Origin of the sequence: Streptomyces sp. NPDC001315 (genome assembly GCF_042896175.1) — a bacterium.
Classification (GTDB): Bacteria; Actinomycetota; Actinomycetes; order Streptomycetales; family Streptomycetaceae; genus Streptomyces.
On the sequence record NZ_JBIAWZ010000027.1, the window covers coordinates 1 to 56,987 of the forward strand.

Genomic DNA, 56,987 nt, shown 5'->3' on the forward strand with positions numbered 1-56,987 from the left:
GCTCGGCGGGACCAGGACCTCACACGTGGCCCGCCTCGAACTCACCGCGTGACCCACGGGCACGGCAGCCGGTTTACGGATTTCTCAACGGAGTCGTGAACGCCTGGGCTTCCTCGACAGAATCGGGCGAACAGGAGCGGAACGAGCAGTTCACCGTCGACCACTTCCACGGAGGCGTCCATCTTGACGTCGGTGTGCACGACAACCGCACGGTCGCAGGGTGAGCCGGCGGTCAGGCCCCGGGCTGTGAGCGGCGTGGAGGTCTTGTCGTGCCGTTGGCGCCTCGGACGCCGCAGGTCAGTCTCGCCGGCCCCAGTCCAGGCGGTCGGCCAGACCAGCGGCGGTGAAGGCGGCTGCCAGCTCCTCGCGCCCTTCGGTGAAGTGGGCCCAGCTGTCGTAGTGGACGGGGACCACACGGCGAGCGCCGAGGAACTGGGCAGCCTCGGCAGCCTGAGCGCTGTCCAGGACGATCAGCTGGTTGTCGAAGAGCGCGGGGAAGCGGGGAGCGCCGGCGAAGAGGAGGGCGGTGTCGATGGGGGCGAAGCGCTCGGCGATCTCCTTGACCGCGCCGAGGGATGCATTGTCGCCGCTGACGTAGACGGTCGGCAGACCCTCTCCGGTCAGAACGAAGCCGACGACCTGGCCGGTGACCGGCTCGACCTCCTCGCGCGGGCCGGGGCCGTGGACGGCGGGGACGCCGGTCACGGTGATTGTGCCGCCGTCGGGGCGGTTCAGTTCGATGGACTCCCAGTCGGCCAGCCCCTTGGCGTTGCGCCCGAGGCGCTGGCCGCCGCCGGGGGTGGTGAGGGTGAGCGGAACGTGGGCGAGCAGGGCTCGGCCGGAGGTGTCGAGGTTGTCGGGGTGTTCGTCGTGCGAGAGCAGAACGACGTCGATGGGGCCGAGGTCGGCGGGGGCGCCGCCGGCGGGGGCGGTCTTGGTCAGGAACCGGCCGTCGGGACGGGCGTAGTCGCCGGGGGCGTCGAAGGTCGGGTCGGTCAAAAAGCGCAGGCCGCCGTACTCGAACAGCGCGGTCGGGCCGCCGAAGACACGGACGGGGAACGGGTCGGTCGTTGCGGGGAGAGAAGACATACAGCACCTCACGGATGAAGTTCACTGAACCGTGATATGACCGTAGCTGCTTCTCATGGATAAGCGCAAGCCGTACCATGAGAGGCATGAACGAGACCGTGATCGAACAGCCCGGCCTGCCGCCCGCGCAGGGCGAGGAAGAGCACCCCTGCCTGGCCCTCGCCAACAGCGCGATCGCGCTGGCCGGCGGACACACGGTCGATCTTCTGGGCACCCCCGCGCAGGTGAACCACTGGCTGACGGAGCGCGGACTCGCTCCGGTCGACGCCGGCGTGCGGGAGATGTGCGCGACACAGCTGCGCTCGCTACGCGAACAGATCAGGTCACTCTTCGCCTCCCGCGCCGAAGGTCTGCCCGCCCTCCCCGCCGCGGTCAGGGCCATCAACGACGCGATGACCCGCGTCCCCACCGCCCCCCTACTTCAGTGGGACGACAAGACCGGCCCTTACCGCGCCACCCCCCACCCCACCACCGCGATCGTCGACCACGCCCTGGCCACCCTTGCCGCCGATGCCGCCGACCTGCTCACGAGCCCCGACGCGGACCGCCTCACCGCCTGCGGCTCCGCCCCCTGCAACCGCTACCTGCTCCGCTACGGCCGCCGCCACTGGTGCTCCACCCGCTGCGGCGACCGCGCCCGCGCCGCCCGCGCCTACGCCCGCCGCACCACCTCCCAGTGAGGCCGCAGCCGGTTCGGGTTGCTACGGTCCGTCGAGCACCAGCTCGGTCATGTCGGGCAGGAATCGGCACGCCGGGGCGGGTCCGCCGCGCCGACGACGGCCTGTAGGGCGAGGAATGTGTCTACGGCTTCGTGTCCGCAGTCTTCTCGGGTGGTCAGATGGCGCTTACGCGGAGCAGGGACTTGATCGCGCCACGCCGGTTCATGACGGCGTAGGCCTCGGCGACATCGTCGAGGTCGGTGGCGAAGTCAAAGACGCGGCCCGGGGCGATGCGGCCTTCCAGGACGTCGTCGAGCAGTTCGGGGATGTAGGCGCGTACCGGAGCGGAGCCGCCGAGTACGCCGGTATGGCGGACGAACAACTGCCGCACCGGGAACTCGACGCCGTGCGGCAGCCCGACGTAGCCGACCATCGAGCCCGGTCGCGCGATCCACAGCGCGGTCTCCATCGCCTCCCCGGTGCCCACGCACTCAAGCGTGGCGTCCGCGCCGGTGCCCCCGGTGAGCTCCAGCACCGCCTCGATGGCCTCGTCACCACGCCCTTCGACGATGTCCGTGGCACCGAACGCGCGAGCGACTTCCTGGCGAACCGGGTTGCGGCTGAGCGCGATGACGCGGTCTGCCCCGAGGCGCCGCGCGGCAAGCACACCACACAGACCCACCGCGCCGTCACCGACGACGGCGACCGTGTCGCCGGTCGTCACACGCGCGCAGACGGCGGCATGGTGACCGGTGCCCATGACGTCCGTCAGGGTCAGCAGCGATGCCATCACCTCGTCCGAGTGCCCCGACCCGGGCACCCGGACCAGCGTGCCGTCGGCCAGCGGCACGCGCACTGCTTCGCCTTGACCGCCGTCTCCGTTGCCTACGGGAATGAACCCACCGTTCGTGCACGCGGAGGTGATCCCACGCCGGCAGTGCGAGCAGGTGCCGTCGCTGAAGGCGAACGGCGCGACGACCAGGTCGCCCGTCCTGAGGGTGCGCACGTCGGTCCCGACGTCTTCCACGATCCCCACGAACTCGTGCCCGATGGGGCCCGGCTCATACGGGGTGTCGCCGCGGTAGTACCACAGGTCCGAGCCGCAGACGCTCGCCAGCGCGACACGGACCACCGCATCGGTGGGGTCGACGATCGCGGCGTCGGGCCGCTCGCCGACCGTGATCAAACCTGGCTTGTTGAAGATCGCTGCACGCATGAGTTCTCCAGCAGTCGGGCGAGAGGCGTCAGTGGGTGACGAACGATCGACGGACGGACGGACCAACGCTGAACCGACGTCTCGCCAACGGCCGGAATACTTGGCGGCATGAGCCGAATGACCGGCCTGCGCTCCCCGAATCGGCCTTGTCCGTCCGATGAAGCGCACGTCGCCGGGTACGGATCGACGAAGCAGTCACCTTTGCCTCACCGGCGGTCATGTGTGTCGGGACCGACACGCCCAGCAACCCACCCAACAGGTAGGAATTCTAACGACGCTGCGGGTTTCGCGTGCTGCTCCGGACCATTGCGTCACTCTCGATCGGAGATCAACCGCACCGCAGCCTGCATCCAAACCGCCCTGCGCCACGCGGTTGCGGTCCGAGACGACTCCGTCCATCATGAAACTCACCACGCGTGCACCCTCGTCAGCGACCGGAAGTCATCGGTGACAAGACCTTTCGTGACCGCACCAGAACCCGGAGAGGATCTCGGGTTCGGTATCGGCATACGGCCTGCGCTGTTCGCGGAGCTACTCGCGGGCGAAGCCGCCTTCGACTTCTTCGAGGTGATGACGGAGGACTTCCTGGGCGTGGAGGGAGAGCGGCGGCACATCCTGCACGAACTCGCCGCGCAGTCCCCCGTCGTGATGCACGGCCTTTCCATGTCGATCGCGAGTTCGGACGCCCTGGACATCCGGTATCTCTCCCGGTTGCGCGAACTGGCGGACGAAATCGGAGCTCGATGGGTCTCGGACCATCTCTGCTGGACCGGAGTCGATGGAGTTCACACGCACGAGTTGCTTCCGGTACCCCTTACGGAGTCAAGTCTTGCGCACGTGAGTTCACGTGTCCTCGTTGCACAGGACGTGCTCGAACGGCCTCTGGTACTCGAAAACCCCTCCGCCTACCTCGCCTTCGAAGAGTCGACGATGTCGGAGCCTGAGTTCTTCAGCCGACTCGTCGAAGAAACCGGGTGTCGGATTCTGCTCGACGTGAACAACGTCTATGTCTCCGCGAGCAATCTGGGGTTCGATCCCGTGGAGTACGTGGATGCCCTGCCAGAGGGGGCTGTCGCTCAGATACACCTCGCAGGACATCGAAACATGGGCGCCTACCTCATCGATTCCCACGACGAACGCGTCTCCCAGCCGGTCTGGGACATGTATCTGCACGCCTGCCGACGGTTCGGGCCCGTCTCGACGTCGCTCGAATGGGACACTCACCTGCCAAAGACGGAGGTCCTTCGCGAGGAACTCACGAAAGCTGCCGAGCTTCGCTCCATGGCCGTACTCCACCCCCTACCGTCCCGATCGACAGGGACAGCACCTCGCGACGGGCAGCTCATGGACGACGTCATGGCGGACCATGAACTCGCCCACAGCCAGAGAACACTTCAGGCGGCGATCCTGGACGGGGCCTCGCAGAGCAGGCTTCCGCACAGGGACGTTCGTGAGTTCAGCCTCCGCCCGCTCTCAAGAGGCGAAGGAATTTCCATCTACGGGAGTGCGTACCGGGCGCGTCACGTCGACAGCCTGCGCTTCGCCTTTCCCCTGCTCGGAGAACTGATCGGCTCAGAGCTCGAGGATCTTGCACTCGACTGCATTGCCTCGAACCCCGGACGCACCGGCGATCTTGAGCACCTCACGCGCTTGTTCGCCGAGTGGGTGAGTGATGCGTTCCGTCTCCATCGCTGGGCTGACGTCGTATGTGACGTCGTCGATCTCGACACCACTCTCATGGACCTGCGCCTGAGCACCGGTACGGAGGGCCGGACACCGCTGCCCGACTCTTCGATCCGTTTCGCCCGGCACGCGGACGTCGCCCGAATGCGTTTCGTCGCGAACCCGTGCCTGCGGATCGCGAGACTGAGCGAACCGTCATACATTCGAAGCCTCTCGATTCGAGCGGGCGTGGCGATCGACTGGTCGGGCGACCCAAGCGAGAACGTCGTGTTCTGGCGCCGGGATTTCGAGCTGCACGCGGTCTTCCTCCGTCGGGATCAGACTTCCCTTTTGAAACGGCTCGTCGACGGTGTCGAACTCGGAACCGCCGCGGCCGCGGAGTCGATCGACATCTCGTCCTCGGTCGATTGGATCAGCGGCTGGGCCGGGGCCGGAATCCTGTTCGACGGGGAGGCGGCCTGCCCCGCCGCCGATGCCACGGCGAGTGACACCGAGGTATGAGCGAAGCACGTCTGAGCGTCGACGAACGGTTCGAGTGGCCCGACCTCTTACTCGAGATCGATACGGTGACGCGAGTCGGTGGTCAGCTTCACCTTCGATTCCACGGCGTCGTGGGCGGGCGCGAACGAAGGGATTTCGGCGAGAGCGAACTGTCCAATCCGGCGGCGCGGCTCAGCCGCCTGAGTGACACGCTCGACAGCTGGGCCGCAGGCTATTCCGAGGAGCAGAAGTCCATCGAGGCACACCTCGACGGCATTGGGGTCGAACTCTACAACGACCTGATCCCCTCGGCCTTGCGGGAACACTACTGGTCGTACCTGCATGCCGAGGCCGGCTCGACGGTCCTCATCCTTGTCGAGGGCGAGGCAGCCAATCTGCCCTGGGAGATCGTCAAGCCCGTGACGGAAAGCACCGTCGCACCCTTCTGGTGTGAGCAACTCAGCATGTCCCGTTGGCTCGGCTCCAAACCCATCGCGATGGCGCTTCCCGGGCACCGCGCCGCGTGCGTTCTTGCCGATCCCGAGCTGCACGATGTGAGCGATCGGGCGCGGAGTCGACTCGGAGTGAGCGCCTCCGAGGTCGTCACGGAGTGGGACGGCGTCCAAGAGCTCCTCTCCAACGGCGAACCCGGGCTGTTCCATTGGACCGGGCACGGCCAACTAAACCCGGAGCATCCGAGCCTCAGCGAGCTTCCGATCGGCACGGAGATATTCCGGCCCGTCGACATCCTCGTCCCGACCAAGCGGCGGTTCCTTCGGTCCGGTCCGTGGGTGTTCCTGCACGCCTGTTCCACGAATCGGTCGACGGTAGGCTCCGTCGGCCTCGCGGGCTGGCCCAAGGACCTCGTCCAGGGGGGCGCAGGCGCGATGCTCGGGGCGGCCTGGGACGTACGCACCAGCACGGCAGTGCCGTTCGTCGGCGGGTTGTACGAGAGCGTGATGAAGGGGGTCCCCGTCGCAGAAGCCGTTCGAGAGGCGCGCAACTCGGCGAAGATCTCCGGCGATCCCTCATGGCTGGCGTACCAGCTGTACGCGCACCCGACATCGCGCGTCCTGCGGGATCGGACGAAGGCTGACTTCACGTCGATCCCTGTGCAGAAGTTGGTGGAGCGCACCTTTTCGGTTCCCGGCGACGAGGCAGGGAATTGGAGACGTTCCTATCTGGAGTTCATCGCCAGGGAACCACTCCAGCCGCATGCGGATGTCATCCCGCTGGGAGGGAGCGTCGAACCGAACGAGGACCTCGAGTACTCGATGCTCTACGTCGAGCCGGTCGTTCCCGATTCGGTCGTCGGCCACGAGGTCCGGGACATCGCCGAGGCAGCCAGTGAGCACGACGGGGTAGTTCTGCTCGGGGACTCCGGAGCGGGCAAGAGCGCGACACTCCGTCGCATCTCGAGAGACCTCGCGACGCGGGCACTTCGGGGGGATCCCGACGTGCCGACGCCCATTCTGATCTCGTTGCACGAGTTCGCCACCGGCGACGACCCGCTCGGGTACGTCCAACGTCGGTGCCGGGACGACGTTGTGCGATCCCGTCTGCGGCAGGAGCTGCGAGCGGGACGGGTCTGTCTCATGTGCGACGGCCTGAACGAAATGGGGCGCCATGATTACCGGAAGAAGGTGCGCGCCTGGCGTCAATTCATGCAGGATTGGCGTGGAAACCGCTTCGTCTTCGCCTGCCGGACCTCGGCGTATCAGAGCGAACTGGGATTGCCCGAGATCGAGATCGCGCCGCTCGACGACGAGCGCATCCTGCGTACTCTCTTCCTCACCGTCGGAGCGTCGGCGGATGAACTCTGGCAGGCCCTGCAACAAGACGGCCTGCTCGACGTGGCACGCATGCCGCTGTTCCTCGAGTGGCTCATCGTGTCGTTCAAGCGGAGTGGGTCCCGTCTCCCCGGCAACCGCTCCCGGCTTCTGGAGGGGATCGTTAACTCGTTCGTCAGGCGCGAGGAGGATACGGGCTCGTTCGAGAAGGCGGACTTCGATCGCATCAGGGTGGCCTTGGCGGAACTGGCTCACGCGATCCTTCTTGACTCTCGCAACGGAGCCGTCTCAAAAGGCCGGGCGCTGGGCATCTTCGAGAACTCTCATCCAGGCATCAAGAGACCCGTGGTGGATGCAGGTTGGCGCTTCGTGATCGACTCGGGGTTCCTGACGGAGCAGAACCAAGAAGTCCGATTTCGCGACGCGCAACTCCGCGACTACTTTGCCGCGTGCGCCCTCCATGGCCGGAAGGAAGGGGGCGCGAGCATGCGCTCCTACTTCGCGCCGTCTCCTCCTGACAACGACACGGAATCGTTTTCTCCACGTGGCCGCGGACACGCCGGCGTGCTCGCCGAGAACGAGTGGGCCGAGGCCGTCGTTCTCGCCTCCGGCCTGGCCGACTCGGCCGATCCCCTGCTCGAAGAGTTGCGCGCCATGAACCCCCGCCTCGCGGGCGAGTGTCTGGCCCGCAACTCCCCCAACGTGACACCGGAGACCGTCGAAGCAATTCGTGAAACCCTTCTGGACCGAGCGACCAATGCTCACGTCGCACTCGGCGAGCGGGTGGCAACGGGGCTGACCCTCGGGCGTATCGGCGATCCCAGGCTCGCTCTCCGGGCTGAAGGTTTCGTCCTGCCCGAGTTGTGTTCGATCCCCACTGGATTCGTGTGGCTCGGGAGCGACGACGCACAGGCGTTCGCGGACGAGCGTCCACAGCACCGGGTCGAAGTCCCGGCATTCCGGATCGGGCGCTACCCCGTCACGAACGCCGAGTACAACTGCTTCGTGGACGCCGGCGGGTACGACGAGGCCGGCTACTGGACGGAGCGCGGCTGGGCCTGGCGCAAGGCGCGCGACACGGGCGAAAGCTCTCTGAACCGTCGGCTCCGGAACCTCGCCTACTTCCGCGGACACGTCGACGACATGGAGAGGTGGTTCGAGGAGGGCGAGCTTGAAGCGACCGAGTGCGAGTTGTGGCGCCGGCTCGTCGGAATGGACGATCACGAGGCGCGTCTCCATCTCCGGGCGCTCGGACTGGAGAGAGTACGGTCCAGGGACGCGCCGGCGTTCGCCCGATATCCCGCACTCACCGGTGCCAACCAGCCGGTCGTGGGGGTGAGTTGGCATGAGGCGGTCGCCTACTGCGCTTGGCTCAGTACCGTGAGCCGACGCACGTTCCGCCTTCCCTCGGAGGCCCAGTGGGAACGAGCGGCGAAGGGGGACGACAAGAGGGTCTACCCGTGGGGGCCGATCTGGGAAGCCGGTCGATGCAACGCGCGGCCCGAGAACATCCGGAGGACGACCCCCGTCGGCATGTTTCCCGGTGGCCGCAGCCCCTTTGGGTGCGAGGACATGGCCGGGAACGTCGCCGAGTGGACGTCGAGCCTCTACTCGCCCTATCCATGGACCGGCAATGACGGACAAGTAGATGCCGAAGCCGAGGGTGTGCGCGTCAATCGCGGTGGCGGGTGGGACTCGATGCACCGCGTTGTGCGATGCGCGTTGCGCGGCGATATGAACGAATCCCACACGGACAGCGCGACTTTGGGCTTCCGCATCGCATCAAATGCCGACTCGGACGGCCTACCGGTTCATTCGACCGTATCGTGAAGGCGTCATAGTTCCCCAGAAAGACAACGAACGTCTTGTGCCATCAGGGAGAGTGAATGAGCATGCGGGAACCTCCGAAGCCCTACAACGACCTCAGCATGAGCGAGCTCGCTGAATGGGTCGGTGACCTGGACCGATCCGACGCTGTGAGTCGCGTGGAGATCCACATGACATTGGCAGAGGTGTACACGCGACTCGGCAACGCCCCGGAGGGCAGCGACGCCCGCCTGCTCGACGGTTTGCGCAAGACGCTGGACCGGCTACTCCAACGAGAGGATGACCGGACGATGCGCAGGCCGTGGTTTCGCAGAGGTGACGACATGCCGCCTCGAAACTGCGGCGGAATGTGCATGTGCTCGATCGAGCGGCTGGAGGACCGCACAAAGCGAGATGACTGATCCTCAGGTCCCGGGTTGAGGCTCCTTGGCGACGCGCCGCCGGTACGCGGCGGCCGCGTACCCCGCCAGGGTCTTTTCGAAGTCGCGACAGTCGCAGGACGGCGTGAGGGTGCTGCCGCAGTGCGAGTAGGAGTCGTACGGAGAGCCGGCTCCGCAATACAGAGCGAACCTGCACGTCCCTTCGCGGGAGCGCAGCGTCCCCTCGTCGACCCACGCCCTCGAGACGTCCTGATCCGGTGTTCTGCGCAGGTAGTTACCGCGTGCGAAGGCGGTCTCTCCGGCCAGGAAGACGCATGGGTACACATCGCCCCGCGGGTCGAGGACGATCGTCCGCGTTCCGTAGCAGCAATTCCCGACGCTGGGCAGGGGCTCAAGTCCGGAGACCATCGCAGCGATCTTGTCGTAGATCGGGGGAGAACCACAGAACGCGGCAGCCAACTCCGTGCTGCTCCCGAGACGTGTCGCAAGTGCGGCTTCGCCGACAAGCGACTTGGACAGCACGGTGGTTCCCGCATCGATGTGGGCCTTGGTGTCGAACATCGGCGCCACATAGGCACTGAAACGAGGATCGGCGAGCAGTCCGTCCGCGTCCAGGATTTCTCGCAGCACTTCGAGTTGGTCGAGGACGTTCTCGTTGACATTCACGCGCATACGGATCCGTGCTCCGCGGGCGAGCGCGAGCCGAACGTGTTTCATGATGGTGTCGAACGTGCGCGCGCCTCTTGGCCCGATACGGAGTCGGTCGTGTGTGCCGGCAGGTCCATCGACGGTCACATGAAGAGCCTCGATCCCCTGGGGGCCGAGAAGATCTTCGTACTGATCGAGATTCCACGCGTGAGTGGACGCCATCAACCGGATCCCGCGCTCCCGGGCCGAGCCGCAGAGGAAATCGATGATGGCGTGGTTGTCAGGACTCAGTGGTTCGCCGCCATAAAGCGTCACGCTGCGCCGGCTCTCGCCACCGAAGACGGCCTCCACGTGGTCGAGGGCCGCGCGTGCGACCGCTTCGGACATGGTGACAGAGGGCGTTGTTCGACGTATCCCGTGTTGGAAGCAGTAGACGCACTTGAGGTTGCAGTCGTAACTGGGCATCAGGTACACGCGAGGCGGGACATCCCGCGCGAGCCGACCTCGGCGGAGTAATTCTCGTGAGAAGGCGCGTTGTTCGTCCTCCGGTGACCTGGCCGTCACGACGGAGCGTTCGATCAAGTCCTGCAGCAGCGCCGAGGAAAGATTGCTCAGATCACCGTCGGCGAGTTGCCGGGCCGGTTCTTCGGACAACTCGGCGGCTGTGCCGTAGCAGGTGTTCAGGGCGAGTACGGTGCCGTTATCACCCACAGGAGCGAACATCACAAAATCACTGACGCGAAGTCCGGTCAAGGCTCGACCTCCAGTACGAGACCGCCTGGGTCGCTGTCGGGAAACGTGACACGATATCCGCATCTGGACCACGGCGTTGTGAACTTCGTTCGATAGTTGAAGCACAGCGTCGGCTCTCCGGCAGCGTACTGGACGACGCGCGCGACCGCCTCGGGGTGCGGGTGCGAGAACATCTCCCCGTTGGAGGAGAAGATGAACGCGTCGCTCGTGATCTTGCTGATGAGGTCGGTGCTGACGTTCCCGCGGCTCCCATGGTGGGGAAGCTTGAACGCGTCGAGGTGAAGCTGCTCCGGCCTCAGGTGGGCCATCGACTCGACCAATGTGCTCGGATGCGCATCGCCCGTGCAGAGGATACGGCGCCGGTTCTGGTACTCGAGCAGGAACGCGATGCTGCTGCCGTTCGCCGCGGAATTGTCCTCATCGAAGCGCGCCCCCAGCAGGGTTGTCATGTCGGGTGGGAGGATCTCCGTTTCATCGGCGGTGGCCGTCGAGCCCAAGGTTAGGTGTCGCCCTCGCCGGCGCGCTGCCTCGAGATCCTCGGGACGGAGGCCGATGCCCTGGCACGATGCCCTCCAGTCCTTTCGGAGCTTGGCAAGCTGAGGCAACGTCGGAGAGAGCACGGTCAGTGCGAGGCTCTCGTCCACCTCCACACGCGGGGGGACACCGCTCGCAGGCACGGCCACGGCGAGCCCGTCGAAGCCGAGTCGATTCCAGCTCGCACCGTTTCTGCACAGTAAGTCGGTCAGCTTTTCGCCATGCTTTCCGGCCATGACGCGTGGGCCCTGCAGATGGCGGAATCCGTTGAACCAGACATCCTTCGCCCGAAATGGCATGGTGTCGTCGAGCGACAGCTCGACAATCCCTCCAATATGGTCGTGGTCGACGTGTGTGACAACGAGAAGTTCGAACTCCAGCTCCGATTTCGAGAGCCGGGCAAGGCGCGGGCGCAGCGCCTTCTTGTAGACACCGGGGGCGCCGCCGTCGATCAGGATCCGGCGGACATCCCCGCGGTGCTCGTACTCGATCAAGAGACAGTCCCCATGGCGCGCGGGGAGCACCTCCAAGCGGAGCATCTCGACCCTCCTCCCCTGGACCGGACTCGCACCCAGCAGGCGACGAGTTTCCGATCGTCCTTACAAGACTACGAAGAACCGGAACCCAATGAGCAGGATCAGGAGGTTGCGTGCTTGAACGGCCAGGCACCCTCGTCCCAGATCACACTTTCGGGAAGCTTCCGGCCGTACTCGGGTGATGTCGATATACGGCTTCGGACGCTCGCGTGCACCCGGGCGCCGGCCGGAACCGGGCGACGACGATATCGCGCGACCGCCCACATCCACCCCATTTTGTGCACAACGCCTGATGCGTCCGACTCGGCCAGGGTGTAGCGATTCTTCACCCGCTGCTCCCGGACCAACAATCCCTCGGCGGTTGCGCCCTCCAGCATCCAGCGCATGGCCAGTGTGCCGAGTTGGGGATGGTCGTCGAACCCACCGCCGACATCCGAATGCACGCCGGCGAACCATGTTTCGGTGACCTGTGGGGATTTTCCCGGTTCGGGGAGGGGGATCAAGCATTCCTTGTAAGGCCGGCGCTTCTCATCGATGGACACCGCGTGCTGTACGACCCGAACATTGGGTAGCTTGTTGGTGTAGGGCCAATGAATGTCCCGCCCAAGAAAACGGGTGGCCCTGACGGTATCGAAAACTCCGAGGTATTCGATGGGGAAGGCCAGGGATTCTCGCCTCGGACGGACGGACAGCGCCTCGGCGAACCGGTCGATTCGATCCCAGCCCTCCGGCAGCCTGAGATTCGAGTCCTTTCCAGGACGCCTGGCATAGACCCGTAATGCGTAAGGAACCAGGTTCTCACTGCCGGGGCGAAGGAGACCCACCCGGTAGAGCATCCCGCACAACGCACGTGCGGTGTACGCCCCGCGGCTGAAGCCGAACACGAAGACCTTGTCTCCCGGCTGCCAGGAGTTCATCAGATAGGTGTAGGCCTCCCCCAGGTTCTGTCGGAGGCCATGGCCGAGTGCGAGCCCGCCCAGCCGCGAGAGTCTGCGTGCCACCGCAGTCCATGCGCTCGGCGCGGCGAACGTGCCGACGCCGGGATCATAGTAGACGACCTGTTTCTCCGGATCGCGGAGGTCGAGCAGCTCGACAATTTTAAAGACGTTTGTCGCGCCCCTCGCCTTGACCTCGTTACCGGTACCGTCGAGACAAACAACGATGTTCTTGCCCATTCTTTTCTCCCGCGTAAAGAGGCGAACTCGAAGTATGGGACAAGGATTCGCCGGACTTCGACGACCTCATCGCGGCTACTATCCCCGTCCCGTCCTGGATCCACCACAGCCCGCACTCATCCCCGTCCCGGTATCGGGCCAGGGCCGCCCGGGTAGCTGCGGCCGCGGTGTCCATGGCCCTGGCTCCCACATCAGCGAGGCGCTGCGGTGCCCTCGACGGAGCGCGTCCTCGTCCTGGAGCCAGGGCCCGGTGACCTGTCCGGACGGGGAATGGGCGAGGCGTGTCGCGTAGCCCTGGTCGCCGAGGCTGGACCACAGCATGACGAGGTGCCCGCTTCTGAGCCGTCGGTGTCGGCGCCGACGTCAAGCGGACCTCGGTGGTCTGATCCACCCCAGCGACCGCTCGACGGCTCGCTGCCAGTTGTCGTATTCCGACTCCCGCCGCTCGGGGTCCATGTCCGGCAGCCATTGAGCGGCCCGGTGCCAGTTGCGTCGCAGGACTTGCAGGTCCGTCCAGTAGCCGACGGCGAGCCCGGCGGCGTAGGCGGCGCCGAGGGAGACCGTCTCGACGACCATGGGCCGCACCACGGGCACGTCGAGTACGTCGGCCACGAACTGCATGAGCAGGTTGTTCGCTGTCATGCCGCCGTCCACCTTGAGTTCCTTCAGGGTGACCGAGGAGTCGGCGTTCATGGCGTCGACGACCTCCCGCGTCTGCCAGCCTGTGGCCTCCAGGACGCCTCGGGCCAGGTGTCCCTTGGTGATGTACGAGGTGAGGCCGACGACGACACCGCGCGCGTCGCTGCGCCAGCGTGGTGCGAACAGACCGGAGAAGGCGGGCACGATGTAGCAGCCGCCGTTGTCCTCGACCGTCCGCGCGAGGGTCTCGATCTCCGGCGCGCTGCTGATCAGTCCCAGACGGTCGCGGAACCACTGGACCAGCGAGCCGGTGACGGCTATCGAACCCTCCAGGGCGTAGATCGGAGGCCGGCCCCCGATCTTGTAGGCGACGGTCGTGAGGAGTCCGTGCCGGGACCGCACGACATCGGTACCGGTGTTGAGCAGCAGGAAGCTGCCCGTTCCGTACGTGCACTTCGCCTCGCCCGGGGAGAAGCAGGTCTGACCGAACAGGGCGGCCTGCTGGTCACCGAGGGCAGCCGTGATACGGACACCGGGGAGGACCGACCGGGCATCGCCGTAACTCTCGGCGGAGGGACGGATCTCGGGCAGCATGGGGCGGGGCACCCCGAAGAACGCCAGAAGCTCCTCGTCCCAGGTGAGCGAGCGGATGTTCATCAGCATGGTGCGGCTGGCGTTGGTGGCGTCCGTGATGTGCAGGCCGCCGTCCGCGCCCCCGGTGAGGTTCCAGATCAGCCAGCTCTCCATCGTGCCGAACAGCACCTCGCCGTCCTTGGCGCGCTCTTCCAGCCCATTGACATGGTCGAACAGCCAGCGGATGCGCAGCGCCGAGAAGTAGGTCGAGGGGGGCAGGCCGCACCGCTCGAGGAAGAACTCGTCTCCGGGTTCGTGTCTGAGGTCCTCGACGAGGGGTGCTGTGCGGGTGTCCTGCCAGACGATCGCCCGGCCCAGCGGGGCACCCGTCCGCCGGTCCCAGAGCACCGTCGTCTCCCGCTGGTTGGCGATGCCGATGGCGGCGACCTCTCCCGCGCCGACACCGGCCCCGGACAAGGTCTCGGGCACGATGCGCAGCAGATTGCGCCAGATCTCGACGGCGTCGTGCTCGACCCACCCGGACCTGGGGAAGTGCTGCTGGTGCTCCCGCTGGGCGACCGACACCAGCCGCCCCTGGTGGTCGAACAGAATGCATCGGGTGGAGTTGGTGCCCTGATCGATGGACATCACATACCGTTCAACCATGATCGGGTCTGCCTTCCGAGGTGTCGAGGAGGCGGGGGGATCACCAGCGCGTTGCCCCCAGGTCTCTGGAGATCGCTCGTGCGGCCTCGCGCAGCAGGGTGATCAGACTCGGCCGGGGACGGCCCTGGCCGTCACAGATCCTCTCGACCGGGCCCGACAGTCCGATCGCCCCGACCACGAGGCCGCCGTGCCCGCGGATCGGCGAGGCGACGCCGGCTTCGCCCATGCTCATTTCCTGGACCTCGGCGGCCCAGCCCAGCTCGCGTACCTCGGCGAGCGCCCGGGTGAGCTGCTCCCGGGAGACCAGGGTGTGCCGGGTGTACGCCTCCAGCCCGGATTCCAGCGCCGAATCGAGCGGCGCGGCCCCGAAGGCCAGCAGAACCTTGCCGAGCGAGGAGGCGTGCAGCGGCAGCAGTGAGCCCACGTCCAGGGTCTGGAGCGTGTCGTCCGGCCGGAACACATGGTGGACGACGAGGACCTCGCCCTCCAGGGGAGTGCCCAGTCGGACCGATTCCCCACTGCGGGCGGCCAGGGCGTCAGCCCAGTTGATGGAGCGCGACCGCAGCTCGTTGACGTCGAGGTAACTGGTGCCGAGGTGCAGCAGGGCGGCCCCGAGCTGGTACTTCCCGGTCGCCGCGTCCTGTTCCACGAAATCGACATGCTGGAGCGTGCGCAGAATGCCGTGGGCGGTGCCCTTCGCCAGCCCCAGCGAGGCAGCCACCTCGCCGAGCCCGAGACGGCGGGGCCCACCGGCGAGCAGACGCAGGATCGCCGCCGCCCGTTCGATCGACTGGACTGGGCCGGCCATAGTGCGAGCGTATTACCGCCGTGGAGGGTCCGCTTTACGTGCAGGTGGACGGTTCGCCCCTGGATGAGGTGGCTCGTTCGGTAATGCCGACCGCCGTTCATTGACCGGCCTCGCCGCGCTCCCTAACGTCGCTCCGAGGCCCGGCAACGGCGCAGAGGCCCGGTGTCCACCGGGCAGCGATCACCCGGAGGAGAGCAGATGGCGGCACAGCTCAATGCGGTGCTTCGGCACGCAGTCGAACACGTCTGGCCGCTGCCGCCCGTCCCCGGGGCCGTCTCGGCCGTACGCCGACGGGTGGGGGCGGTCCTCGCCACCTGGAACGTGTCCCCGGAGACCGTCGAGGACTCGCTCCTGGTCGTGTCGGAGCTGCTCACCAATGCGGTCGTCCACGCCCTGCCCCCGGCGGAGCTGCGGCTGTCGTGGATTCGGGGCGACGGGCCCGGCACCCTGCGGGTCGAGGTCACCGACGCCGGACCCTCGCGTGCGGGGCAGTCGCCCGACGGGATCGACCCGGACGAGCACGGCCGGGGCGAGCAGATCGTCCACGCGCTGGCGGCTCGGCACGGCATACGCATCCACTCCGGCGGGGTGACCCGATGGGCCGATCTCGTCGCGGCGTGAGCTCGAGCGGCCGCTCCTGTTGTCCCCACGCCGCCTTCACATCAGGGCGCTGCTCCGGGCAGCCGGGGAGCGGCTGCCGGCGCTGACCGCTTCGGACATGGCCGGTTTGCGAAGCAGGAGCAGCGCCGCGTCATCGTGCAGTCGGCCGCCCACATGCGCCAGCAGTTCGTCGTGGAGCCCGGTGAGGGTGCGGGCCGGCTCGTCGCACACGTGGCGCTCCAGTCCTTCGGCCAGCGGGTAGAACGCACGGCCGTGGTCGCGGGCCTCGGTGACCCCGTCGGTGTAGAGCAGCAGTTGATCTCCGTCGGCGAAGGGCAGCACCTGGAGGCTGGGCACCTCGCCCGACAGGGCGCGCAGCCCGAGGGGCGGGGCCGGATGGGTGGGATCGACCGCCACGACGCTTCCGGACGCGCGTACCAGCAGCGGAGGCGCGTGTCCGCAGTTGACCACTTCCAGGTGCCCTTCCCGCGGGTAGCCGGCGACCACGGCGGTCACGAAGTCGTCGTCGCTGGCGAGATTGCGCGCCAGGCTCCGCTCGATCCTGCCGACGACGGCGAGGAGATCGGGCTCGTCGTAGGCGGCCTCACGGAAGATCCCGAGCACGAGTGCGGCAGTCCCCACGGCCGGCAGCCCCTTGCCACGCACATCGCCGACGATCATCCTGACCCCGTACGGGGTGGGTATCAGCGCGTAGAGATCCCCGCCGATACGAGCCTCCGCCGCCGCGGCGCTGTAGCGGACGGCCACCCGGAACGGGCCGACGGTCTCGGGTACCGGCTTGAGCAGCGCGTGCTGCGCGGCCTCCGCGACCGAGCGAACGGCCGCGAGCACCCGTTCACGACGTCCGCGCAACGCGCTGGCCAGGCCACTCGCCAGAGTGACGGCCACCAGGGCGGTCAGTACGGCCGCCAGCTCGCTGTCCGGAACACCCTCCCGGGTGCCGAGCGTCGCGCCCAGCACCGCGGCGAGGACACCGACGCAGAGGACCCCGCGCGGGCCGTTGGTGGTGGCGGCCAGCGCGGGCCCGACCGCGAGCAGCGGCAGCCAGATCATCCCCCCTACACCGAAGGCGTCGACGAGTACCACGGCGCAGACGATCAGCACGGGCAGTACGGGCACACCGGCGGCCAACGGAGCCGCTGGGCGTGTCCGGGCGAATGCTCCGAGACAGCGCACTCGGTTCCTGAACGACCGCATCGACCAGGGGGCGCCACCGTACTCTCGGGCCTGAGTCATGTTTCGTCCGCAGTCCTCACCTGTTGTGGGGGATGCACTCCCAAAATGTCCGTTTCATCCAGGAAACGTCCTTCGGCTCAGGCGCCACAAGGACCGGGATTTCAGATAGTGAGCGACAGGCTCCTGGTCACGCGGTTCGCGGTCGGGATCAGCCGCGCCAGGATCTCCTCGAGCCGGGAAACCCGGTCCGCCGGCAGTGAGACGCCGAGCGAACCGAGGGTGTCCCCGCTGTAGACGGGCACGGCGACGCAGACGGTGCCGAGGGCGTACTCCTCCAGGTCCGTGACGGCCGGGGCCACGGGTGAGGAGTCGAGCCGCCTGAGCAGTTCCGGAGGGCTGGTGATGGTACGTGGCGTGAGGTCGGCGAGGGAGTGCCGGGAGAGGTAGTCCCTGCGCGAGTCGTCGTCCAGTTCGCGCAGCACGGACTTGCCCAGAGCGGTGGCGTGCCCGGCGTCCTCGAATCCCACCCAGAGGTCCACCCGGGGCGCCCGGGGGCCGTCGACGATCTCGGCGATCCGGATCTCGCCCTCCTCGTAGAAGGTGAGGTAGGTGGCGATCGCGAACTCGTCCCGCAGCGCGGCGAGCGTGGGACGGACCCGGCTCAGCATCGCCTGCCCGCGGCCCGAGGTACGCAGTGTCTGCAGCTTGTCGCCGAGGATGAACCCGCCGTCGTCCATCTTTCGTACGTATCCGTCGTGCACCAGCGTCCGCAGCAGGTGATAGGCGGTGGCCAGGGGCAGGCCCGTCTCACGCGCCAGCTGCTTCGCCGGCGCGCCGTTCTCGTGCGCGCTCGCCGCCTCCAGCAGGCGGAATGCCCGCTGCACGGACGTGATGAGCGTCGGACCGTCCTGAGCAGCCATACGACCAGCGTGCGCCCGGTGCCCGGCGCAGGCAAGGCGCGCGGAGTCCGACACCTCTGGGTACATTCCGTCAAGCGGAAGGGCGCCTGCCGAGGGAGGTCCCTCGGCAGGCGCCCCGGGTGTGCGGACCGGCGGTTCTTGTCGGCCGCTACTCGCAGGTCCCGGCGAACGTCTCCCGGGTCACCACGTCCGTCGCCGCCGATGTCGTGTCCAGCCAGGCGATGCGCTGTCCGTCACCGAGGGACGGGGCGAGCTGCGCGCCGGACGAGCACGATGCCCGGACGAACTGACCCTGCCCGGCGACCAGGTCGGCGGTCCCGGCGACCTTCACCCGGGTGGGGCCGGTCCAGGAACCGAGTGCTCCCCAGAGGTCGTACGTCGAGTACGCGAGGTAGTCGTCGGTGACCGAGAACTGTGCGACGTACAGGCTCGACGGGAACTTGAGATTCTTCATCTGCGTCAGGTCGGAGACCGGTGCGGAGCCGATGGACGTGCTGGGGATCAGGAAGCCGCCGCTGACGCGGTAGAACACGCGGTCCGAGGTGAGCTGGATGTCGGAGAGCTCGTTGAACAGGTAGCCGGAGATCCGCTTGCTCTGCGTGGTGCCGGTGGCGAGGTCGTACACGTACAGGTACGTCGCGTCCGTGCCGCCCGCCCAGGCGACCGTGCCGTTGTTCATGGCGAGGCGCGACGCCTTGGTGCCGGCCTCGGGTGTCAGGTTCACGGTCGTGCCGTCGGCCTTGCGCAGCATGACGTCCTGTTCGCCGTCGGACGTGGTGCTGATGTAGGCGAGGGCTCCGTCTTCCGTGACAGGTTCGGTCTCGTCGGCCTCCGGCGTGTCGACGAGCTTCCCGATCGCGCCCTGGCCCTTGTCACCGGCGGCGTAGATACCGACGCCGTCGGCCGCGACCCGAGTGAAGACGACCCGGTCGTCGTCGATCGAGGGGTCGATCAGATAGGCGTCGTCTTCGGCGAGCTCGTGGTCGGACGCGCCGTGCTGCTTGCTGAAGCGGCCGACGGTGATACCGAAGGCCGCGGAGCCCTTGTCCCAGGCGACGGCGTCGCCGTGACCGACGGCGTAGACGTCACCGGCGATCTGCGCGGCCTGCTCGTCGATGCCGCCGTACACCTCGTACGCGGGCAGGATGTCGGCGCCGATGGTGGTGCCGTCGTGGGTGCCGCCCTTCTGCTCCCAGCCCTCCTCGATGCCGTGGTCGTCGAAGGCCTGGGCGATGGCGGCCTGGTCGGCCGCGGAGACCTTCAGCGACTTGGCCGCGAGGGTGACGGCGTTGCGCATGTCCGTGAAGCCGGACAGCGGGGTGAGGTAGTTCTGCGCGGCCCGGTAGACGATCTGGTCCGCGAGCTTGGTGTCGAGGTGCTTGCGCATGTCCCACAGGGCTCCACCGACGATCGTGGAGTTGTAGTGCACACCGCCGTTGTCGATGTCGAGCGTGATCGGCTCGTAGTCCTGCTGCGCGTTCCGGCCGTCGTTGAGGTCGCGCAGGGCGCAGTCCGCGAGCGGCTTGGTGCCGTTGCACAGGTACTCGCCGATCAGCCCCGACGTCGGATCGTCCATGGCGACGCCCTTGTCGGCGGTCTCCATGGCGTTGCCGAAGTAGTCGGATATCGCCTCGTTCAGGGCACCGGACTGGTTGAGGTAGACGAGGCCCGCGCTGTGCTCGGTGACACCGTGCGTCATCTCGTGGCCGACCACGTCGAGGCCGACCGAGAGCGGTACACCGTCCATGTGGCCGTAGACCATCTTGGAGCCGTCCCAGAAGGCGTTGGCGTAGTCCTTGCCGTTGCTGGAGACGTTGACGACCGAGTAGACGCTGCCGCCCTTGCCGTCGATGCCGTCGCGGCCGATCTCGTTCTTGTAGAACTCGTAGACCTTCGCGGCGTTGACGTGCGCGTCCACCGCCCCCGACGTGGTGTTCGCGCCGTCGAAGCGGCTGGTCGCCGAGGTGACGAGTGGCACGTCGTCGCCGACGGGGCCGTACGCCACGTCCGCGTAGTTCTGGCGCTGCGCGTCGTAGGTGCGGATCTGCCCGCCGGTCGTGGAGTACATGGCGCGCGTGGAGTCGACCAGCGCGTACGAACCGTCCGCCTGGCTGTCCGCGTTCAGCTCGACCTCGGTGCCGTCGACCCGGACACCGGTCGCCACGACGGGCGTGGCGTCGGCGGCGTCGATGTTGTTGTACGACAGTGCCAGACCGCCCACCCGGGCGTCGACGTAGGCCTCCTGGCGGACCGGACTGCCGTCCCGCTCGGCTCCGGTGACGGTGAAGTGCCAGGCGAGCCGCCCGCCCTGGGCGTTGGGCAGCACGGCCAGACCATGCCTGGCGGTCTTGGCGCCTTCGATTCCGGCGAGGTGGCTGTCGAGGCTGAACAGGCGCTTCTCGGCGCTGGACTCGTCGACCTTCGGGGTGGTGGAGACCGTCAGGTCGGTGTAGAGCGTGCCGGTGGCCGAGGTGACCTGTTGCGCCTCACCGGACGACTCGGTCTGTACGGCGTACTCGGCGCCGAACACGGGGACACCGTCGTGGAGCTGCTGGAACCGGACCGAGGACTGCTTGCCGTCCTTGGTGGTCTTCAGGGTCTTCAGGTCCGAGACCGGTACCTGATAGATGTCCTGATGCTTCTTCAGGTGCGCGCGCGCCGCCTCCGCGGGGGTCCCATCGAGCGGTGCGTCGCCCAGGTCCTGCGTCATCGACGGGGCGACCGGCACGGGTGACGCCGCCTGGGCCGACCCGCCGGTGGCCGGGGCGTCCTGCGCCCAGGCCGGTCCGGTCAGGAGCGCGGAACCGGTGACCGCCGTGACAACGGTCGCTGTCACGGTGCGCCATATACGTCTCGTTCTCACAGCACTCTTTCCATCGCACGGGAGCGCGTGGGCCGCAACGGCCCAGCGCGTGACGTGCCTTGATGGTTCGGCACGTTCTGTGCGCAGTACAAGCAATCCCGGTGGCGTGAAAGTGCCGTGGCGACAATGCGCCGTTCCGCGGGCCCGGCCCAGGCCCCTTCAGTCGGCCCAGCCGGACTGTGCCGCGTGCCATCCCAGTTGGAAGCGGGTCGACGCGTCGGCTCGTTCCATCAGGTTGTGCAGTCGACGCTGCACGGTGCGGCGCCCGATGCCCAACTGGCGGGCGATCGCCGCGTCGGTGAGTCCGATGCGCAGCAGCCCGAGCATCTGCCGGTCGAGCGGTTCCACCGAGTCCGGGCGGGGCCGGGTCGATGTCTCCCCTGCGGCGTTCAGCTGTCTGCCCTGGGTGAAGTACTGCTCGAACAACGCCGTCAGGGCGGTCAGCAGGCCGCTGCGGTGCACGACCAGCGCGACCGGTTCCGTCTCGTCGCGTTCCGGGTCGAGGGGCAGCAGCGCCACCCGCCGGTCGACGATGATCAGTTTGATCGGCAGCTGCCTCACCACGGCGATCTGCTGCCCCTGGGCGGCGAGCTCTCCGAGCGAGGCCGCCGTGCCCGGTCGCTCGAGCCAGTGCCGCTCGACGACCGAGCGCAGTGTCACACCACGACGCATCGACTCGCGCTCCACCTCGTCGACATTGTCCTCGAGGGTGATGGCGACCGTCCGCGTCATCGGGACCAGGGTGCACACCTCGTGCTCGGCCTGGCGCTGCATGGCGATGAGCCGGCGGCGTATCGCCACACCGCCCGAGAGCACCTCCACCGGCGCGCCCGCCGCACGCACCTGGGCGGCGCGATGCCGCTCGGCGAGATCTCCGACCAGGAACTCCACTCGGTGCAGGGCCGACCTGTGCGCCTCGATCAGGGGTCCCAGCGCGAGGACCGGAGACGCGGCACGGTAGCGGGGAGCACCTCCGTCCTCGGCCTGCCGACAGTTGGCGAGTCCCTGCTCGACCAGGGCGTCCAACGCACGGTTCACCGCGGCCTCGCTCAGCAGGCCGGTCAGGTCGGCCGGTTCGCTGTTCGGCCGGTCCACCAGCAGCCGGTAGACCGTGTCCTCCTCGGGGCCCAGGCCGAGGAGCGTCAGCAGGGACACCTGGGCGGGGGCGGCGGGTTCGCGTGTCAACGGCGCGCCTCGTTCCGTCGCATGCGGGGCATACGGAACTCCGGCAACCCGGCCCGGACTCGGACAGCTCCGCCTCCCGCGACGCTGCGCATGTCCGTCATCCGCCCACTCCTTGCCCACCCCACGCCCCATGCGATGCCTTGATCCTTTTTCGTACGACAGTCAGGTTAGTCATACGCTGCCACCCCGTCGCGGGCGGAGCGGACGCGGCCAGACGGTCGGTGCCGCACGGTGGCGGAAGCGTTCCTCGGCGGCCCGGGCGTGCAGCCGGACCCGTTCGGTGTCGACGGTGAGTATCCGGGCCGCCGTGGACGAGGAGTCCGCCGTCGACCCGGACCCGGTCGCCGTCAGCCCTGCGCGCGAAATAGTCCGGAACCGCGCCGAAATCACCCGAAGGCGGGCGTTCCCCTCACTCGTTCTCGTGCAGTCGCGCTCCCGCCGACCCGGCGCGAGACACCGTCTGGTGAACTTCCCTTGAGAGCTCGGAGAGTTGCCGTGACTTCAGGGGGGTCATGTGACACGACGTCAGGCTTGGTTCGAGGCGGGCAGATCGGTACTGACGGTTCTCACGGCGTTCAGTGCGTTGGCCGGTGCGGCTCTGGTGGGGGCGGCACCGGCCGACGCCGCGCAGGGCGTCGCGGTCGCACCGGGCGTGGTGTACCGCCAGTTCGACATCCAGGGAGCCAAGGGGGTGACGCACGCCCATGTGCTGAGCATCGACCTGCGCAAGCGCGTACGCCTCGGCCTGCTGTACCCCGGGTCGGTGGCAGCGCGGCGCACCGTCTCCGGTATGGCCGACGCCCAAGGCGCCGTCGCGGGCGTCAACGGGGACTTCTTCAACATCACCGAGACCCAGCACCCGGGTGTGCAGGCGACCGGCGCGAGCGTGGGACCGGCGATCGTGGCCGGCCGGGTGCTCAAGGGGGCGGTGCCGGACGGTCAGCGGTTCGGACCCCAACTGCCGCCGGGCACGAACACCGGCGAAGTGCTGGGCGTCGGCGCCGACTGGCGGGCCCGGCTCGACCGGCTGACCCTCGACGGGTCGATCCGCACGCCCACCGGAAGTCTCCCGCTCGGCGGGCTCAACCAGTACGCGCTGCCGGTGGGTTCCATCGGCGCGTTCACCTCGGACTGGGGCAGCGCCTCCCGGGTGCGGGCCACCTGTGGGACGGACACCGACCGGGCCGCGGCGTGCAGCACGGACACCTACGAGGTGGCCGTCAGGAGCGGCAAGGTCGTGTCGCTCGCCGACACCCCCGGTAGCGGCGCCATAGCCGCGGGCACCACCGTTCTTGTCGGACGTGAGGCGGGCGCGCAGCAGTTGCGCAAGTTCTTCACGGGTGAGGCGGTGACGGTACGGCAGAAGCTGGTGGCCTCCGGGACCCGTATCCCGTACCGCTTCGCCCTGGGCGGCTACCCGGTCCTGCGCAAGGGAGCGCCGCTGGCCGGCCTCGACGACACGGCCTCGGCGGTACGCACCGCCGTGGGCATCACGAACGGCGGGCGGGGCATGGTCCTGCTGGCGCTGGACGGCGCGCCCGCGTACCGCAGCGGACTGACGATCGCCGAAGTGGCGGACGCCCTGCGGGACCTGGGCGCGGTCGACGGTTTCAGCCTGGACGGCGGCGGGTCGTCGACTCTGGTGGCCCGGGCACCGGGCGTGACGAAGGTGTCCGTGCGCAACCACCCTTCGGACGGTACGGAACGCGCCGTGGCCAACGGGATCGGAGTCTTCACGGTCAAGTGACGCCCCCCACGGGGTCACGGCTTCAGGCTGCTCACGACGGCCGCCGTCGCCGTGATCCCGCCTGCGATGGTGGGTGCGATGCTCGTGCTGGCCAGGGAGAAGCCGAACAGCGCGCAGACCAGGGCGTGGGAGATCTTCAGCCCGCCGTTGCGCAGGAAGATCACTGCCAGGATCAGGAGCAGCAGCACCACAGAGATGGAAATGGCCATCGTCAACCTCCTCCGCCACGTCCGCTTCGCGGCGTTCGGCGGCAAGTGTGACGTAGCGGAGGGTTCGTCCGGGCGGCTGACACGTCCCCCGAACGTGTGGTCTTACGCCGGGCGGTATGCGTCCAGGAACGCTTCGAGGCCCGCCAGGTCATCGGTGTTGAGGTAGTCGACGCCGGCGGCGAGCAGTTCGGTCCACAGGGCGTCGCGGGCGGGTCCGGCCGTGTCGGGGGTGGCCCAGAACCGAACCTTCTGGCCGCGCGCGTGTGCCGCCCGGACGATGCCCGTCAGCTTCTGCCGCTCGGCTTCGGGGAAGACGCCGACACCGAGCCAGCTGAAGTTGAGCGTCCAGTTGTCGCTGATCAGCGAGACGAAGGAAGCGGGCGCGGAGCCGCCGAGGTCGGCGAGCCGACCGTCGTAGAAGGCCCGGCGCACGGTCTGCGCCTCCATGGGCGTACGGGCCGCGCGGTCACCGGAGATGACGGCGGTGACGGGGCCGGAGTGGACGCGGCCGTCGGCGTACGTCGTGAACAGGTGCCGGTGGCGCCGGAGGTGACGGTCGAGTTCGAGGTACGTCGACGAGCCCTCCGTCTTGATGTCGATGAGGAGTTGCAGGGGCGTGCGGTCACCGCGGTACACGGAGCCGTGGTTGGCCCGGACGCGGGCGGCGAGCGGGTCGAGGTAGAGGGATTCGAGGGTGCGGGACGGGTCGAGGTCCTCCGGGTCGTGGGCGACGAGGAGCTGGTCGCCGACGAGGTAGATGTCGGCCTCGACGCTGCCGAAGCGGTGGTCGAGGGCGTCGAGGAGGGGGCGAGGGTGCTCGTAGTCGTTGTGGGCATGGGCGTGCCACAGCGGGCGCGGGCCGGGCTTGCGCTCACCGGCGGCGGCGCGCGCGGCGGGCAGGGCGACCGAGCCCGCGAGGGCGGCGCCGAGGGTGGTGAGGGCTCTGCGGCGGGTGGTGCGGGCCATGCTCTGCCTCCCTGGAGGGGTTGTGCGGGACCGAAGCGAGTATGCGTTCGCGCACCCGCCAATTGACATGTCCAGGAAGGGAGTTGGCTGGACTGCCGCCCTCCGTTCACTTCGACGGAGCAGCGCACACGAAAAGGCCCGCCCCGGGTGGGGCGGGCTTTCCGGGGATTTCTCCGGGGATTTCTCCAGGTGTGTCTCAGGGGGTCTGCAGGTCGACCAGTTCGGCCAGGGCCGCACGGTGGGCGCCGGCGGTGCCGTACGCGATCGAGTCGGCCTTCGCCCGCTTCAGGTACAGGTGGATCGGGTGCTCCCAGGTCATGCCGATGCCGGCGTGCAGCTGCAGCGCCTCCTCGGCGGCATGGACGGCGACGGACGCCGCGTAGGCCTGGGCTACGGCGACCGCCACGTCGGCGTCCTCGCCGGTCGCGAGCGCGTCCGCCGCGTTGCGGGCGGCGGCGCGGAGGCCGACGACCTCCAGCCACAGCTGGGCGAGCCGGTGCTTGAGCGCCTGGAACCCGCCCACGGGCCGGTTGAACTGCTTGCGCTCCTTGAGGTAGCGGACCGTCTCCGTCAACGTCCATTCCGCGACGCCGAGCTGCTCGGAGGCCAGCAGCCCGGCCCCGGCGCGCAGGGCCCGTCGTACGGCGGGTTCGGAGTCGCCGAGAAGGCGGCCCGGCGCACCGTCGAGGGCGACCTTCGCCAGCGGCCGGGTCAGGTCCAGGGACGCCTGGGGGGTGATCGTGGCGGTCGAGGCATCGACCGCGTACAGACCACCGTCGTCGGCAGGCACCAGCAGCACATCGGCGACGGCCGCGTCCGCGATGCCGGTCAGCTCGCCGTGCAGGCCGCCGCTCTCGCACCGTACGACCTGGTAGGCGCCGCCGGCCGGGACGTTCAGAGCGACCGCGAGAGCGCCGATCGCCGTGGCGGACGCCAGCTGGGACAGCAGGTCGTCGGCCCCGCACTCCAGCACGGCCTCGGTGGCGACGACGGCGCTGGTCAGATACGGCACGGGAGCGACCGCGCGGCCCAACTCCTCCAGTACGACGGCGGCTTCCCGGTGCGTGGCACCCTGGCCGTCGAGTTCCTCCGGTACGAGCAGGCCCGCGAGGCCCATTCCGTCGGCGAGCGCCTTCCACAGCGCGATGTCGTGCGGCGCGTCGGACTCGGTGCGGGCGATGACGCCCACCGCGTCGCAGTGGTCCGTGAGCAGATCCCGGACGGCGGCGCGCAGCGCCTCTTCCTCCTCCGAGTACAGCAGGTCCGGCTGTATACTCATCGGGCCAGGTCCTTCCATGCGACGTCCTTGTCGGTGCGCGGCTCGGACGGCAGTCCCAGCACACGCTCGGCGACGATGTTCAGCAGGACCTCGCTGGTCCCGCCCTCGATGCTGTTGCCCTTGGAGCGGAGGTAGCGGTAGCCGGCGTCGCGGCCGGTGAAGTCCACCAGCTCGGGGCGGCGCATGGTCCAGTCGTCGTACAACAGGCCCTCTTCACCGCGGAGTTCGACCTCCAGACCGCTGATCTCCTGGTTGAGGCGGGCGAAGGCGAGCTTCATGCCGGCGCCCTCGGGGCCGGGCTGGCCCGCGACGAGCTGCTGGCGCAGGCGTTCGCCGGTGAGGCGAGTGACCTCGGCCTCGACCCAGAGCTTCAGCAGCCGCTGGTGCAGGTCGGGGGTGCGCAGTTCGGGGCGCTCGCGCCAGGTCTTCGAGATCGGGCCGATCATGCCGCCCTCGCGGGGCAGTCGCATGCCGCCGATGGCGACGCGTTCGTTGTTCAGCGTGGTCTGAGCGACCCGCCAGCCGTCGCCGACCTCGCCGAGGCGGCGGGAGTCGGGGATGCGGACGTCGGTGAGGAAGACCTCGTTGAACTCCGCCTCGCCGGTGATCTGCCGCAGCGGGCGGACCTCGACGCCGGGGTCGGTCATGTCGCAGAGGAAGTAGGTGATGCCCGCGTGCTTGGGCACGTCCGGGTCGGTGCGGGCGATGAGGATGGCCCAGCGGGCGAGGTGGGCGCTGGACGTCCACACCTTCTGCCCGTTGACCACCCAGTGGTCGCCCTCACGGACCGCCCGGGTACCGAGCGCGGCCAGATCGGACCCGGCGCCGGGCTCGCTGAAGAGCTGGCACCAGACCTCCTCGCCCACCCACAGCGGTCGCAGGAAACGCTGCTTCTGCTCGTCCGTTCCGTAGCGCAGGATCGTCGGCGCGGCCATCCCGAGGCCGATGCCGATGCGCCGTGGGTCGTTGTCGGGAGCGCCCGCTCCCTCCAGTTCGGCGTCCACGACGACCTGGAGGGAGCGGGGGGCATCGAGGCCGCCGAGGCCCACGGGGTAGTGCACCCACGCCAGTCCCGCGTCGAAGCGGGCCTTCAGGAAGTCCAGGCGGTCGGTCGTGGCAGGAGGATGCGCGGCCAGCAACTCCTTTGTGAGGCGGCGCAGTTCGGCTGCGTCGGTCATGCGGTGGCTCCGTTCTTCAGGGCGGGCACCACGGCGACCCGGCCGGTGGTGACTCCGTCGGCGACCTGCTGGACGGCGGCCGCTGCCCCGCTCAGCGCCACGCGCTCGCTCACCAGCGGCCTGATCGCGCCCCGGGCGGCCAGCTCGGTGAGCTGTTCGTGGCAGTGCTGGATCAGCTTCGGGTTCTTGGTGTTGTACAGGCCCCAGTGCAGGCCGAGGATCGCGTAGTTCTTCACGAGGGCGTGGTTCAGCGCGGGGCTGGGGATCGTGCCGCTCGCGAAGCCGACGACCACGATCCGGCCCTCGAAGGCGACGACCTTGGTGGACTGGGTGTAGGCCACGCCGCCCACCGGGTCGTAGACAACGTCGGCGCCCCGGCCGCCGGTGGCCTCCTTGACGGCGGCGACGACGTCCTCGGCGCGCCGGTCGACGACGACGTCACAGCCCAGCTCGCGCGCGACGGCGGCCTTGTCCGCCCCGCCGACGACGCCGATGACCGTCGCGCCGGCCGCCTTCCCGAGCTGCACGGCCGCGCTGCCGACCCCTCCTGCGGCAGCGTGGACGAGCAGCGTCTCGCCTGCCTCCAGCCGGGCTCGCCGGTGCAGGCCGAACCAGCCCGTCTGGTAGCCGATGTGCAGCGCTGCGGCCTCGGCGTCGTCCAGCGACTCGGGTGCGGGCAGGACGGCGGCGGCATCGGCGACGGCGTACTCGGCGAAACCGCCGTAGGGGAGTGCCGGGTTGGCGATCACCCGCCGCCCGTCCTCGGTCTCGCCGCAGATCTCCACGCCCGGCGTGAAGGGCAGCGGCGGCCGCACCTGGTACTGACCGCGGCACAGCAACGCGTCCGGGAAGTTGATGTTCGCGGCACGCACCTTCAGCAGGATCTGGCCGTCACCGGGCGTGGGCCGCTCCACTTCCTGGAGCCGCATCACCTCACTCGGCTCGCCGTTCTCGTGCACCTGCCATGCCTGCATGCGGAGCCTCCACGGGACTGCGTCGTCTGACCGGGGTCCCTCGCATACTAAGCGGTCGCTTGCCGATCAGGGAACAGTCGCGTGCGTCACGGGCGCCGGCTGGATCAAGGCGCACGAGCCGGGTCACGGCCGCGCGGGCCTCGCCCGTACATGCATCCGCTCCCCCTGCGGCCCGAACAGGCTGAGGAACTCCACCGGCCCCTCCCCCGTCGACCCGAACCAGTGCGGAACCCGGGTGTCGAACTCGGCCGCCTCCCCCGCCGCGAGCACCACGTCGTGCTCCCCCAGCACGAGCCGCAACCGCCCGGATAGCACGTACAACCACTCGTAGCCCTCGTGTGTGCGCGGATCCGGGTCGAGCCTGCGCTGCGGTTCCAGCACCTTGAACGCCTGCAGTCCGCCGGGCTGCCGGGTCAGCGGCCAGTGGGTGCGTCCGAACCTCACGATCGGCTTCGACCGCACCCGCGGATCGCCCACGGGCGGCGCCCCGACCAGTTCGTCCAGCGGCACCTGGTGGGCCTGCGCGATCGGCAGCAGCAGTTCGAGGCTGGGTTTGCGCAGGCCGGACTCCAGCCGCGAGAGGGTGCTGACCGAGATCCCGGTCGCCTCGGACAGTGCGGCGAGGGTCACCTCCCGCTCCTTCCGGATCCGCCGCAGCCTGGGGCCCACATCCGCGAGAACGTCGTCGGTACTCATGCCCTTATTGCAGAATCGGCAAAGCTGTTTGTCAATCCTGCGACGCCCGGGCGACCGTCTCCGGGGAGGTGGTCACCGTGACCGAGATGTACGAAGTGATCGTCGTCGGGGGTGGCGCGGCCGGGCTGTCCGCGGCCCCCGTGCTGGGCCGGGCCAGGCGCCGCACGCTGGTCGTCGACGCGGGCGAGCCGCGCAACGCGCCCGCCGCGCACATGCAGGGCTATCTGTCCCGGGACGGCATGTCGCCCGCGGAGTTCCTCGCCGTCGGCCGCGAGGAGATCGCACGGTACGGCGTCGAACTCGTCCGGGACCGGGCGGTGGACGCGGCTCGGGGCGCGGACGGCGAGTTCGATGTGACGCTCGCGGGCGGGCGGACGGTCCACGCCCGGCAACTGGTCGTCGCCACCGGTCTGAAGGACGAGCTTCCCGCGGTCGCCGGCGTCGCCGAGCGCTACGGGCGCGATGTGCTGCACTGCCCGTACTGCCACGGCTGGGAGGTACGCGACCAGGCCTTCGGCGTGCTCGCCAGTACCCCGATGAGCGTGCACCAGGCACTGATGGTGTCCCAGTGGTCCAAGGACGTGACCCTCTTCCTGCACACGGTCGCCGAGGAGGAACTGTCCGACGACGATCGGCGCAGGCTGGCGGCGGCCGGAGTCGCCGTGGTGCCGGGCGAGGTGACCGGACTGGTCGTCGCGGACGACCGGCTCACCGGGGTGGGGCTCGCGGACGGTACGGCGTACGACCGTGAGGTGCTGTTCGTGGCGCCGCGCGCCGTCCCGCAGAACGATCTGCTGCGGCGGCTGGGCGCCGAGCTGCGCGAGACGCCCTTCGGTGCGTATCCGGTGATCGACGAGCGGGGTCTGACGACCGTCCCGGGCCTGTGGGCGGCGGGGAACGCGTCCGGTTTCGCGGAGCAGGTCGTGAACGCGGCGAGCCGCGGCTACCGGGCGGGGGCGGCGATCAACGGTGAGCTGCTGTTCGCCGATCTCGACGCGGCCGGCCAGATGTAGTCCCGACCGACGCCCCCGGTGCACCATGGCTGCATGCTGCTGACCCGGCTCGCCCAGGTGTCCCAGGAGGTCGCCGCCACCTCGGCGCGGTCCCGGAAGACCGCGCTGCTCGCCGAGTTGTTCCGGGACGCCGACGCGGACGACGTGCCGATCGTCATCCCGTACCTGGCCGGGCGCCTGCCGCAGGGCCGGCTCGGCGTCGGCTGGAAGGTGCTCGGCCGCCCGGTCCCGCCGGCCGCCGCCCCCTCCCTGACCGTGCGTGAGGTGGACGCCAGGCTCACGGAGCTCGGCAAGGTGTCCGGCACCGGCTCACAGGCCGAACGGGCCCGGCTGCTCGGGGAGTTGATGGGTGCGGCCACCGAGGACGAGCAGCGGTTCCTGCTCGGTCTGATCTCCGGCGAGGTACGGCAGGGCGCCCTGGACGCGGTCGCGGTCGAGGGCCTCGCCGAGGCGACCGGGGCGCCGCCGGCGGACGTACGGCGGGCGGTGATGCTGGCCGGTTCGCTTCAGTCGGTGGCACAGGCGCTGCTCGCGGACGGGACCGCGGCCCTGGACCGGTTCCACCTCACCGTCGGGCGCCCGGTCCTGCCGATGCTCGCGCAGACCGCGTCCTCGGTGGCCGAGGCGGTCGGCAAGCTGGGCGCCTGCGCGGTGGAGGAGAAGCTGGACGGCATCCGAGTCCAGGTGCACCGGGACGGCGACACCGTGCGCGTCCACACCCGCACCCTCGACGACATCACCGACCGGCTGCCCGAGGTCACGGCGGCCGCGCTGGGGCTGGTGGGCGAGCGGTTCATCCTGGACGGCGAGGTGATCGCCTTCGACGAGGCAGGGCGGCCGCGGTCCTTCCAGGAGACCGCCGGGCGCGTCGGCTCACGGGTGGACGTGGTCACGGCCGCCGAAGCGGTGCCCGTCTCCCCCGTGTTCTTCGACGCGCTGTCCGTCGACGGCCGGGACCTGCTCGACCTGCCGTTCGCCGAGCGGCACGCGGAACTGGCCCGGCTGGTCCCCGAGCCGATGCGGGTGCGGCGCACGCTGGTGTCCGGGCCGCAGGACGTGCAGGAAGCGGCGGACTTCCTCGCCGAGACCCTGCGGCGCGGCCACGAGGGCGTCGTGGTCAAAGCCCTCGACGCCCCCTACAGCGCGGGTCGGCGCGGCGCGTCCTGGCTGAAGGTCAAGCCCGTGCACACTCTCGACCTGGTGGTACTGGCCGTCGAGCGGGGGCACGGCCGGCGCACCGGCAAGCTGTCCAACCTGCACCTGGGCGCCCGCACCGCCGACGGCGGCTTCGCCATGCTCGGCAAGACCTTCAAGGGCATGACCGACGCGATGCTCACCTGGCAGACCGAACGCCTCCAAGAGCTGGCCGTCGAGGACGACGGCTGGGTGGTGACCGTACGCCCCGAACTCGTCGTCGAGATCGCCTACGACGGCCTCCAGAAGTCCACCCGCTACCCGGCCGGCGTCACCCTCCGCTTCGCCCGCGTGGTCCGCTACCGGGAGGACAAACGCCCACAGGAGGCGGACACGGTGGAGACACTGCTCGCCGCGCACCCGGAGGTGAAGCCTTGAGCGCCCCGCGCGGGAAGCGGAGTGCGGGCCTGCTGTTGTTCCGGCACACCGACCGTGGCCTGGAGGTGTTGCTGGGACATATGGGCGGCCCGTTCTTCGCCACGAAGGACGCCGGGGCGTGGACCGTCCCCAAGGGCGAGTACGAGCCCGGCGAACCCGCCTGGGAGGCCGCCCGGCGCGAGTTCCAGGAGGAGCTCGGGCTGCCGCCGCCCGACGGCGAGGCGATCGAGCTGGGTGAGGTCCGGCAGACCAACGGCAAGATCGTCACGGCGTGGGCGGTCGAGGCCGACCTCGACCCGGCGACGGTCGATCCGGGCACCTTCCGGATGGAGTGGCCACCGCGGTCGGGGCAGCTCCAGGAGTTCCCCGAGCTGGACCGGGTGGAGTGGTGCGGGCTCGACCGGGCCAGGAACGTGATCGTCAAGGCCCAGGCCGCGTTTCTCGACCGCTTGGCGGAGCACTCGACCTGAGCAGACCCGTACGCGTTGCGGTCCTTACCGCCGCGCGGGAAGGTCGAAGCACAGCCCGCTCCCAGGGAGGTCAGTCATGCCCATCGCAACGGTGAACCCGGCGAACGGCGAGACGCTCAAGACGTACGAGGCCATGGGCGAGGAGGAGCTCGAACGCCGGCTCCAGCTCGCCGAGGCCACCTTCCGCACGTACCGGATGAGCACGTTCGTCGATCGCGCCCGTCTGCTCCTCAGGTCCGCCGACCTCCTGGAGGAGGACCAGCAGGACATCGCCCGCGTCATGACCACCGAGATGGGCAAGCCGGTCAAGCAGGCGCGCGCGGAGGCCGCCAAGTGCGCCAGGGCGATGCGCTGGTACGCCGAGCACGCCGAGGAACTGCTCGCCGACGAGGAGCCCGCCGCCTCCGACGTGGAGGACTCCGGCGCCTCCCGCGTCCTCGTCCGCTACCGGCCGCTGGGCCCGGTGCTCGCGGTGATGCCGTGGAACTTCCCGCTGTGGCAGGTGATCCGCTTCGCGGCGCCCGCACTGATGGCGGGCAACGTGGGCCTGCTCAAGCACGCCTCGAACGTCCCGCAGACCGCCCTCTACCTGGAGGACCTCTTCCACCGCGCGGGCTTCACCGAGGGCTGTTTCCAGACCCTGCTCATCGGCTCCGGCGCCGTCGACGACATCCTGCGCGACGAGCGTGTGAAGGCGGCCACCCTCACCGGCAGCGAGCCGGCCGGACGGGCGGTCGCGGCGACCTCCGGGGAGATGGTCAAGAAGACGGTGCTGGAGCTGGGCGGCAGCGACCCGTACGTGGTCATGCCGTCCGCCGACCTCGACCGGGCCGCTCAGGTCGCGGTGACCGCGCGGGTGCAGAACAACGGGCAGTCATGCATCGCCGCGAAGCGGTTCATCGTCCACACGGACGTCTACGACGACTTCGCCGAGCGCTTCACGGAAGGCATGAAGGCGCTGAAGGTCGGCGACCCGCTGGCGGAGGACACCGAGGTCGGGCCGCTGTCGAGCGAGCAGGGGCGGGCCGATCTCGAGGAACTGGTCGACGACGCCAGGCGCAGCGGGGCCGCCGTGCTGTGCGGCGGCGTGCGGCCCGACGGTCCGGGCTGGTACTACCCGCCGACCGTCCTGGCCGGCATCACCCGCGAGATGCGCATCCACCGCGAGGAGGCCTTCGGGCCGGTCGCCACGCTGTACCGCGCGCACGACCTGGACGAGGCGGTGCTGATCGCGAACGACTCCCCGTTCGGACTGAGTTCGAACGTCTGGACGCGGGACGAGAGCGAGGTCGACCGGTTCGTACGGGATCTGGAGGCGGGCAGCGTGTTCGTGAACGGGATGACGGCCTCCCATCCGGCGTTCCCGTTCGGCGGGGTGAAGCGGTCGGGGTACGGGCGTGAGCTTTCCGGGCACGGAATCCGCGAGTTCTGCAACATCACCACCGTATGGCACGGAGCGTGAGTGTTCCGCGGCTACGATCCCCTTTGTGAACCGCGAAGTGACCCTGCCTCTGATCGTCGACGACCGCGGCACGTTGCAGGTGACGGCCGCCGACGTCAGCAAACTGCTGCGCACGGTGGGCGGCCGGTGGCTGCATCTGGTGGAGGCCGGGCAGGAGGGGCTGGACGAGGACACGGTCGCGGCCCTGACCATCGAGCTGGCCAAGCTGGCCGACCGGATCGACGTGGCGTGCATCGCGCACAGCAGCGGGCAGAGCGGCTAGTCAGGACCGGACCCCGCTCGGCTCCAGCTGTGCCGACGTGTCCCAGAACATGGCCTCGTAGCTCTGCGGCAGACGTCCGTGGCGGTTCCTCGCCGATCGCCGCGCAGTAGCCTCCCCACTCCGAGAAGTTGTTCGGTCAGCGCGAGGACCACGTCGGCCGGTACACCGCCCGGGGCGAGCCAGGCGATGTACGCGGGGCAGGCCTGGCAGCCGGGCAGCGACTCGTGTCCCTGTGCCAGCTCCTCGTCCACGCCGCAGGCGGCCGCGAACGCACCCAGCCGCTCCGCCGCCAGGGCCTCCCCTTCGGCGAGAGCGCCGAAGCAAGCGGCGACCTCCGGCTCGAACACCGAGCGTTCCGCCAGACGCCGGAGCGAACGGCGGTCCGCGGCGATCACCCAGCGCTGCCCCAGGGCGAAGCCGGCAAGCGTCTCAAGACCCGCCGCGCCCTGCGCGATCCGGAGCACACCAGGCGGTTGGCACGGAAGTCAGGGGCGAGCCGCGCGCTGGTCGTCTCCAGCAGTTTCCTGGCCGTACGCGCCATTGCGTCCTCCCTTGTCCGGGTATGCGGCACCCTGCCCGACCCTGACACGGCGTCCCCGGTTTGGAGTAGTCCGGCGCGAGATCTTCGTCCTGTCGGGTGATCGTGGTTGGACCACCCTCCGGGGTGAACCACCTTCTGACCGGAGGGCCTTCGCAGGTGCTCCGGACGGCGAAAGCAGGCGGTCATGGCGACTTTGTGCAAACCCTCGGTGTCGGTTCCGGAGCACGTGATCACGATGGAGGAGACGCTCGAACTGGCGCGCTCCCACCACGAGGACCATCCCCAGCTGCCCCTGGCCCTCCGGCTGATCGAGAACACGGGTGTGAAGACCCGGCACATCGTGCAGCCGATCGAGGAGACCCTGAAGCACCCGGGGTTCGAGGACCGCAACAAGCTCTACCAGGCCGAGGCGAAGGCCCGGGTCCCCTCGGTCATCCAGCGGGCGCTCGACGAGGCGGAGCTGCTCACCACCGACATCGACGTGATCATCTACGTCTCGTGCACGGGCTTCATGATGCCCTCGCTCACGGCGTGGCTGATCAACGAGATGGCCTTCGACAGCACCACCCGGCAGATCCCCATAGCCCAGCTGGGCTGTGCGGCGGGCGGCGCCGCGATCAACCGGGCCCACGACTTCTGTACGGCGTACCCCGACGCCAACGCGCTGATCGTGGCCTGCGAGTTCTGCTCGCTGTGCTACCAGCCCACCGACCTCGGCGTCGGGTCCCTGCTGTCCAACGGCCTGTTCGGCGACGGCATCGCCGCGGCCGTGGTCCGCGGCAGCGGCGGCACCGGCATCGAACTGGAGCGCAACGGCTCGTACCTGATCCCCAAGACCGAAGAGTGGATCATGTACGACGTCCGGGCCACCGGCTTCCACTTCCTGCTGGACAAGCGGGTGCCCGCCACCATGGAGCCGCTCGCCCCGGCGTTGCAGGACCTCGCGGGCCAGCACGGCTGGGACGCCGCCGACCTGGACTTCTACATCGTCCACGCGGGCGGTCCCCGAATACTCGACGACCTCAGCAAGTTCCTGCAGGTCGACCCGCACGCCTTCCGGTTCAGCCGGGCCACCCTCACCGAGTACGGCAACATCGCCAGCGCCGTCGTCCTGGACGCGCTGCGCCGGCTGTTCGACGAGGGCGGCGCCGAGCACCGGGCGCGCGGACTGCTCGCCGGGTTCGGTCCCGGCATCACCGCCGAGATGGCCCTGGGCCGCTGGCACTGCGACGACGAAGAGACATCATGACCGAAGAGACGATCGCAGAGACCCTGTCCCCGATCCGGCACTGGCCGGCGCTCGATCTGACCGGCGTCGACTTCGACCCGGTCCTGACCGAGCTGATGCGTGAGGGCCCCCTCACCCGTGTCCAGCTGCCCAACGGCGAGGGCTGGGCGTGGCTGGTCACCCGGCACGACGACGTGCGCATGGTGGCCAACGACCCCCGGTTCAGCCGCGAGGCGGTCATGGAACAGCCGGTCACCAGACTGGCCCCGCACTTCATCCCGGCCCGCGACGCGGTCGCCTTCCTGGACCCCCCGGACCACACCCGGTTGCGCCGCTCGGTGGCCGCCGCCTTCACGGCGAAGGGCGTCGAGCGGGTCCGCGAGAAGGCGCGCCGCATGCTCGACGAACTGGTCGACGAACTCCTCCAGGACGGCCCGCCCGCGGACCTCACCTCGACGGTGCTCAGCCCCTTCCCCATCGCGGTCATCTGCGAGCTGATGGGCGTTCCGGCGGCCGACCGGCACAGCATGCACACCTGGAGCCAGCTGATCCTGTCCTCCTCGCACGGAGCGAACGTCAGCGAGAAGGCCAAGGACGAGATGGGCGCCTACTTCGCCGATCTCATCGGCCTGCGGGAGGGCAGCACGGCCGAGGACGTGACCTCGCTGCTCGGTGCCGCCTTGGGCCGCGGCGAGATCACGCTGGAGGAGGCCGTGGGACTCGCGGTCCTGCTCCAGATCGGCGGCGAGGCCGTCACCAACAACAGCGGACAGATGTTCTACATCCTGCTGACCCGCCCGAACCTGGCCGAACAGCTGCGCGCCGAACCGAAGATTCGCCCCCGGGCCATCGACGAACTCCTCCGCTACATCCCGCACCGCAACACGGTCGGCCTGTCCCGGATCGCGCGGGAGGACGTGGCGATCAGGGGCGTACGCATCCGTGCCGGTGACCCGGTGTACGTGTCCTATCTGGCCGCCAACCGCGACCCGGACGTCTTCCCGTACCCCGAGACGATCGACTTCTCCCGCGACCCGAATCCGCATGTCGCGTTCGGCTTCGGCCCGCACTACTGCCCCGGCGGAATGCTGGCCCGCCTGGAGTCGGAGCTGCTCGTCGACGCGCTGCTCGACCGGGTGCCGGGGCTGAAGCTGGCCGTGCCGCCGGAGCAGGTGCCCTTCAGGAAGGGCGCGTTGATCCGCGGGCCCCGGGCCCTGCCCGTCACCTGGTGAGCCGCAGATGACGACGACCGAGGGGCTGCTGGTGCCGCCCGGCCACGGCCGGGTGGTCCAGAGTCCGGCCCAGCACGTCACGTTCAAGGTGACCGGCACGCACTCGCGCACGTCCTCCACCTTCGAGGTGGTCGTGCCACCGGGCTTCGATGTCGGCGCACATGTGCACACGCGCAGCGAGGAGTTGTTCTACGTGCTCGAAGGCGAGCTGGACGTGCTCGCCTTCGAGCCCCGCATCCGGACCCCCGACAACTGGCAGAAGTGGGAGTCGAGTTCGGGCAGCCGGGTGGTACGGGCGACACCGGGCACCGTCATCGTCGTACCGCCCGGTTGCCCGCACGCATTCGCGAACCCGGCGGAGACGCCCGCGAAGATGTTCTTCCAGTCGTCACCGCCGCCCGATCACGAGCGGTACTTCGATGAGTTGCTGGACATCCTGAGCAGCGGAGGTCCGCCGGACCACGAGGCGATCGAGGCGCTGCGGAAACGGTACGACATCGAGCAACTCACACCTCTGAAGCACGGGTGAGCGCGGTTGCCCCACGACACGCTCCCCGCAGGCGGCGCCGCTACCGGATCGACATCCCCGACAACGTACGAGCGATCACCAGCCGCTGGATCTCACTCGTACCCTCGAAGATCGTGTAGATGGCTGCATCCCGGTGCATCCGTTCCACCGGGTACTCCCGGGTGTAGCCATTTCCACCCAGGATCTGGATGGCCTGCCCCGTCACCTTCTTTGCCGTCTCACTCGCGAACAGCTTCGACATCGAGCCCTCGGCCGCCGTGAACGGCTTGCCGTTGATCGCCATCCAGGAGGCACGCCACACCAGCAGACGGGCCGCATCGATCTGCGTACGCATGTCCGCGAGCTGGAAGGCCACACCCTGGTTGTCGATGATCGGCCGGCCGAACTGCTCACGGGTCCTGGCGTAGTCGAGGGCGACCTCGTACGCGGCCCGGGCGGTGCCCACCGCCATCGCGCCCACGGCCGGGCGCGACGCTTCGAACGTGGCCATCGCGGCGTTCTTGACGCGCTCGCCGCCCGTCTTGGCCCGCTCGCGCGCACGTGCGAGGCGCTCGTCCAGCTTCTCCTTGCCGCCGAGGAGGCAGGAACCCGGAACACGCACGTTCTCCAGGACGACCTCGGCGGTGTGCGAGGCCCGGATGCCGTGCTTCTTGAACTTCTGCCCCTGGGACAGGCCCGGCGTGTTCGGCGGGACGATGAAGGACGCGTGGCCCTTGGAGCCGAGCTCCGGGTCGACCACGGCGACGACCACGTGGACGTTGGCGATGCCGCCGTTGGTCGCCCAGGTCTTCGTGCCGTTGATCACCCACTCGTCCTTGGCCTCGTCGTACACGGCACGCGTACGCATGGAGGCCACGTCGGAACCGGCGTCGGGCTCGGACGAGCAGAAGGCGGCGACCTTGACGTCATCGGGGTCGCCGTACATCTGCGGGATCCAGGTGCCGATCTGCTCCTCGGTGCCGTTGGCGAGGACGCCCACGGCGGCGAGGCCCGTACCCACGATCGACAGGGCTATGCCCGCGTCGCCCCAGAACAGCTCCTCCATGGCCATGGGGATGCCGAGACCGGTGGGGTCGAAGTACTGCTGGGCGTAGAAGTCGAGGGAGTAGATGCCGACCTTGGCGGCCTCCTGGATGACCGGCCAGGGAGTCTCCTCACGCTCGTCCCATTCGGCGGCCGCGGGGCGGATGACATCGGCGGCGAAACCGTGCAGCCAGTCCCGGACCTCCTTCTGTTCGTCGTTGAGCTCCATGGTGAACTCGGCCATGTCCCCTCCAGGCGACGCACGTGCTGTTACTTGCGGTAACGCGAGTCTGTTACCGACGGGTAGGAAAAGTCAACTCCTGATGACCCCTCGGCAGCCCGTTCGATGTCAGGAGGGTGTTGAGTGTTAGTTTGCCCAGGCGTCACCGAACCAGCACGGGTGGGGAGAGCTCATGGACACCACACAGCGGACCGATCAGCAACGGACCGCCGACCGCCGACGGCGCGAGCTGCTGGAGGCCGCCGACAGAGTGGTGCTCCGTGACGGCCCGCAGGCCTCGATGAACGCCATCGCCGCGGAGGCCGGCATCACCAAGCCGATCCTCTACCGCCACTTCGGCGACAAGGGGGGACTGTACGCCGCCCTGGCCAAGCGCCACACGGACGCCCTGCTCGCCTCCCTGCGCGCCGCGCTGGACGCGCCGGCCGAGCGGCGCGAGCGGGTCGAGTCCACGTTGGACACCTACCTCGCGGCGATCGAGGCACGCCCTCAGGTGTACCGGTTCCTGATGCATCCTTCGGAGGGCGGCCAGGCCGGCGACCAGGGCTTCGACGTGGGCAAGCACAGCGCGCCGCTGCTGCGCCGCATGGGCGAGGAGCTGGCCCAGGTCATCGAGGAGCGCGTGGATCTGGGGCCGGGCAGCGAGCAGCTGGCGCGGGTCTGGGGGCACGGGATCGTCGGCATGATGCATGCGGCGGGTGACTGGTGGCTGGGCGAACGACCGTGTTCCCGGGCGGAGCTGGTGCGAAGCCTCGCCGACCTGTTGTGGGGTCGCCTGGCGGCGGCCGGGGACAAGATGGGCGGTCCGGGGTTCTAGGGGCGTGTTTCGAAAGTGGCGTCGTCCGGGCCGGACGGGACTTTCGAAACACGCCCTGGGCTCATCCGCGCCACGAAGCTCGCGCCACCTGTCGCATCAGGCGGCGGTGGCGCCGGCCTGCCACGCGGTCCGCGTACACCTTTCCCTCCAGGTGGTCGCACTCGTGCTGCAAGCACCGCGCGAAGAACCCGGTGCCGTGCACGGTGACCGGCTCCCCGGTCATGGTGAACCCCTCGACGACGGCATGGTCGTAGCGCTCCGTGCCCGCTTCCAGTCCCGGCAGGGACAGACAGCCCTCCGGTCCGCGCAGCACCAACCCGTCGGCCTCGACCAGCCGGGGATTCACCACATGTCCGAGATGACGGACATCATCGTCGTCCGGGCAGTCGTACACGAACACCCGCAGCGGCTCGCCGACCTGGTTCGCGGCGAGGCCCACCCCCTGTGCCGCGTACATCGTGGCGAACAAGTCCTCCACGAGCCGTGCCAGTTCGGGGCCGAAGTCGGTGACCTCCGCGCAGGGGGCGTGCAGCACCGGGTCGCCGAGCAGGGTGAGGGGCCGGACGCGCCCGCGGGCACCCGGGATCGAGCCATGTCGCATGGCGGCAAGGGTACGGTCCTGACAGCCACGCGGATGTCGCGTGGGCGCCGAGGCGGTGCCATGGTGCGGGAGTGCGAATGGATCTCGATAGGCTGAGGTCCACACCACGTTGCCGGATGGCTCAGGCGCGGCGCGTACGCAAGGAGGATCGAGAACTGATGGCAGGCAACTCGGACCCGCTCACGCCGCGGGCCAAGCTCGCCGTGACCGCGGGCAAGGCGGTCGCGGCGGCATCGCGCGCCGCGGGGCGCGGCAGCGGTTCGGTGATCGGCGGCCGGGTGGCACTCAAGCTCGACCCCGACCTCCTCGCCCGGCTCGCCCAGAACCTGGACGTCGTCCTGGTCTCGGCGACCAACGGCAAGACCACGACCACCCGGCTGATCGCGGAGGCCCTGCGCGCCGCGGGCCCGGTCGTCTCCAACGCGCTGGGCGCCAACATGCCGGCCGGCATCACCTCGGCGCTCGCCGGCGGCTCGGAGGCCCGGTACGGCGTGATCGAGGTCGACGAGAAGTACCTCGCGGGCGTGGCCCGCGACACCGACCCGAAGTGCATCGCGCTGCTCAACCTCTCCCGCGACCAGCTGGACCGCGCGGCCGAGACCCGCATGCTCGCCGAGAACTGGCGTGAGGGCCTGGCCGGTTCCAAGGCCGTCGTCGTCGCCAACGCGGACGACCCGCTGGTCGTGTGGGCCGCGTCGTCCTCCGCCAATGTGATCTGGGTCGCAGCCGGGCAGATGTGGAAGGACGACGCCTGGTCCTGCCCGTCCTGCGGCGGTGTGATGCAGCGCCCGGGCGACGACTGGTTCTGCCGCGACTGCGGCTTCCGCCGGCCGACGCCGAGCTGGGCGCTCTCCGGCGACCACGTCCTCGACCCGCACGGCTCGGCCTGGCCGATCCATCTCCAGCTGCCGGGCCGCGCGAACAAGGCCAACGCCGCCTCCTCGGCCGCGGTCGCCGCCGTCTTCGGGGTGCCGCCGCAGGTGGCGCTGGAGCGGATGTACCAGGTACAGGCCGTCGCCGGACGCTACGACGTCGTGCAGTTCATGCAGCGCGACCTGCGGCTGCTGCTGGCGAAGAACCCGGCCGGCTGGCTCGAGACGTTCTCCCTGATCGACCCGCCGCCGACCCCGGTGATCCTGTCGGTGAACGCGCGCGGCGCCGACGGCACCGACACCTCCTGGCTGTGGGACGTCGACTACACGCGTCTGACCGGCCACCCGATCTTCGTGATCGGCGACCGGAAGCTGGATCTCGCGGTGCGTCTGGAGGTCGCGAACCAGCACTTCCAGGTGTGCGAGAGCGTCGATCAGGCCGTGCAGATGGCACCGCCCGGACGGATCGAGGTCATCGCGAACTACACCGCGTTCCAGGACCTGCGCCGCCGCGTCGGCAACTGACCACCAAGGACGGTCATTTCATGAGCGACAACCAACTGCGGGTCGTCTGGGTCTACCCGGACCTGCTCAGCACGTACGGCGACCAGGGCAACGTCCTCGTCGTGGAGCGCCGGGCCCGGCAGCGCGGCCTCGACGTGGCCCGGCTCGACGTGCGCAGCGACCAGCCGATCCCCACCTCCGGCGACATCTACCTGATCGGTGGCGGCGAGGACCGGCCGCAGCGACTCGCGGCCGAGCGGCTGCGCCGCGACGGCCACCTGTACCGGGCCGTGGAGAACGGCGCGATCGTGTTCTCGGTGTGCGCCGGTTACCAGATCCTCGGCCACGAGTTCATCAACGACCTGGGCCAGCGTGAGCCGGGTCTCGGTCTGCTGGACGTGACCACGGTGCGCGGTACCGGCGAGCGGTGCGTCGGCGACGTGCTCGCGGACATCGACCCGCGCCTGGGGCTGCCCCCGCTGACCGGCTTCGAGAACCACCAGGGCGTCACCCAGCTCGGCCCCACCGCCCGCCCCCTCGCCCAGGTGCGGCTCGGCAGGGGCAACGGCACGGGAGACGGCACGGAGGGGGCGTACAACGACACGGTCTTCGGCACGTACATGCACGGGCCCGTGCTCGCCCGCAACCCGCTGATCGCGGACCTGCTGCTGAAGCTGGCGCTCGACGTGAACGCGCTGCCGCCGACCGACGACCGCTGGTACGAGGCGCTGCGCAACGAGCGGATCACGGCGGCGCAGCAGCCTGCGTGAACGTCCCTGAGGCAGCCCGTCTGACGGCACGTCCGCACAGGTGAGCGGGCCCGTCCAGCAGGCGGACGCACGCTTCGGCCCCGCCCCCTCCTGCCGTTAGGGTGGCGGGGTTCGAGCCGGACAGCGTGGTCCGGTCCCCGGCCCACGTGGAGAAGGTTGTTCGGGCTATGCGCATTGGTGTCCTCACGTCCGGCGGCGACTGCCCCGGCCTGAACGCCGTCATCAGGTCCGTCGTGCACCGTGCCGTCGCCGACCACGGCGACGAGGTCATCGGCTTCCGGGACGGCTGGAAGGGCCTCCTGGAGTGCGACTACCTCAAGCTCGATCTCGACGCGGTGGGCGGCATCCTGGCCCGAGGCGGCACCATCCTCGGCTCCTCCCGGGTCCGGCCCGAGCATCTGCGGGACGGCGTGGAGCGGGCCAGGGGCCATGTCGAGGAGCTCGGTCTCGACGCGATCATCCCGATCGGCGGTGAGGGCACGCTGAAGGCGGCCCGTCTGCTGTCGGACAACGGTCTGCCCATCGTCGGCGTGCCCAAGACCATCGACAACGACATCGCGGTCACCGACGTCACCTTCGGCTTCGACACGGCCGTCGGTGTCGCGACCGAGGCCCTGGACCGGCTGAAGACCACCGCGGAGTCCCACCAGCGCGTGCTGATCGTGGAGGTCATGGGCCGCCACACCGGCTGGATCGCGCTGCACTCCGGCATGGCGGCGGGCGCCCACGCCATCGTCGTACCGGAGCGCCCGTTCGACATCGACGAGTTGGCGCGGCGGGTCGGGGAGCGCTTCGAGGCGGGCAAGCGGTTCGCGATCGTCGTGGCCGCGGAGGGCGCCAAGCCGAAGGCGGGCTCGATGGACTTCGACGAGGGCGGCAAGGACGTCTACGGCCACGAGCGCTTCGCCGGCATCGCCCGCCAGCTCTCCGTCGAGCTGGAGGAGCGCCTCGGCAAGGAGGCCCGGCCGGTCATACTCGGGCACGTGCAGCGCGGTGGCACGCCGACCGCGTACGACCGCGTGCTGGCCACCCGCTTCGGCTGGCACGCCGTGGAGGCCGTGCACCGCGGCGAGTTCGGCAGGATGACCGCGCTGCGCGGCACGGACATCGTGACGGTGTCGCTGGCGGAGGCGGTGGAGACGCTGAAGACCGTTCCGGAGGAGCGGTACGCCGAGGCGGAGTGCGTCCTGTAAGGCACCTGTGAGCTTCAGCCGCCCCCGGTCGCAGCAGCGGCCGGGGGCGGTTCTAATCTGGGTGCGGACAGACAGCTGTGGACAGACAGCGCACAACCCCCACGAACCAGGAGCCGGCGGATGGATCACAGCGGGCACGGCATGACCATGGATCTGCCGCCGTTCACGCTGGGACGAGGTCTTCAGTGGTCCGCGGACCCCTTCTTCCTCGTCGCCTGCCTGCTGGGACTGGCCCTGTACGGCTGGGGTGTCGTCCGGCTGCGGCGGCGCGGTGACGCGTGGCCGGTCGGCCGGACCATCTCGTACGTCGTCGGCGTGCTGACCATCATGGCGGTGATGTGCACCAGGCTGAACGACTACGGGATGGTCATGTTCAGCGTGCACATGGTGCAGCACATGGTGATCAGCATGCTGTCGCCCATCCTGATCCTGCTCGGCGCCCCGGTCACCCTGGCGCTGCGCGCCCTGCCGGTCGCGGGCGGAGGCCGCAAGGGGCCGCGCGAACTGCTGCTGGCGCTGCTGCACAGCCGCTACATGCGGATCGTCACGCATCCGGCGTTCACGATCCCGCTGTTCATCGCGAGCCTGTACGCCCTGTACTTCTCTCCGCTGTTCGACTTCCTGATGGGCTCCAAGGCGGGGCATCTCGCGATGATGGTGCACTTCCTCGCCGTCGGCGTGGTGTTCTTCTGGCCGATCATCGGCGTGGACCCCGGGCCGCACCGGCCCGGCCATCTGATGCGGATGCTGGAGCTGTTCGCGGGCATGCCGTTCCACGCGTTCTTCGGTATCGCGCTGATGATGGCGTCGACGCCGATGGTCGAGAGCTTCAAGAACCCGCCGGCCTCCCTCGCCATCGACGCGCTCTCCGACCAGAACGCGGCCGGGGGCATCGCCTGGGCGTTCAGCGAGGTCCCCTCCGTACTGGTGCTGATCGCGCTGCTGTTCCAGTGGTACGGCTCCGAGCAGCGGCAGGCAAAGCGCTCGGACCGGGCCGCGGACCGCGACGGAGACAAGGAACTTGAGGCATACAACGCCTATTTGGCCTCACTGAACGCACGGGGACGCTGAAAACCTTGGAAAGGCCCTCCCATTCAGTAGCATGAAGCGCATTGGGGGAACCGCCGGGGGGAGCGGTGATGACAATTCGCGCGTTCATGCTAATGACGGGGAAATCGGCGATTCGGAGGATGATCGTCCTCCTGTTGTTCGCTCTGGTGTTGACCGGGTGCGACCGGGGCGCACCTTCGTTCGCAGTGAAGGCGGTCGCCGCGGGCGTGCCCTCGCTCGCACCGTTCTTCGACGAGGACAGCGGGCTGGGCCACGACGCGGACATCCGTTCGCAGCCCGTGCCAGGGAGTTTGCAGCAGGGGGACGCTCCCGGACTGTACGGGGGCACGCGGCAGCCGACGATATGTGACGTCGAGAAACTCAGGCGCTTCCTCACCGATCCCGCGAACCACCCGAAGGCCCGGGCGTGGGCGAGTGCGCTGGGTATCACCACCGACCGGATTCCGGACTATCTCGACCGGCTCACACCCGTTCTGCTGCGTCACGACACTCTCGTGCGGAACCACGACTACAAGAAGGAGAAGGCCGTCCCCTTCAACTCTCTGCTTCAGGCCGGAATCGCGATTCTCGTCGACGAGCAGGGGCTTCCCGCCGTCAAGTGCTCGTGCGGAAATCCATTGCGTCCCTTCGAGGGTGACACGAGCCGGATTTCCGTCAAGTTCGAGGACGGGAACAAGAAGTGGCGGGGATACGACCGTTCCTCCGTGGTCGCCGTGCGCCCCGCGCCCCGGTCCCTGGAGCGGCTCGCGCTCGTCGACGTGGCCGAACCGGACCGGGGCATCGATCGGCCGGTCGGCACGACGGGCAAGGACGACTCCACGTTCGACACGCGGAAGCGGCGCGCGGTGCCGAACCTGGCCGGGACGACCTTCGGGCAGGCGAGCCGGGAGCTGACCGACCGGGGGCTGGCCGCCGCGTACGGCGGGCCGGGGCTGCCGCCCGACGACGCGGAGGTCATGGCGTCGGACCCGCCGGCGGGGACCGAGCTGCGGTTCGGTGCGTACGTCACGCTCAGCGTGGCGGGTGGGACGAGCAGGGGGGCGACCACTCCGGCCACCTCCGCGCCTGACCCCACGACCCCTCCCCCGGGTGCGGCGTCGTCGCAGCCGACCGCACCGGGGCAGTCCCCGTCGACGTCGGCACCGGCGCCCTCGTCCTCCGGCCCCTCCGCATCGTCCGGGACACCCTCGGCATCGTCCGAGGCACCCTCGTCGAGCCCGCCGGCCGCCTCGACGCCGCCGGCGACGAGCTCCGCACCGCCCGTCACCACCTCCGCGCCGCCGGTCACCAGTTCCGCCCCGGAGGTCAGCGGCTCGCCCCCGCCGAGCCCGCCGCCACCGCCACCGCCACCGCCGGAGACGAGCAGCGCGCCCGCCACCAGCGCTCCGGTCACGAGCAGCGCGCCCGCCACCAGCGCTCCGGTCACGAGTGAGCCGGTCACGACCGAGCCGGCCGCCACCACCCCGGTCACGACCGAGCCCGCGAGCACTTCCCCCGCGACCACGTAGCCGTAGCACCCCCGCAGACACCGGGAGTCACCGGATGCCTTCAGGATCACCGACGTCGGGAGTGGGCCGGGTCATCGCCGGCCGGTATCTGCTGCTGAACCGGCTCGGCAGTGGCGGCATGGGCCATGTGTGGCTCGCCCACGACCGGAGACTGGCCTGCGAGGTCGCACTCAAGGAGATCGTCTTCCGCGACGCGGCCGAGGCCGACGAGCGGGAGGCCCGGGTCGCCCGGGCGCGGGCCGAGGCCCGGCACGCGGCCGGACTGCGCGGGCATCCGCACGTGGTGACCGTGCACGACGCGCTGGAGCACGAGGGGCTGCCGTGGATCGTCATGGAGTACGTGGCGGACGCCGTCGACCTGCGGGAGCTGGTGGACCGGCGCGGGCCGCTCGCCCCGGCCGAGTGCGCGCGCATCGGGCTGGCCGTGCTGGACGCGCTGACCGCCGGGCACGAGCTGGGCATCATGCACCGGGACGTGAAACCGGCGAACATCCTGCTGGCGCCCGACCGCGGCGGATTCCCGTACGGCCGGGTCCTGCTCACCGACTACGGCATCTCCGTGCAGCCCGACGCCGGGGAGACGCGGTACACGCTGGCGTCGGTGCTCGTGGGCACGGCCGGTTATCTGGCGCCGGAGCGTGCGACCGGCGGTCCGCCCACGTCGGCCGCCGACCTGTTCTCGCTGGGCTGCACGCTGTACCACGCGGTCGAGGGGCACGGTCCCTTCGAGCGCGATTCGCACCTCGCCGAGGTCACCGCCGTGGTCATGGAGGAGCCGCGGCCGCCCGTGCGCGCGGGCGCGCTGGGTCCCGTACTGAGCGCGTTCCTCGAGAAGGACCCGGCTCGGCGGATGACGGCGCCGGAGGCGGAGGCCGCGCTGTCGCGGATCGTCACGCCGCAGGCAGACGCGTACGCCCGCACCCAGACCGACCTGGGCTCGCAGCCGCACTGGAGCGGTGCGCAGGCGTCGCCGGCACCTGTGCCCCCGCTCCCGCCCACCCGCCGCCCCGTCCGGCACGCGGTCGTCGCCGGGCTCCTCGGGCTGGTCCTCGCCCTGGCCGGCGTCTGGTACGCCCTCGCCCCGGCCCCGGGGACCACCGGCCGGACGGCGGCGCCGTACGGCGACACGGTCGGGCTCGCCGAGCCGCTGCGGGACGGCGACTGCCTGCTGGCCGACTGGCCCGGCACCCCCTTCGCGGGCACACCCCGCCTCGCCCTGGACCCCAGCTGCCGGGACAAGGCGCCCGACGGGCAGGTGATGGCGTTCGTCGGGGCCGCCTCCGCGGACGAGGCGCGCAAGCTGGGGCCGGTTCGGTGCGAGGAGCGGACGCGGGAGGTCCGCGAGCGGCTCGCTGATGTGCGCGGGTACGCGGTCGTGCCGACGGGGGCCGGGTTCGAGGCCGCCGGGCGGCGCACGGCCTGTCTCGTACTGGGCGCGCACGGGCCGGTGTACGGGCCGCTGGCCGGCCACCGCAAGCTCGGCTCGGCCTTCACCGACACCTCGAACATGCAGAAGCGGGACTGCCTCGACACCCGCTCCGACCGGGACGCCCGGCTGGTGTCCTGCTCCGGGCCGCACGACGAGATGGTCATCGGTTTCACCCGTCTACCGGCCGACGTCACGCTCACCGAAGCCCGTACCGAGTCCGACGCGGCGTGCGCGCGGGACGTGCCGCCCGGTGACTACGGTTTCGACCCGTCGGTGTACGAAGCCGGCTCCTGGACCGGCGCCGGGCCATGGAAATCGAAAACGCATACCGTCGTATGCACCGTACGGAAGCAGAACGGGGGCACCATGGAGGGGGACGCACCCTGAGGAGGGTGTCCTGAGGAGGGTGTCGCGATGCCCGGTTCTACGGACGGTTCCACGAGGACGATGGGGGTACTCACCCTCGGCGGACTCGTCGTGGTGACGGCTTACACGGTGGCGCTCGGCAGCAACGGCTGGCTGTGGTTCGGCTGGGTCGTGCTGGGCCTGCTCACTCTGGGCATGATCGTCACCCGCAGCACCTGAGCGGCACACCTCGACAGCCGGCCCGGCGAGGGCGTCCGGGGCGTCACACCTCGGTGAGCCGGCCTGCCGAGTGCACGCCCGGCTGGTATTTCGGCAGCCGGGCGGTGATCTTCATGCCCGCCCCGACGGCGGTCTCGATGACGAGCCCGTAGTCGTCGCCGTACACCTGCCGGAGCCGGTCGTCGACGTTCGACAGCCCGATGCCGCCGGACGGGCTGACCTCGCCGGCGAGGATGCGGCGCAGCAGGCCGGGGTCCATGCCGGCGCCGTCGTCCTCGATGACCACCAGGGCCTCGGCGCCCGCGTCCTGTGCGGTGATCTGGATGCGGCACGTGTCGGCCTTGCCCTCCAGGCCGTGCTTGACGGCGTTCTCGACGAGGGGCTGGAGACAGAGGAAGGGCAGGGCGACCGGCAGGACCTCGGGGGCTATCTGGAGGGTGACGGAGAGCCGGTCGCCGAAGCGGGCCCGTACCAGCGCCAAGTAGTGGTCGATGGCGTGGAGTTCGTCGGCAAGGGTGGTGAAGTCACCGTGCCTGCGGAACGAGTAGCGGGTGAAGTCGGCGAACTCCAGCAGCAGTTCGCGGGCCCGCTCGGGGTCGGTGCGCACGAACGAGGCGATCACCGCCAGCGAGTTGAAGATGAAGTGCGGGGAGATCTGGGCGCGCAGGGCCTTGATCTCGGCCTCGATCAGGCGGGTGCGGGACTGGTCGAGGTCGGCCAGCTCCAGCTGTACGGAGACCCAGCGGGCGACCTCGCCGGCCGCCCGGACCAGGACCGCCGACTCGCGGGGCGCGCAGGCGACCAGCGCGCCGTGCACCCGGTCGTCGACGGTGAGCGGGGCGACGACGGCCCAGCGCACCGGGCAGTCGGGCGCGTCGCAGTCCAGTCGGAACGCCTCGCCGCGGCCGGTCTCCAGCGGGCCGGCCAGCCGCTCCCTGACCTCGGCGCGGTGGTGGCCGCCCACCCCGTCCCAGACGAGGACGTCCTTGTCGTCGGTGAGGCACAGCGCGTCCGTGCCGAGCAGCGAGCGCAGCGTGCGCGCCGATCTGCGGGCCGTCTCCTCGGTGAGGCCCTCCCTGAGCGGGGGTGCGGCGAGGGAGGCGGTGTGCAGGGTCTGGAAGGTGGCGTGCTCGACGGGGGTGCCGAGGTCGCCCTGGCTCTCCGGGCGTGCCGTGCGCCGCCCCAGCCAGAAACCCGCGGCCAGCAACGGCAGTATCGCCACGCACAGGCCCGCCAGGAATCCGCTCACGTCTTCGCCTCCGCCCGCAGTTCCTCCGTGCGGAGTTCTTCCGGCAGGTGGAACCGCGCAAGTATCGCCGCCGTCCCGGCCGGCACCCGGCCCGGGGTCGCCAGGGACACCAGCACCATGGTGAGGAAGCCCAACGGTACGGACCACAGCGCGGGCCAGGCGAGCAGGGCGTGCAGTCTGCCCGTGCCCGGGAAGCCCGCCATGGTCGCGGCGACGGCCACGAACGCCGAGCCGCCGCCCACCAGCATTCCGGCCGCCGCTCCGGGCGGGGTCAGCCGCCGCCACCAGATGCCGAGGACCAGCAGCGGGCAGAACGACGACGCGGACACGGCGAAGGCGAGCCCGACCGCGTCGGCGACGGGCAGGCCGCCGACCAGGACGCTCGCCGCGAGCGGTACGGCCATGGCGAGCACCGTGCCGAGCCTGAAGTGCCGTACGCCGCGCGACGGGAGGACGTCCTGGGTGAGCACGCCGGCCACGGCCATGGTCAGCCCCGAAGCCGTGGACAGGAACGCGGCGAAGGCTCCCCCGGCGACCAGCGCGCCGAGCAGGTCGCCGCCGAGGCCGCCGATCATCCGGCCGGGCAGCAGCAGGACGGCGGCGTCCGCGTCTCCGGTGAGGGTGAGTTCGGGGGCGTACAGGCGGCCCAGTGCGCCGTAGACCGGCGGCAGGAGGTAGAAGGCGCCGATCAGGGCGAGCACAGCCACCGTCGTGCGGCGGGCGGCGACTCCGTGCGGGCTGGTGTAGAAGCGGACGACGACGTGCGGCAGTCCCATGGTGCCGAGGAAGGTGGCGAGGATCAGTCCGTACGTGGCGTACAGCGGGCGTTCCTCGCGGCCCGCGGCCAGCGACGTCGACATGCCGCCGTTGCTGCCGCGGTGGGCCGCGGGGACCCGGGTTCCCTCGGCGAAGGTCAGGCGGGTGCCCTGCTGGACGCGGTGGGTGCCGGCGGGAAGGGTGAGCGGGGTGCCGTCGTGCGGGCGGCCGTCGACCGTGCCGCTGACGGTCACGGTCAGCGGCCGGTCCAGCTTCAGGTCGAGGGTGGAATCGACCCGGACGGAGCGCTGTTCGCGGAAGGCGGCCGGTTCCTCGAAGGCGTGCGAAGGTGCTCCGTCGCCCTGCCAGGCGAGGACCAGGAACAGGACGGGGACGAGGAGGGCGGTGAGCTTCAGCCAGTACTGGAAGGCCTGCACGAAGGTGATGCTGCGCATGCCGCCGGCGGCGACGGTCGCGACCACCACGACCGCCACGATCACTCCGCCGAGCAGGTCGGGCGCCCCGGTCAGTACCGTCAACGTCAGCCCGGCGCCCTGGAGTTGGGGCAGCAGGTACAGCCAGCCGACGCCGACGACGAAGGCGCCCGCGAGTCGCCGCACCGCCTGGGAAGCCAGCCGCGCCTCGGCGAAGTCGGGGAGGGTGTAGGCGCCGGAGCGGCGCAGCGGGGCGGCGACGAAGAGGAGGAGGACCAGGTAGCCGGCGGTGTAGCCGACGGGGTACCAGAGCATGTCGGGGCCCTGGACGAGCACCAGTCCCGCGATGCCGAGAAAGGAGGCGGCGGAGAGGTACTCGCCGCTGATGGCGGCCGCGTTGAGGCGGGGGCCGACGGTACGGGAGGCGACGTAGAAGTCGGAGGTCGTGCGGGATATGCGCAGACCGAAGGCGCCGACGAGGACGGTCGCGACGACGACGAGGGCGACGGCGGGGACGGCGTAGCCGGAGTTCACGGCGGTCAGCGGTCCTCTACGAGGAGCACGAAGTCCCGTTCGTTGCGTTCCGCCCGGCGCACGTACCAGCGGGCGAGCAGGACGAGCGGCGCGTACAGGCAGAAGCCCAGGACCGCCCATTCGAGGCGCCGGGCGTCCGGCATGGCCGCGAAGAGCAGCGGCAGCGGGCCGACGAGCAGCACGAGGACCGCGAACACGGCGAGGGCGGCGCGCAGTTGGGTGCGCATCAGGGAGCGGACGTAGGTGTGGCCGAGGGTGGTCTGCTCGTCGATCTCGGTGCGGGGGCGGTAGTAGCCGGAGGCATGGGTGTACCGCCCGCGCGCGCGAAGCCGAGCGTGGGGGAGGCTGCGGCGGGGCGGGCCGGTGACGACGACGCGGCGCTCGGCGGAGTCCTGGGGCATGAAGTCCTCCCTAGCTCGTCGTCCGGCGCATCAACAGGTCCCGGAGTTCGCGTGCGTGGCGGCGGCTGACCTGGAGTTCCTCGGCGCCGACCCGGACACTCACCGTACCCGCGTCCAGGCGGAGTTCGCCGATGTGGCGCAGGGCGACGAGGTGGCGGCGGTGGATGCGGACGAACCCGCGCGAACGCCAGCGTTCCTCGAGGGTGGACAGCGGGATGCGCACGAGGTGGCTGCCGCGGCCGGTGTGCAGGCGGGCGTAGTCTCCGTGGGCCTCGACGTGGGTGATGTCGTCGACGGCGACGAAGCGGGTCACGCCGCCGAGTTCGACGGGTATGTGGTCGGGGTCGGGTTCGTGCACGGGTATCCGCGGTGCGCTGCCGCGCAGTTCGGCGGCGCGGCGGACCGCCTCGGCGAGGCGTTCCTTGCGGACCGGTTTGAGCACGTAGTCGACGGCCTTGAGGTCGAAGGCCTGGACGGCGAAGTCCTCGTGGGCGGTGACGAACACGACCAGCGGGGGCTGGGCGAAGCCGGTCAGCAGCCGGGCCAGGTCGAGGCCGTCGAGGCCGGGCATGTGGATGTCGAGGAAGACGACGTCGATCGCTTCGGGGCCGTGCGGGCCGGACTCCAGGGCGCGGTTGATGCGGCGCAGCGCCTCGGTCGCGTCGCCGGCGCCCTCCACGCTGCCGATCCTGGGATCCGCGTTCAGCAGATAGAGCAGTTCCTCGAGTGAGGGGCGTTCGTCGTCGACGGCGAGGGCGCGCAGCATGAACGTGCAGTGTAGGAGCAATCCGTACCCCTGGACATGTGCTCTGCGTGGACGTTCGCGCTGGATACAGTGCCGCCATGAACAGCAGGCCCGCGCCGTTCGACGAGCTCGACCGGAAGATCCTCACCGCTCTGATGGCGAACGCCAGAACGAGTTTCGCCGAGATCGGCGCGGCGATCGGTCTGTCCTCGACGGCGGTGAAGCGCCGCGTGGACCGGCTGCGCGACACGGGGGTCATCACCGGGTTCACGGCCACGGTGCAGCCGTCGGCGCTGGGCTGGCGCACGGAGGCGTATGTAGAGGTGTACTGCGAGGGCGCGGCGCCGCCGCGGCGGCTCGCGGAGGTCGTGCGCAACCATCCTGAGATCACGGCGGCGATGACGGTGACCGGCGGGGCGGACGCGCTGCTGCACGTGCGGGCCAGGGACGTGGAGCACTTCGAGGAGGTGCTGGAACGGATCCGGACGGAGCCGTTCATCCGGAAGACGATCAGTGTGATGGTGTTGTCCCACCTCCTCCCGGAAAGCCCGGAGGCGGGTGCGAGCCAGCCCGCGCCGGAGGAGACCGCGCGGAGCGCATCAGACGTGCGGTGACGGGCCTGAAGACGCAGCGATGCTGCGTGAACACGCAGTCTTGGTTCCTTGTTGTCCGGCCCTCTCACTTCCTACCTTGGTGTCAACCCTCAGTCGACACCGCAGGAAACGGAGGGACCCCTCTGTGCCCGACAGCCGTGTGCCGCGCTCCCGGCGCTTTCTCGTCTGCGAACCCAGACATTTCGCCGTGCAGTACGCGATCAATCCCTGGATGCAACCCGACACCCATGTCGACGTCGATCTGGCCCAGGAGCAGTGGCAGGCGCTGATCCGCGCCTACCGGGCCCACGGCCACACCGTCGACGCAGTGGAGCCGGTCGTGGGTCTCCCGGACATGGTCTTCGCCGCGAACTCGGCGGTCGTCGTCGACGGCCGCGTCTTCGGCTCCCTCTTCCACGCGCCCGAGCGGCGCCCCGAGTCCGTCCACTACGACACGTGGTTCAAGACGGCGGGTTTCGACGTCCACCGGCCCGAGTCGGTCTGTGAGGGCGAGGGCGACCTGGTGTGGACCGGCCGGTACGTCCTGGCCGGCACCGGATTCCGTACCACCCGGGAGGCGCACCGCGAGGTGCAGGAGTTCTTCGGCCACCCGGTGATCAGCCTGACGCTGGTGGACCCGTACTTCTACCACCTGGACACGGCGCTGTTCGTCCTCGGCGACGACAAGATCGTGTACTACCCGGAGGCGTTCTCGCCCGGCAGCCGCGAGGTGCTCGCGCGGCTGTACCCGGACGCCGTCCTGGCGACCCGCGAGGACGCGATGGCATGGGGCCTGAACTCCGTGTCCGACGGTCGCCACGTCTTCATCGCGCCGCAGGCCGAGGCGCTGGCCGCCCGGCTCGACGACCACGGCTACGTCCCCGTCCCCGTCGACCTGTCCGAGTTCCACAAGGCCGGCGGTGGCATCAAGTGCTGCACCCAGGAGATCCGCTGATGACCGCACCCGCACGCACGCTTCCGGAAAGCCGCACCTCCGCCGAACTGATCCGCGCGGAGGAGCCCGTCCTCGCGCACAACTACCATCCGCTGCCCGTGGTCGTCGCCCGTGCCGAGGGCACCTGGGTGCAGGACGTCGAGGGCCGGCGGTACCTCGACATGCTGGCCGGCTACTCGGCGCTCAACTTCGGCCACCGCCACCCGGCGCTGATCGAGGCGGCCCACCGCCAGCTCGACCAGTTGACCCTCACCTCGCGCGCCTTCCACAACGACCGCCTCGCCGAGTTCGCCGAGCGGCTCGCGTCGCTGACCGGCCTGGACATGGTGCTGCCCATGAACACGGGCGCGGAGGCGGTCGAGAGCGGCATCAAGGTGGCTCGCAAGTGGGCGTACGAGGTGAAGGGCGTGCCCGCCGACCAGGCCACCATCGTGGTCGCGGCGGACAACTTCCACGGCCGTACGACGACCATCGTCAGCTTCTCCACGGACGAGACGGCCCGCACCGGCTTCGGCCCCTTCACACCGGGCTTCCGCGTGGTGCCCTACAACGACCTCGCGGCGCTGGAGGCGGCGGTCGACGAGACGACGGCCGCGGTGCTGATCGAGCCGATCCAGGGCGAGGCGGGCGTCGTCGTCCCGGACGACGGCTACCTGGCCGGCGTCCGCGAACTGACCCGGCGCAGGAACTGCCTGTTCGTCGCGGACGAGATCCAGTCGGGCCTGGGCCGCACCGGCCGCACTCTCGCCGTCGAGCACGAGGGGGTCGTCCCGGACGTTCTGCTGCTGGGCAAGGCACTGGGCGGCGGCATCGTGCCGGTGTCGGCGGTGGTGGCCCGCCGGGAGGTCCTGGGCGTGCTGCGGCCGGGCGAACACGGTTCCACGTTCGGCGGCAATCCGCTGGCCGCCGCGGTCGGTACGGCCGTCGTGGAGCTGCTGGAGTCGGGCGAATTCCAGCGCCGGGCCGCCGAGCTGGGCACGGTCCTGCGCGACGGTCTGACCGGGCTGGTCGGCAAGGGCGTGGTGGGTTTCCGCGCACGCGGGCTGTGGGCGGGCGTCGACATCGACCCGGCCATCGGCACCGGCCGCGAGATCAGCGAACGCCTGATGCACGAGGGCGTCCTCGTCAAGGACACCCACGGCTCCACGATCCGCCTGGCACCGCCACTGACGATCACCGGCGAGGAGCTGGAGCGGGCGCTCGGGGCACTGGAGAAGGTGCTGACGCGAGCGGCCTGACGGAGTCGGCGACACGCTGTCGGCGGTGCTGCACGGCCGCCCGCACGTGCGACGGGCGGGCGTCGGCATCGGTTCCGGTTCCGCTATCGGCACCGGCACCGGCACCGGCACCGGCCGCACCAACGCTCGCGGGGCAGGAGAGCGTGCCGCCGCGGACAGCCTGACGCCCCCTCCGGCGGACGGCCCGTCCGAGTCTTCCCGGCTCGGGCGGGCGAATCGCCGTGTGCGCACAGCGGCGGGCGCCCTCCGGGTCCGAAGGGCGAAGATTGAGTCAAGAGGTGGTAGGGCACTCTCAACGACAGAGAGGTCGGCCGTGGGCGCAAACGAGGAGCACGACGTCGCTCGCCGGCGCTTCGACGTCGCCGACGCCGCACCGCTGCTGCTCGACACACGCGGCGTGGTGACGTGCTGGACCGGCGACGCGCAGCGGCTGCTGGCCTACCCGGCGTCGGAGGCGGTGGGCAGGAAGCTGGCCGACCTGCTGACCGCACAGGACGCCGAGCGGGTCCCGGAGCTGGTCGAGCGGTGCCGCGTGGAGGGCTGCTGGGCAGGGCTGCTCACGGCCCGGCGCAAGGACGGGCAGCCGGTACGGGTCATGGCCCGGATCACCCCCGCCGAGGAGAGCGCGGGCCCCGCGCGGCTGCTGGTACTGCTGTCCGACCTCGCCGGGTCCCCCGGCTGGGACATGAGCCGCACCATGCTGGAGCAGCTGGTCGACCGGTCGCCGATCGGCATCGCGATCGTGGACAGGGACCTGCGCTACGTGTGGTCGAACGCCGCCCTGGCCCGGTTCGGCGGCGGGGCGCCGAACCGGCGGCTGGGGCTCAGGATGGCGGACGTCCAGCCGGGCTTCGACGCCGAGTCCGTCGAGGCCCGGATGCGGCATGTGCTGGAGACCGGCGAATCGGTGATCGGCTACGAGCACATCGGCCACGTGCGGTCCGCGCCGCACCGGGAGATCGCGCACATGCTGTCCTTCACCCGGCTCGACGACGAGCACGGCCACCCGATGGGCGTGTACTACACGGTCGTGGACATCACCGAGCGGCACCGGGCGCGGCAGCGCCTGGCGCTGCTGGACCGGGCCGGCGAGCGCATCGGCCGCAGCCTGGACATCATGCGCACCGCGCAGGAGCTGGCCGACGTGGTGGTACCGGGATTCGCCGACTTCGTCGCCGTGGACCTGCTGGAGCCGGTGCTGCGAGGCGCGGAGATCGCGCCCGGACCGCTGCGCGACTCGGATCCGCTGCGGCTTCGGCGGGCCGCGCATCAGTCGGTGCCCGGGAATCTGCAGGAGGCCGTCGTAGGTATCGGGCACATTGCCGCCTATCTGGCCGGATCGCCCCCGGTCCGCTGTCTGTCCACGGGCACGTCGTGGCGCGAGGAGCGCCTCGACCCGCTGGCCAGGGAGTGGGCGACGAACATACCGGGCGGCCGCAAGGCCACCTTCACGGAGCTGGGGCTGCGCAGTGTGCTGATCGTGCCGCTGCGCGCGCGGGGCGTCACTCTGGGCATCACCACGTTCTTCCGGCGGCACCAGCGGGAGCCCTTCGACGAGGACGACCTGGGCCTGGCCGAGGACATCGTGTCGCGGGCGGCCGTGTGCGTCGACAACGCCCGCCGCTACACGCGCGAGCGCGAGGCCGCGCTGGTCCTCCAGCGCACCCTGCTGCCGCACCGGCTGCCCGAACAGGACGCGGTGGAGGTGGCCGCCTGCTACCGACCCGCCGACGAGCTGACGGGGCTCGGCGGCGACTGGTACGACCTCATCACGTTGTCCGGCGCGCGCGTGGCCCTCGTGGTGGGTGAGGTTCCTGGGCACGGCATCCACGCCGCCGCTGCCATGGGCCGGCTCCGGACGGCCGTACGGACCCTCGCGGCGCTGGACC

Annotated in this window: 51 protein-coding genes (1 of these 51 running past the window's edge); 27 read left to right on the top strand and 24 right to left on the bottom strand. The window is 69.9% G+C overall.

The annotated features are described in order from the left end of the window. The first annotated feature begins 95 nt into the window (after positions 1-95). A complete protein-coding gene (locus tag ACFY16_RS38215; RefSeq protein WP_390651831.1) occupies positions 96-224 on the top strand; it encodes a hypothetical protein in 129 nt (42 codons plus the stop codon). A gap of 73 nt (positions 225-297) precedes the next feature. Here the strand turns inward: ACFY16_RS38215 and ACFY16_RS38220 are convergent, their stop codons facing one another. Beyond that, complete coding sequence (locus ACFY16_RS38220; RefSeq protein ID WP_390651832.1) at positions 298-1,089, bottom strand: MBL fold metallo-hydrolase; 792 nt, start codon at positions 1,087-1,089, stop codon at positions 298-300. An 86-nt stretch (positions 1,090-1,175) separates the two neighbouring features. Between ACFY16_RS38220 and ACFY16_RS38225 the strand changes: the two genes are divergently transcribed. After that, the gene (locus ACFY16_RS38225) at positions 1,176-1,769 is read left to right on the top strand and encodes a CGNR zinc finger domain-containing protein (protein WP_390651833.1); all 594 of its coding nucleotides are present in this window, start codon (positions 1,176-1,178) and stop codon (positions 1,767-1,769) included. 154 nt (positions 1,770-1,923) lie between these two features. Here the strand turns inward: ACFY16_RS38225 and ACFY16_RS38230 are convergent, their stop codons facing one another. Further along, positions 1,924-2,964, bottom strand: a complete 1,041-nt coding sequence (locus ACFY16_RS38230) for a zinc-dependent alcohol dehydrogenase family protein (RefSeq protein ID WP_390651834.1) — start codon at positions 2,962-2,964, stop codon at positions 1,924-1,926. A 462-nt stretch (positions 2,965-3,426) separates the two neighbouring features. Between ACFY16_RS38230 and ACFY16_RS38235 the strand changes: the two genes are divergently transcribed. From ACFY16_RS38235 to ACFY16_RS38245, 3 genes are read left to right on the top strand one after another with little or no spacing between them, the layout of a single operon-like run. Next, on the top strand, positions 3,427-5,148 hold the full coding sequence (locus tag ACFY16_RS38235; RefSeq protein ID WP_390651835.1) for a DUF692 family multinuclear iron-containing protein: 1,722 nt from the start codon (positions 3,427-3,429) through the stop codon (positions 5,146-5,148). After that, positions 5,145-8,747: an SUMF1/EgtB/PvdO family nonheme iron enzyme gene (locus ACFY16_RS38240; RefSeq protein ID WP_390651836.1), complete on the top strand. Its 3,603-nt coding sequence runs from the start codon at positions 5,145-5,147 to the stop codon at positions 8,745-8,747. The genes ACFY16_RS38235 and ACFY16_RS38240 overlap by 4 nt, the downstream gene beginning before the upstream one ends. Before the next feature lie 56 nt (positions 8,748-8,803). Next, entirely contained in the window at positions 8,804-9,145 is a 342-nt protein-coding gene (locus ACFY16_RS38245) for a hypothetical protein (RefSeq protein ID WP_390651837.1), read from the top strand. A 3-nt stretch (positions 9,146-9,148) separates the two neighbouring features. On the opposite strand, the gene ACFY16_RS38250 is transcribed toward ACFY16_RS38245, so the two are convergent. The 5 genes from ACFY16_RS38250 to ACFY16_RS38270 all read right to left on the bottom strand — a co-directional run bounded on the left by ACFY16_RS38250 (position 9,149) and on the right by ACFY16_RS38270 (position 15,456). Next, positions 9,149-10,525: a radical SAM protein gene (locus ACFY16_RS38250; RefSeq protein WP_390651838.1), complete on the bottom strand. Its 1,377-nt coding sequence runs from the start codon at positions 10,523-10,525 to the stop codon at positions 9,149-9,151. Beyond that, positions 10,522-11,598, bottom strand: coding sequence for a ComEC/Rec2 family competence protein (locus tag ACFY16_RS38255; RefSeq protein WP_390651839.1), 1,077 nt, complete (start codon positions 11,596-11,598; stop codon positions 10,522-10,524). The genes ACFY16_RS38250 and ACFY16_RS38255 overlap by 4 nt, the downstream gene beginning before the upstream one ends. Before the next feature lie 98 nt (positions 11,599-11,696). Beyond that, positions 11,697-12,770: a DUF2235 domain-containing protein gene (locus ACFY16_RS38260; protein WP_390651840.1), complete on the bottom strand. Its 1,074-nt coding sequence runs from the start codon at positions 12,768-12,770 to the stop codon at positions 11,697-11,699. Positions 12,771-13,133: 363 nt separating this feature from the next. After that, positions 13,134-14,648, bottom strand: coding sequence for a glycerol kinase GlpK (glpK, locus tag ACFY16_RS38265; RefSeq protein WP_390651841.1), 1,515 nt, complete (start codon positions 14,646-14,648; stop codon positions 13,134-13,136). A gap of 40 nt (positions 14,649-14,688) precedes the next feature. Next, positions 14,689-15,456 (bottom strand): IclR family transcriptional regulator, encoded by a 768-nt coding sequence (locus ACFY16_RS38270; protein ID WP_390651842.1) that lies wholly within the window; start codon positions 15,454-15,456, stop codon positions 14,689-14,691. Between the two features lie 198 nt (positions 15,457-15,654). On the opposite strand from ACFY16_RS38270, the gene ACFY16_RS38275 reads away from it, so the two are divergent. Further along, positions 15,655-16,077 (top strand): ATP-binding protein, encoded by a 423-nt coding sequence (locus ACFY16_RS38275; protein WP_390651843.1) that lies wholly within the window; start codon positions 15,655-15,657, stop codon positions 16,075-16,077. 36 nt (positions 16,078-16,113) lie between these two features. On the opposite strand, the gene ACFY16_RS38280 is transcribed toward ACFY16_RS38275, so the two are convergent. The 4 genes from ACFY16_RS38280 to ACFY16_RS38295 form a co-directional block, all read right to left on the bottom strand. Beyond that, complete coding sequence (locus ACFY16_RS38280) at positions 16,114-17,187, bottom strand: PP2C family protein-serine/threonine phosphatase (RefSeq protein WP_390651910.1); 1,074 nt, start codon at positions 17,185-17,187, stop codon at positions 16,114-16,116. A 227-nt stretch (positions 17,188-17,414) separates the two neighbouring features. Next, on the bottom strand, positions 17,415-18,173 hold the full coding sequence (locus ACFY16_RS38285; protein ID WP_390651844.1) for an IclR family transcriptional regulator: 759 nt from the start codon (positions 18,171-18,173) through the stop codon (positions 17,415-17,417). Between the two features lie 148 nt (positions 18,174-18,321). After that, positions 18,322-21,009, bottom strand: coding sequence for a M4 family metallopeptidase (locus ACFY16_RS38290; RefSeq protein ID WP_390651845.1), 2,688 nt, complete (start codon positions 21,007-21,009; stop codon positions 18,322-18,324). Between the two features lie 186 nt (positions 21,010-21,195). Beyond that, complete coding sequence (locus tag ACFY16_RS38295) at positions 21,196-22,221, bottom strand: helix-turn-helix domain-containing protein (RefSeq protein ID WP_390651846.1); 1,026 nt, start codon at positions 22,219-22,221, stop codon at positions 21,196-21,198. A gap of 514 nt (positions 22,222-22,735) precedes the next feature. Here ACFY16_RS38295 and ACFY16_RS38300 point away from each other — a divergent pair. After that, on the top strand, positions 22,736-23,968 hold the full coding sequence (locus ACFY16_RS38300; RefSeq protein WP_390651847.1) for a phosphodiester glycosidase family protein: 1,233 nt from the start codon (positions 22,736-22,738) through the stop codon (positions 23,966-23,968). A gap of 14 nt (positions 23,969-23,982) precedes the next feature. Here ACFY16_RS38300 and ACFY16_RS38305 read toward each other — a convergent pair whose 3' ends face one another. From ACFY16_RS38305 to ACFY16_RS38330, 6 genes are all read right to left on the bottom strand, one after another. Continuing rightward, on the bottom strand, positions 23,983-24,177 hold the full coding sequence (locus tag ACFY16_RS38305; RefSeq protein ID WP_351146021.1) for a hypothetical protein: 195 nt from the start codon (positions 24,175-24,177) through the stop codon (positions 23,983-23,985). A 102-nt stretch (positions 24,178-24,279) separates the two neighbouring features. Then, entirely contained in the window at positions 24,280-25,143 is an 864-nt protein-coding gene (locus ACFY16_RS38310) for a phosphatidylinositol-specific phospholipase C/glycerophosphodiester phosphodiesterase family protein (protein ID WP_390651848.1), read from the bottom strand. A gap of 196 nt (positions 25,144-25,339) precedes the next feature. After that, positions 25,340-26,422, bottom strand: a complete 1,083-nt coding sequence (locus tag ACFY16_RS38315; RefSeq protein ID WP_390651849.1) for an acyl-CoA dehydrogenase family protein — start codon at positions 26,420-26,422, stop codon at positions 25,340-25,342. Beyond that, positions 26,419-27,600 (bottom strand): acyl-CoA dehydrogenase family protein, encoded by a 1,182-nt coding sequence (locus ACFY16_RS38320; RefSeq protein WP_390651850.1) that lies wholly within the window; start codon positions 27,598-27,600, stop codon positions 26,419-26,421. The genes ACFY16_RS38315 and ACFY16_RS38320 overlap by 4 nt, the downstream gene beginning before the upstream one ends. Beyond that, positions 27,597-28,574 (bottom strand): NADPH:quinone oxidoreductase family protein, encoded by a 978-nt coding sequence (locus tag ACFY16_RS38325; RefSeq protein WP_390651851.1) that lies wholly within the window; start codon positions 28,572-28,574, stop codon positions 27,597-27,599. The genes ACFY16_RS38320 and ACFY16_RS38325 overlap by 4 nt, the downstream gene beginning before the upstream one ends. Positions 28,575-28,697: 123 nt before the next feature. Further along, the gene (locus ACFY16_RS38330; RefSeq protein ID WP_390651852.1) at positions 28,698-29,270 is read right to left on the bottom strand and encodes a helix-turn-helix domain-containing protein; all 573 of its coding nucleotides are present in this window, start codon (positions 29,268-29,270) and stop codon (positions 28,698-28,700) included. An 86-nt stretch (positions 29,271-29,356) separates the two neighbouring features. On the opposite strand from ACFY16_RS38330, the gene ACFY16_RS38335 reads away from it, so the two are divergent. From ACFY16_RS38335 to ACFY16_RS38355, 5 genes are all read left to right on the top strand, one after another. Next, positions 29,357-30,283, top strand: a complete 927-nt coding sequence (locus ACFY16_RS38335; protein WP_390651911.1) for an NAD(P)/FAD-dependent oxidoreductase — start codon at positions 29,357-29,359, stop codon at positions 30,281-30,283. 33 nt (positions 30,284-30,316) lie between these two features. Continuing rightward, complete coding sequence (locus ACFY16_RS38340; RefSeq protein ID WP_390651853.1) at positions 30,317-31,855, top strand: ATP-dependent DNA ligase; 1,539 nt, start codon at positions 30,317-30,319, stop codon at positions 31,853-31,855. After that, positions 31,852-32,325, top strand: coding sequence for an NUDIX domain-containing protein (locus ACFY16_RS38345; protein ID WP_390651854.1), 474 nt, complete (start codon positions 31,852-31,854; stop codon positions 32,323-32,325). The genes ACFY16_RS38340 and ACFY16_RS38345 overlap by 4 nt, the downstream gene beginning before the upstream one ends. Before the next feature lie 76 nt (positions 32,326-32,401). After that, the gene (locus ACFY16_RS38350) at positions 32,402-33,787 is read left to right on the top strand and encodes an NADP-dependent succinic semialdehyde dehydrogenase (RefSeq protein ID WP_390651855.1); all 1,386 of its coding nucleotides are present in this window, start codon (positions 32,402-32,404) and stop codon (positions 33,785-33,787) included. A gap of 25 nt (positions 33,788-33,812) precedes the next feature. Then, on the top strand, positions 33,813-34,049 hold the full coding sequence (locus ACFY16_RS38355; RefSeq protein ID WP_390651856.1) for a DUF6213 family protein: 237 nt from the start codon (positions 33,813-33,815) through the stop codon (positions 34,047-34,049). Here ACFY16_RS38355 and ACFY16_RS38360 read toward each other — a convergent pair. Then, entirely contained in the window at positions 34,046-34,513 is a 468-nt protein-coding gene (locus ACFY16_RS38360; protein WP_390651857.1) for a hypothetical protein, read from the bottom strand. The two genes, ACFY16_RS38355 and ACFY16_RS38360, sit on opposite strands and share 4 nt — an antisense overlap. Before the next feature lie 261 nt (positions 34,514-34,774). On the opposite strand from ACFY16_RS38360, the gene ACFY16_RS38365 reads away from it, so the two are divergent. From ACFY16_RS38365 to ACFY16_RS38375, 3 genes are read left to right on the top strand one after another with little or no spacing between them, the layout of a single operon-like run. Further along, complete coding sequence (locus ACFY16_RS38365) at positions 34,775-35,839, top strand: type III polyketide synthase (RefSeq protein ID WP_390651858.1); 1,065 nt, start codon at positions 34,775-34,777, stop codon at positions 35,837-35,839. Further along, complete coding sequence (locus tag ACFY16_RS38370; protein WP_390651859.1) at positions 35,836-37,050, top strand: cytochrome P450; 1,215 nt, start codon at positions 35,836-35,838, stop codon at positions 37,048-37,050. Before ACFY16_RS38365 ends, ACFY16_RS38370 begins: the two co-directional genes overlap by 4 nt. A 7-nt stretch (positions 37,051-37,057) precedes the next feature. After that, positions 37,058-37,579, top strand: a complete 522-nt coding sequence (locus ACFY16_RS38375) for a cupin domain-containing protein (RefSeq protein WP_390651860.1) — start codon at positions 37,058-37,060, stop codon at positions 37,577-37,579. A 40-nt stretch (positions 37,580-37,619) separates the two neighbouring features. Here ACFY16_RS38375 and ACFY16_RS38380 read toward each other — a convergent pair whose 3' ends face one another. Beyond that, the gene (locus ACFY16_RS38380; protein ID WP_390651861.1) at positions 37,620-38,846 is read right to left on the bottom strand and encodes an acyl-CoA dehydrogenase family protein; all 1,227 of its coding nucleotides are present in this window, start codon (positions 38,844-38,846) and stop codon (positions 37,620-37,622) included. Between the two features lie 169 nt (positions 38,847-39,015). On the opposite strand from ACFY16_RS38380, the gene ACFY16_RS38385 reads away from it, so the two are divergent. Continuing rightward, the gene (locus ACFY16_RS38385; protein ID WP_390651862.1) at positions 39,016-39,660 is read left to right on the top strand and encodes a TetR family transcriptional regulator; all 645 of its coding nucleotides are present in this window, start codon (positions 39,016-39,018) and stop codon (positions 39,658-39,660) included. 61 nt (positions 39,661-39,721) lie between these two features. On the opposite strand, the gene def is transcribed toward ACFY16_RS38385, so the two are convergent. Continuing rightward, positions 39,722-40,261, bottom strand: a complete 540-nt coding sequence (def, locus tag ACFY16_RS38390) for a peptide deformylase (RefSeq protein ID WP_390651863.1) — start codon at positions 40,259-40,261, stop codon at positions 39,722-39,724. 158 nt (positions 40,262-40,419) lie between these two features. On the opposite strand from def, the gene ACFY16_RS38395 reads away from it, so the two are divergent. The 7 genes from ACFY16_RS38395 (at position 40,420) to ACFY16_RS38425 (ending at position 48,193) form a co-directional block, all read left to right on the top strand. Then, entirely contained in the window at positions 40,420-41,658 is a 1,239-nt protein-coding gene (locus ACFY16_RS38395; RefSeq protein ID WP_390651864.1) for a MurT ligase domain-containing protein, read from the top strand. A gap of 20 nt (positions 41,659-41,678) precedes the next feature. After that, positions 41,679-42,407, top strand: coding sequence for a glutamine amidotransferase (locus tag ACFY16_RS38400; RefSeq protein ID WP_351146039.1), 729 nt, complete (start codon positions 41,679-41,681; stop codon positions 42,405-42,407). A gap of 167 nt (positions 42,408-42,574) precedes the next feature. Next, a complete protein-coding gene (locus ACFY16_RS38405) occupies positions 42,575-43,600 on the top strand; it encodes a 6-phosphofructokinase (protein WP_390651865.1) in 1,026 nt (341 codons plus the stop codon). Positions 43,601-43,720: 120 nt separating this feature from the next. Further along, complete coding sequence (locus tag ACFY16_RS38410) at positions 43,721-44,671, top strand: cytochrome c oxidase assembly protein (RefSeq protein ID WP_390651866.1); 951 nt, start codon at positions 43,721-43,723, stop codon at positions 44,669-44,671. A gap of 119 nt (positions 44,672-44,790) precedes the next feature. After that, complete coding sequence (locus tag ACFY16_RS38415) at positions 44,791-46,179, top strand: DUF6777 domain-containing protein (protein ID WP_390651867.1); 1,389 nt, start codon at positions 44,791-44,793, stop codon at positions 46,177-46,179. 34 nt (positions 46,180-46,213) lie between these two features. Then, entirely contained in the window at positions 46,214-47,995 is a 1,782-nt protein-coding gene (locus ACFY16_RS38420) for a protein kinase (protein WP_390651868.1), read from the top strand. Positions 47,996-48,022: 27 nt separating this feature from the next. Further along, on the top strand, positions 48,023-48,193 hold the full coding sequence (locus ACFY16_RS38425) for a hypothetical protein (protein WP_390651869.1): 171 nt from the start codon (positions 48,023-48,025) through the stop codon (positions 48,191-48,193). Between the two features lie 43 nt (positions 48,194-48,236). On the opposite strand, the gene ACFY16_RS38430 is transcribed toward ACFY16_RS38425, so the two are convergent. From ACFY16_RS38430 to ACFY16_RS38445, 4 genes are read right to left on the bottom strand one after another with little or no spacing between them, the layout of a single operon-like run. Further along, entirely contained in the window at positions 48,237-49,442 is a 1,206-nt protein-coding gene (locus ACFY16_RS38430) for a sensor histidine kinase (protein WP_390651870.1), read from the bottom strand. After that, a complete protein-coding gene (locus tag ACFY16_RS38435; RefSeq protein WP_390651871.1) occupies positions 49,439-51,166 on the bottom strand; it encodes a cation acetate symporter in 1,728 nt (575 codons plus the stop codon). The genes ACFY16_RS38430 and ACFY16_RS38435 overlap by 4 nt, the downstream gene beginning before the upstream one ends. Positions 51,167-51,171: 5 nt before the next feature. Then, complete coding sequence (locus ACFY16_RS38440) at positions 51,172-51,567, bottom strand: hypothetical protein (protein WP_390651872.1); 396 nt, start codon at positions 51,565-51,567, stop codon at positions 51,172-51,174. A gap of 10 nt (positions 51,568-51,577) precedes the next feature. Beyond that, positions 51,578-52,333, bottom strand: coding sequence for a LytR/AlgR family response regulator transcription factor (locus ACFY16_RS38445; protein WP_390651873.1), 756 nt, complete (start codon positions 52,331-52,333; stop codon positions 51,578-51,580). A gap of 77 nt (positions 52,334-52,410) precedes the next feature. On the opposite strand from ACFY16_RS38445, the gene ACFY16_RS38450 reads away from it, so the two are divergent. The 4 genes from ACFY16_RS38450 to ACFY16_RS38465 all read left to right on the top strand — a co-directional run. After that, a complete protein-coding gene (locus ACFY16_RS38450) occupies positions 52,411-52,926 on the top strand; it encodes an Lrp/AsnC family transcriptional regulator (protein WP_390651874.1) in 516 nt (171 codons plus the stop codon). Between the two features lie 124 nt (positions 52,927-53,050). Next, a complete protein-coding gene (gene ddaH, locus ACFY16_RS38455; protein ID WP_390651875.1) occupies positions 53,051-53,860 on the top strand; it encodes a dimethylargininase in 810 nt (269 codons plus the stop codon). Beyond that, positions 53,860-55,098, top strand: a complete 1,239-nt coding sequence (rocD, locus tag ACFY16_RS38460; protein ID WP_390651876.1) for an ornithine--oxo-acid transaminase — start codon at positions 53,860-53,862, stop codon at positions 55,096-55,098. The genes ddaH and rocD overlap by 1 nt, the downstream gene beginning before the upstream one ends. A gap of 313 nt (positions 55,099-55,411) precedes the next feature. After that, positions 55,412-56,987, top strand: partial view of a SpoIIE family protein phosphatase gene (locus ACFY16_RS38465; RefSeq protein WP_390651877.1) — the 5' portion only. It continues 887 nt past the right edge of the window; only the first 1,576 of its 2,463 coding nucleotides appear in the window; it begins with the start codon at positions 55,412-55,414; its stop codon lies off the right edge, out of view.

Coding starts and splice junctions, on each gene's coding strand:
- ACFY16_RS38320 (WP_390651850.1), bottom strand. CDS start 27,600: ATGACCGACGCAGCCGAACTGCGCCGCCTCACAAAGGAGTTGCTGGCC.
- ACFY16_RS38365 (WP_390651858.1), top strand. CDS start 34,775: ATGGCGACTTTGTGCAAACCCTCGGTGTCGGTTCCGGAGCACGTGATC.
- ACFY16_RS38260 (WP_390651840.1), bottom strand. CDS start 12,770: ATGGGCAAGAACATCGTTGTTTGTCTCGACGGTACCGGTAACGAGGTC.
- ACFY16_RS38275 (WP_390651843.1), top strand. CDS start 15,655: ATGGCGGCACAGCTCAATGCGGTGCTTCGGCACGCAGTCGAACACGTC.
- ACFY16_RS38405 (WP_390651865.1), top strand. CDS start 42,575: ATGCGCATTGGTGTCCTCACGTCCGGCGGCGACTGCCCCGGCCTGAAC.
- ACFY16_RS38400 (WP_351146039.1), top strand. CDS start 41,679: ATGAGCGACAACCAACTGCGGGTCGTCTGGGTCTACCCGGACCTGCTC.
- ACFY16_RS38410 (WP_390651866.1), top strand. CDS start 43,721: ATGGATCACAGCGGGCACGGCATGACCATGGATCTGCCGCCGTTCACG.
- ACFY16_RS38420 (WP_390651868.1), top strand. CDS start 46,214: ATGCCTTCAGGATCACCGACGTCGGGAGTGGGCCGGGTCATCGCCGGC.
- glpK (WP_390651841.1), bottom strand. CDS start 14,648: ATGGTTGAACGGTATGTGATGTCCATCGATCAGGGCACCAACTCCACC.
- ACFY16_RS38220 (WP_390651832.1), bottom strand. CDS start 1,089: ATGTCTTCTCTCCCCGCAACGACCGACCCGTTCCCCGTCCGTGTCTTC.
- ACFY16_RS38305 (WP_351146021.1), bottom strand. CDS start 24,177: ATGGCCATTTCCATCTCTGTGGTGCTGCTGCTCCTGATCCTGGCAGTG.
- def (WP_390651863.1), bottom strand. CDS start 40,261: ATGCGACATGGCTCGATCCCGGGTGCCCGCGGGCGCGTCCGGCCCCTC.
- ACFY16_RS38450 (WP_390651874.1), top strand. CDS start 52,411: ATGAACAGCAGGCCCGCGCCGTTCGACGAGCTCGACCGGAAGATCCTC.
- ACFY16_RS38325 (WP_390651851.1), bottom strand. CDS start 28,574: ATGCAGGCATGGCAGGTGCACGAGAACGGCGAGCCGAGTGAGGTGATG.
- ACFY16_RS38225 (WP_390651833.1), top strand. CDS start 1,176: ATGAACGAGACCGTGATCGAACAGCCCGGCCTGCCGCCCGCGCAGGGC.
- ACFY16_RS38255 (WP_390651839.1), bottom strand. CDS start 11,598: ATGCTCCGCTTGGAGGTGCTCCCCGCGCGCCATGGGGACTGTCTCTTG.
- ACFY16_RS38440 (WP_390651872.1), bottom strand. CDS start 51,567: ATGCCCCAGGACTCCGCCGAGCGCCGCGTCGTCGTCACCGGCCCGCCC.
- ACFY16_RS38380 (WP_390651861.1), bottom strand. CDS start 38,846: ATGGCCGAGTTCACCATGGAGCTCAACGACGAACAGAAGGAGGTCCGG.
- ACFY16_RS38415 (WP_390651867.1), top strand. CDS start 44,791: ATGATCGTCCTCCTGTTGTTCGCTCTGGTGTTGACCGGGTGCGACCGG.
- ACFY16_RS38350 (WP_390651855.1), top strand. CDS start 32,402: ATGCCCATCGCAACGGTGAACCCGGCGAACGGCGAGACGCTCAAGACG.
- ACFY16_RS38340 (WP_390651853.1), top strand. CDS start 30,317: ATGCTGCTGACCCGGCTCGCCCAGGTGTCCCAGGAGGTCGCCGCCACC.
- ACFY16_RS38245 (WP_390651837.1), top strand. CDS start 8,804: ATGAGCATGCGGGAACCTCCGAAGCCCTACAACGACCTCAGCATGAGC.
- ACFY16_RS38240 (WP_390651836.1), top strand. CDS start 5,145: ATGAGCGAAGCACGTCTGAGCGTCGACGAACGGTTCGAGTGGCCCGAC.
- ACFY16_RS38370 (WP_390651859.1), top strand. CDS start 35,836: ATGACCGAAGAGACGATCGCAGAGACCCTGTCCCCGATCCGGCACTGG.
- ACFY16_RS38270 (WP_390651842.1), bottom strand. CDS start 15,456: ATGGCCGGCCCAGTCCAGTCGATCGAACGGGCGGCGGCGATCCTGCGT.
- ACFY16_RS38310 (WP_390651848.1), bottom strand. CDS start 25,143: ATGGCCCGCACCACCCGCCGCAGAGCCCTCACCACCCTCGGCGCCGCC.
- ACFY16_RS38385 (WP_390651862.1), top strand. CDS start 39,016: ATGGACACCACACAGCGGACCGATCAGCAACGGACCGCCGACCGCCGA.
- rocD (WP_390651876.1), top strand. CDS start 53,860: ATGACCGCACCCGCACGCACGCTTCCGGAAAGCCGCACCTCCGCCGAA.
- ACFY16_RS38330 (WP_390651852.1), bottom strand. CDS start 29,270: ATGAGTACCGACGACGTTCTCGCGGATGTGGGCCCCAGGCTGCGGCGG.
- ACFY16_RS38375 (WP_390651860.1), top strand. CDS start 37,058: ATGACGACGACCGAGGGGCTGCTGGTGCCGCCCGGCCACGGCCGGGTG.
- ACFY16_RS38315 (WP_390651849.1), bottom strand. CDS start 26,422: ATGAGTATACAGCCGGACCTGCTGTACTCGGAGGAGGAAGAGGCGCTG.
- ACFY16_RS38285 (WP_390651844.1), bottom strand. CDS start 18,173: ATGGCTGCTCAGGACGGTCCGACGCTCATCACGTCCGTGCAGCGGGCA.
- ACFY16_RS38445 (WP_390651873.1), bottom strand. CDS start 52,333: ATGCTGCGCGCCCTCGCCGTCGACGACGAACGCCCCTCACTCGAGGAA.
- ACFY16_RS38335 (WP_390651911.1), top strand. CDS start 29,357: ATGTACGAAGTGATCGTCGTCGGGGGTGGCGCGGCCGGGCTGTCCGCG.
- ACFY16_RS38395 (WP_390651864.1), top strand. CDS start 40,420: ATGGCAGGCAACTCGGACCCGCTCACGCCGCGGGCCAAGCTCGCCGTG.
- ACFY16_RS38230 (WP_390651834.1), bottom strand. CDS start 2,964: ATGCGTGCAGCGATCTTCAACAAGCCAGGTTTGATCACGGTCGGCGAG.
- ACFY16_RS38425 (WP_390651869.1), top strand. CDS start 48,023: ATGCCCGGTTCTACGGACGGTTCCACGAGGACGATGGGGGTACTCACC.